Annotated in this window: 40 protein-coding genes (1 of these 40 only partly in view); 25 read left to right on the top strand and 15 right to left on the bottom strand. The window is 39.6% G+C overall.

What is annotated here, in order from left to right; translation table 11 throughout:
- Window positions 1–772 carry the 3' portion of a hypothetical protein gene (locus UABAM_RS14960; protein WP_151968811.1) on the top strand. It extends 176 nt beyond the left edge of the window, so only the last 772 of its 948 coding nucleotides appear in the window; its start codon lies off the left edge, out of view; it ends in the stop codon at window positions 770–772.
- A 1372-nt stretch (window positions 773–2144) separates the two neighbouring features.
- On the opposite strand, the gene UABAM_RS14955 is transcribed toward UABAM_RS14960, so the two are convergent.
- Both UABAM_RS14955 and UABAM_RS14950 read right to left on the bottom strand, forming a co-directional pair.
- Complete coding sequence (locus tag UABAM_RS14955) at window positions 2145–3119, bottom strand: CobW family GTP-binding protein (RefSeq protein WP_151968810.1); 975 nt, start codon at window positions 3117–3119, stop codon at window positions 2145–2147.
- A gap of 261 nt (window positions 3120–3380) precedes the next feature.
- Window positions 3381–4139, bottom strand: coding sequence for an RNA polymerase sigma factor (locus UABAM_RS14950; protein ID WP_151968809.1), 759 nt, complete (start codon window positions 4137–4139; stop codon window positions 3381–3383).
- Between the two features lie 143 nt (window positions 4140–4282).
- Here UABAM_RS14950 and UABAM_RS14945 point away from each other — a divergent pair, with 143 nt between their 5' ends.
- Window positions 4283–6886, top strand: coding sequence for a hypothetical protein (locus tag UABAM_RS14945; protein WP_151968808.1), 2604 nt, complete (start codon window positions 4283–4285; stop codon window positions 6884–6886).
- A 221-nt stretch (window positions 6887–7107) separates the two neighbouring features.
- A complete protein-coding gene (locus UABAM_RS14940) occupies window positions 7108–10491 on the top strand; it encodes a serine/threonine-protein kinase (protein ID WP_151968807.1) in 3384 nt (1127 codons plus the stop codon).
- Between the two features lie 152 nt (window positions 10492–10643).
- Here the strand turns inward: UABAM_RS14940 and UABAM_RS14935 are convergent, their stop codons facing one another.
- On the bottom strand, window positions 10644–11888 hold the full coding sequence (locus UABAM_RS14935; RefSeq protein ID WP_151968806.1) for a vWA domain-containing protein: 1245 nt from the start codon (window positions 11886–11888) through the stop codon (window positions 10644–10646).
- Window positions 11889–12184: 296 nt separating this feature from the next.
- Between UABAM_RS14935 and UABAM_RS14930 the strand changes: the two genes are divergently transcribed.
- Both UABAM_RS14930 and UABAM_RS14925 read left to right on the top strand, forming a co-directional pair.
- The gene (locus tag UABAM_RS14930) at window positions 12185–14278 is read left to right on the top strand and encodes a S9 family peptidase (protein WP_151968805.1); all 2094 of its coding nucleotides are present in this window, start codon (window positions 12185–12187) and stop codon (window positions 14276–14278) included.
- A gap of 91 nt (window positions 14279–14369) precedes the next feature.
- Window positions 14370–15011 (top strand): 2'-5' RNA ligase family protein, encoded by a 642-nt coding sequence (locus tag UABAM_RS14925; RefSeq protein ID WP_151968804.1) that lies wholly within the window; start codon window positions 14370–14372, stop codon window positions 15009–15011.
- A 130-nt stretch (window positions 15012–15141) separates the two neighbouring features.
- Here the strand turns inward: UABAM_RS14925 and UABAM_RS14920 are convergent, their stop codons facing one another.
- Together UABAM_RS14920 and UABAM_RS14915 are read right to left on the bottom strand one after the other, a co-directional pair.
- Window positions 15142–16671, bottom strand: a complete 1530-nt coding sequence (locus UABAM_RS14920; protein WP_151968803.1) for a vWA domain-containing protein — start codon at window positions 16669–16671, stop codon at window positions 15142–15144.
- Between the two features lie 152 nt (window positions 16672–16823).
- Complete coding sequence (locus UABAM_RS14915) at window positions 16824–17228, bottom strand: hypothetical protein (protein WP_151968802.1); 405 nt, start codon at window positions 17226–17228, stop codon at window positions 16824–16826.
- A 313-nt stretch (window positions 17229–17541) separates the two neighbouring features.
- Between UABAM_RS14915 and UABAM_RS14910 the strand changes: the two genes are divergently transcribed.
- Window positions 17542–18054, top strand: coding sequence for a 2OG-Fe(II) oxygenase family protein (locus tag UABAM_RS14910; RefSeq protein ID WP_151968801.1), 513 nt, complete (start codon window positions 17542–17544; stop codon window positions 18052–18054).
- 126 nt (window positions 18055–18180) lie between these two features.
- Here UABAM_RS14910 and UABAM_RS14905 read toward each other — a convergent pair whose 3' ends face one another.
- Together UABAM_RS14905 and UABAM_RS14900 are read right to left on the bottom strand one after the other, a co-directional pair.
- Complete coding sequence (locus tag UABAM_RS14905; RefSeq protein ID WP_151968800.1) at window positions 18181–19008, bottom strand: SDR family NAD(P)-dependent oxidoreductase; 828 nt, start codon at window positions 19006–19008, stop codon at window positions 18181–18183.
- 2 nt (window positions 19009–19010) lie between these two features.
- Window positions 19011–19805 (bottom strand): hypothetical protein, encoded by a 795-nt coding sequence (locus UABAM_RS14900; protein ID WP_151968799.1) that lies wholly within the window; start codon window positions 19803–19805, stop codon window positions 19011–19013.
- Window positions 19806–20112: 307 nt separating this feature from the next.
- On the opposite strand from UABAM_RS14900, the gene UABAM_RS14895 reads away from it, so the two are divergent.
- The 4 genes from UABAM_RS14895 (at window position 20113) to UABAM_RS14880 (ending at window position 27015) form a co-directional block, all read left to right on the top strand.
- A complete protein-coding gene (locus UABAM_RS14895) occupies window positions 20113–20844 on the top strand; it encodes a sigma-70 RNA polymerase sigma factor region 4 domain-containing protein (RefSeq protein ID WP_151968798.1) in 732 nt (243 codons plus the stop codon).
- A gap of 2 nt (window positions 20845–20846) precedes the next feature.
- Window positions 20847–24146: a WD40 repeat domain-containing serine/threonine protein kinase gene (locus UABAM_RS14890; RefSeq protein WP_151968797.1), complete on the top strand. Its 3300-nt coding sequence runs from the start codon at window positions 20847–20849 to the stop codon at window positions 24144–24146.
- A 169-nt stretch (window positions 24147–24315) separates the two neighbouring features.
- Window positions 24316–25302, top strand: a complete 987-nt coding sequence (locus tag UABAM_RS14885; protein ID WP_151968796.1) for a hypothetical protein — start codon at window positions 24316–24318, stop codon at window positions 25300–25302.
- Window positions 25303–25431: 129 nt separating this feature from the next.
- The gene (locus UABAM_RS14880) at window positions 25432–27015 is read left to right on the top strand and encodes a leucine-rich repeat domain-containing protein (protein WP_173013332.1); all 1584 of its coding nucleotides are present in this window, start codon (window positions 25432–25434) and stop codon (window positions 27013–27015) included.
- 8 nt (window positions 27016–27023) lie between these two features.
- On the opposite strand, the gene UABAM_RS14875 is transcribed toward UABAM_RS14880, so the two are convergent.
- On the bottom strand, window positions 27024–28994 hold the full coding sequence (locus UABAM_RS14875) for an ankyrin repeat domain-containing protein (protein WP_151968794.1): 1971 nt from the start codon (window positions 28992–28994) through the stop codon (window positions 27024–27026).
- Between the two features lie 116 nt (window positions 28995–29110).
- The gene (locus tag UABAM_RS14870) at window positions 29111–30892 is read right to left on the bottom strand and encodes a purple acid phosphatase family protein (RefSeq protein WP_151968793.1); all 1782 of its coding nucleotides are present in this window, start codon (window positions 30890–30892) and stop codon (window positions 29111–29113) included.
- A 151-nt stretch (window positions 30893–31043) separates the two neighbouring features.
- Here UABAM_RS14870 and UABAM_RS14865 point away from each other — a divergent pair, with 151 nt between their 5' ends.
- From UABAM_RS14865 to UABAM_RS14855, 3 genes are all read left to right on the top strand, one after another.
- A complete protein-coding gene (locus UABAM_RS14865) occupies window positions 31044–31511 on the top strand; it encodes a methyltransferase family protein (RefSeq protein ID WP_151968792.1) in 468 nt (155 codons plus the stop codon).
- Window positions 31512–31587: 76 nt separating this feature from the next.
- On the top strand, window positions 31588–32418 hold the full coding sequence (locus UABAM_RS14860) for an LOG family protein (RefSeq protein WP_229759405.1): 831 nt from the start codon (window positions 31588–31590) through the stop codon (window positions 32416–32418).
- Between the two features lie 35 nt (window positions 32419–32453).
- Entirely contained in the window at window positions 32454–32933 is a 480-nt protein-coding gene (locus tag UABAM_RS14855) for a GNAT family N-acetyltransferase (protein ID WP_173013331.1), read from the top strand.
- Window positions 32934–32939: 6 nt separating this feature from the next.
- Here the strand turns inward: UABAM_RS14855 and UABAM_RS14850 are convergent, their stop codons facing one another.
- Both UABAM_RS14850 and UABAM_RS14845 read right to left on the bottom strand, forming a co-directional pair.
- Window positions 32940–33191, bottom strand: a complete 252-nt coding sequence (locus UABAM_RS14850) for a CBU_0592 family membrane protein (protein ID WP_151968790.1) — start codon at window positions 33189–33191, stop codon at window positions 32940–32942.
- Window positions 33192–33346: 155 nt separating this feature from the next.
- On the bottom strand, window positions 33347–34552 hold the full coding sequence (locus tag UABAM_RS14845) for a BRO-N domain-containing protein (RefSeq protein WP_151968789.1): 1206 nt from the start codon (window positions 34550–34552) through the stop codon (window positions 33347–33349).
- Between the two features lie 638 nt (window positions 34553–35190).
- Here UABAM_RS14845 and UABAM_RS14840 point away from each other — a divergent pair.
- Window positions 35191–35442: a hypothetical protein gene (locus UABAM_RS14840; protein ID WP_151968788.1), complete on the top strand. Its 252-nt coding sequence runs from the start codon at window positions 35191–35193 to the stop codon at window positions 35440–35442.
- A 24-nt stretch (window positions 35443–35466) separates the two neighbouring features.
- Here UABAM_RS14840 and UABAM_RS14835 read toward each other — a convergent pair whose 3' ends face one another.
- Complete coding sequence (locus tag UABAM_RS14835; protein WP_151968787.1) at window positions 35467–36738, bottom strand: glucose-1-phosphate adenylyltransferase; 1272 nt, start codon at window positions 36736–36738, stop codon at window positions 35467–35469.
- A gap of 279 nt (window positions 36739–37017) precedes the next feature.
- Between UABAM_RS14835 and UABAM_RS14830 the strand changes: the two genes are divergently transcribed.
- The 11 genes from UABAM_RS14830 (at window position 37018) to UABAM_RS14780 (ending at window position 53356) form a co-directional block, all read left to right on the top strand.
- Window positions 37018–37665 carry an O-methyltransferase gene (locus tag UABAM_RS14830; protein ID WP_151968786.1) on the top strand — a complete coding sequence of 216 codons (648 nt, stop codon included), beginning with the start codon at window positions 37018–37020 and terminating at the stop codon, window positions 37663–37665.
- Between the two features lie 10 nt (window positions 37666–37675).
- On the top strand, window positions 37676–38845 hold the full coding sequence (gene aroC / locus UABAM_RS14825; protein WP_152022013.1) for a chorismate synthase: 1170 nt from the start codon (window positions 37676–37678) through the stop codon (window positions 38843–38845).
- 10 nt (window positions 38846–38855) lie between these two features.
- Window positions 38856–39671 (top strand): AAA family ATPase, encoded by an 816-nt coding sequence (locus UABAM_RS14820; protein WP_229759404.1) that lies wholly within the window; start codon window positions 38856–38858, stop codon window positions 39669–39671.
- 1 nt (window position 39672) lies between these two features.
- Window positions 39673–40863 (top strand): hypothetical protein, encoded by a 1191-nt coding sequence (locus tag UABAM_RS14815; RefSeq protein ID WP_151968785.1) that lies wholly within the window; start codon window positions 39673–39675, stop codon window positions 40861–40863.
- A complete protein-coding gene (gene trkA, locus UABAM_RS14810; RefSeq protein ID WP_151968784.1) occupies window positions 40860–42212 on the top strand; it encodes a Trk system potassium transporter TrkA in 1353 nt (450 codons plus the stop codon). Before UABAM_RS14815 ends, trkA begins: the two co-directional genes overlap by 4 nt.
- A 17-nt stretch (window positions 42213–42229) precedes the next feature.
- Window positions 42230–43684 carry a TrkH family potassium uptake protein gene (locus UABAM_RS14805; protein ID WP_151968783.1) on the top strand — a complete coding sequence of 485 codons (1455 nt, stop codon included), beginning with the start codon at window positions 42230–42232 and terminating at the stop codon, window positions 43682–43684.
- A 27-nt stretch (window positions 43685–43711) separates the two neighbouring features.
- A complete protein-coding gene (locus UABAM_RS14800; RefSeq protein ID WP_151968782.1) occupies window positions 43712–47926 on the top strand; it encodes a WD40 repeat domain-containing serine/threonine protein kinase in 4215 nt (1404 codons plus the stop codon).
- Between the two features lie 6 nt (window positions 47927–47932).
- Window positions 47933–49507, top strand: coding sequence for an amidase family protein (locus tag UABAM_RS14795; protein WP_151968781.1), 1575 nt, complete (start codon window positions 47933–47935; stop codon window positions 49505–49507).
- Window positions 49508–49520: 13 nt separating this feature from the next.
- Window positions 49521–52295, top strand: a complete 2775-nt coding sequence (locus UABAM_RS14790; protein WP_151968780.1) for a serine/threonine-protein kinase — start codon at window positions 49521–49523, stop codon at window positions 52293–52295.
- 173 nt (window positions 52296–52468) lie between these two features.
- The gene (locus UABAM_RS14785) at window positions 52469–52948 is read left to right on the top strand and encodes a DUF3592 domain-containing protein (RefSeq protein ID WP_151968779.1); all 480 of its coding nucleotides are present in this window, start codon (window positions 52469–52471) and stop codon (window positions 52946–52948) included.
- A gap of 36 nt (window positions 52949–52984) precedes the next feature.
- On the top strand, window positions 52985–53356 hold the full coding sequence (locus UABAM_RS14780; RefSeq protein WP_151968778.1) for a hypothetical protein: 372 nt from the start codon (window positions 52985–52987) through the stop codon (window positions 53354–53356).
- A 130-nt stretch (window positions 53357–53486) separates the two neighbouring features.
- On the opposite strand, the gene UABAM_RS14775 is transcribed toward UABAM_RS14780, so the two are convergent.
- From UABAM_RS14775 to UABAM_RS14765, 3 genes are all read right to left on the bottom strand, one after another.
- Window positions 53487–53924 carry a GFA family protein gene (locus UABAM_RS14775; protein ID WP_151968777.1) on the bottom strand — a complete coding sequence of 146 codons (438 nt, stop codon included), beginning with the start codon at window positions 53922–53924 and terminating at the stop codon, window positions 53487–53489.
- 359 nt (window positions 53925–54283) lie between these two features.
- Window positions 54284–55558 (bottom strand): dihydrolipoamide acetyltransferase family protein, encoded by a 1275-nt coding sequence (locus tag UABAM_RS14770; protein WP_151968776.1) that lies wholly within the window; start codon window positions 55556–55558, stop codon window positions 54284–54286.
- Window positions 55559–55567: 9 nt separating this feature from the next.
- The gene (locus UABAM_RS14765) at window positions 55568–57616 is read right to left on the bottom strand and encodes an alpha-ketoacid dehydrogenase subunit alpha/beta (protein WP_151968775.1); all 2049 of its coding nucleotides are present in this window, start codon (window positions 57614–57616) and stop codon (window positions 55568–55570) included.
- Window positions 57617–57671 lie beyond the last annotated feature (55 nt).

Raw genomic sequence — 57671 nt, 5'->3', positions numbered from 1 at the left:
TGTGCCAAGTTATTGGACATACAAAAAACCACAGTTCATCGGTTGCGGAACGAGAGAATCTACAATTGGTACTTTTTTTAGCTTAAGAAAGCTCATTAGTGAAAAAACAGATACATTTATAAACCCCGATAAGCTTTTTGCTATTGTGGATCCAGATGTGCAGTCTACAAAAATTGAAGAAGATTACCATCATTCGAACACTAATGAAATTTATAATGATCTTTATTACGAAGGTGTCCTTAATGGGCAAAAGATTCAATCTAATCGCATTTTAACATTGGGTCTAGCTGTGCGCGAAAATTATTTTTTCGAACCTGATTTGGTAAAAGAAAGAATAAAGAAGTTTAACCCTTCTATTTGTTACAAATATGCCATTGAACGAATAAATTCCGACAATGATATTGTCTGTGAAAAAAAGAAAATAAAAGAAGAGGTTTTTAGAAGAGTTTCACATGTGGAAAACATAAAGCTCGATTGTGGAAGAGATGAACTTTGCCAAAGTTACAAAGATATCTTAGGATATAATCCCAAAAATCCTAAAAGAGACCAAAGATTAGTAATAATGAGTATGCTGGGGTTTATAAAGTTGAAAAAACACTGGGAGAATATTGATTTTAAGGGAAAAAACAATCACTCAAATAGAATAATAAGAAATAATACTCAACTATCGATTGCTAATTACTATTCTGATAACCAACTAGAAGAATACCACTTTACGATTTTGTTTCGGGAGTTATATAAGATAGAGTTTGGTTGTTACCCTGAAGGATAGCGATAATTTATTTAAAATTTAGATTGTACCTATTATAGTAACTCTTTCGCCATTATACGTGTTAGTTCTAGTTTTAAAAGTTTACCGGGAACGAGCACTACACCCTGGGATTTAGAGCCGTTATTTTTTTTAGATTTAAACCCTTATTCTTCATTTTAATTTCAAAAGTTGTCATTGTGTTGTTTTGTGGGCAGAATATCGTTCGGGAATATATGCCACAGCACTTTTATTTTCTGTACAATAGTTGGAATGTTGCATTTGATCACGGCTTTTGTATAGATATTATGGGACTCGTATTCGATATTGCGAGCCGTTATAGGTGTGTCGTTAATAAAAATACTATTCAGATTTGTATAAAACTGTGAAAACTGTGTATAATTGGTGTAGCTTTTTCTTTTACCATAAACAATATTATCGTACACTACTTTTGAAAAATAGATGTTTTGTACAATAGAGTTATTGGTAACGTTAATTACGATGCGAATCTGAAAATGAGAGGTATCTATGTGTACAAGGTGCAAAAGCAAAACAATATGGTAGATGCTTGCCCAAATAGGAAGTCTAGTAATTACAAACATAGAGGCGCAGGTAGGTTAAATAAAATAGCCTCCCTGTGCCTAACTATAGTTGGGTGTTACTAAAACTGGACTTTACAGGAGGGTAATAAATGCATGCCTATTACATAGCCGCCGTATGTACAATAATATGTACTATATTGTATGTTATTGAACTTATTTTTCTAAGATAATCTAGCTAACAAATGAGTCACAATCCTACCCGATTGTGGCTTTTTTTCAATTTGGCGACTCAATATTACTTCCCAAGTTGTCCAGTTATCAGTAGAATACTACATTTTTGAAAAATATCAAATTTTTTTTATTGTAAATAAATCTTGTGTAAATCTCTCTAGCCAAGAAATAAAGCTATTTGAGAGTATTTACGTTAATACTAATTAACACGTTGTAATACAATCTTTTCTCATTCTGTTAACTATCACTTTGTGTAAACAAAAGCGTACCTCTAAACAAAAAACGACACTTCCATAACTAGATCTGTGTGGGGTAGTAATTTTCTACTAAAGGTAGCGTTTAATTACTCAAACTTGCGGATTTTAAACGGCATTTTTTACAATCAAATATCATGTCGCGGCCTCTAAGTGGCCTCCGAGAATACACAACCAAAAAATATTGATATAAGTTATTTACTTTAAAAGGCTTATGGTTTCCATATTTTTATGACATAAAACAGTAATGTTTTTGTACTTTTTTTATCATCGCTTGATGATAAATAAATTTGTAAGTTATTTACTTATAGTGTTTTGCGAGATGGTGTTTGTCGTCATGGTTTTATAGTAGTCATCATAACTAACGATTTATTTGTCCACCATATGCCTATTAAACATTTTTTCGAAAGCTTTGCGTTGTAACCCTCTTCCTATAAATACAAGTTTTCCCTCCCTGTTATCGTTGGGTTCCCAAGGAGTACCGTCAGTAGCAACGAAAGCACTTCTCGCCGATTGCAGAATGACGCGATTAGGGTAATTGGGGATGGCGATAAATCCCTTCACGCGATAAACTTGATCTCTATACAAATGTACAATGCGATTGAGATCTAATTGTAGACTTTCCAAGTTAAGAGGATGCGGAAATGAAATGGTAAAACTAGTGATTTTATGGCTATTGTTTTCTCCCTCCGCAGTTTCGTGAAAATGTGGAGGTTTATCGATGATTTTTTCGACAGACGCAGGTTTTATGGTTCCCGTTTGGAGAATGTCTTCTATCGGAAACACACCTTTTTCTCCGCTGTGTACCACAGCATTTGGATTAATACCCTCTAATAGTGATTCTACTCTTGCAAGGTCATTGGCCGTGACCATATCTACTTTATTGATAAGTAGCACATCGGCAAGCGCAATTTGCCTGAGGGCTTCATCCGCCTCTTTTAACCAACCCTCTACTTGTCCCGCATCCACAAGGGAAATCACTTGTTGCAGTTCAAAGACTTTTTCCACAGCGGCATTTTCCAGAAACACTTGGATAATGGAACTTGGATCGGCAATGCCTGTTGTTTCGATGATTAACCGATCGTACTCATCTGTTTTTTGACTAGCTTCCCTTAGTATATCCAATAAACCATCCGCCAACGAGCAGCAAAGGCAACCCGCACTTAATTCGACCACTTCCTCAACGCCATCTATTACCAAAGCGCCATCGACATTCACCGCACCACACTCGTTTTCAACAACAAAAATGCGTTCAGGTAATCGTTCCCTAATGAAGTGATTTAAGAAGGTTGTTTTTCCACTGCCTAAAAAACCAGTAATGATATGTACAGGTGTTCGTTTCATAATTTACTCCTAATCTCTTGATGCCTTTTACACCGTGACCGTGACCCTCAATACCATTGACTTAAGCGCAAACACCTTTTAATAATAAACTTACCTTGTCCTGTCATCCCTGACTTGATCAGGGACCCAGGCGCTTTCAAGTCGAATTTATATTGCTAGTTTCCCGCTTTCGCGGGAATGACATGAATTTGTAAGTCTTTTATTAAATAACTTATTTTTTAAGTCAATGGCATTGAGCCCTGAATGTAATCGTAACCGATTCTAATGAGTAATCGCCAAAGAAATATCCCCGATATGCTTGCGAAGCATACACATTTCCTCTTCAAGCAATTCTTCATTTTGCTGCACCAATGTCGCGCTCACTTCCTCGCGAATAAACTCAAAAAACATACGTCGCCCACGCGAAAGTTGTTTATTGATATTATTCTCTGCCTTGGTGACCGCAGCGCCATCTTGCGCTTGTTGCGGATCTAAAATTTTGAGTTGTAATGCGATTTCTTTTGATGACAATGGTGGTTGCGAAAAGTATTTTTTCTTGAATAAATGGTAGATTTTTTTTTCGTAAGCCTTTAATCTACTAAGAGCGCGATTGACTAATACATTAACATACTCTACTTCGTATTTATCGTATATCTGTGGAGCATTGTCTTCTTTTAGGGAAAAATCGTGGTCGAATGTTGGTGTTTGTGACGCCTGCTTTCCCAGATAGTCATTGGCAAACCTCCAAGCAATTGTATACAAAAATGTGCGTAATTTCCCTTTGTTTTGGTCGACGTTTGTAAAAATTTTTTGTCGGCGTTCGAGCAAATACAAATAAAATTCCGCCAGCATTTCCTCGGTATTCTCATGGTGGTTACGCGAATTTTGTGTATGAAAATCTCTAAGTCGTTTACTAAATAATATCAACAATGGTTTTTCGAAACGCTTTAAAATATTGTTTAAAGCCGCTTGTTTTTCAGGGGAGTCTAAGTCGGTAGCTGCTGCTTTGTGTATTTCCGACCACTGTGTTTCGTCATACATAAAAAAATTCCAAAAGTTTTGTCAGGTTTACAAATATTTACCAATAAGAAAGTAAAAGCATTCGTTCGAGCGAGTTTTGTGGTGAACTTATGTGACTTTTTTGCGCTGCAAAAACGTTAGAACTATTTTAAAGGAGATATTACATGAATAGAATTATTTTATTATTTTTTTGCTTTCTTAGTGTGAATTTTGCGCAAGATTTCTTGAGCAAAGCGGAAAAAAGAATTCACGATAAATTGAACAGTGTGGAAGTTACTTTGGATTTTACGGAAACTCCCTTTGCCGATGTGATTCGCTTTATACGGCTTACTTCGGAAATCAATATTGTCGTTGATCGAAGAGTAACAAAACGTTTGGAGAAAGAAGGCACAAGAGTTACCTTGTCGGTAGAGGAGTTAAAGTTAAGAACAGCTCTCGATTTATTGTGTCAGTTTTACAATTTAAAAGCTATTTTTCGCAGCGATGTTTTGTTTATTCTCGACGCTGAACGTGTGACAGGAAGAGCGTTTGTCAAAACTTATGATATTCGCAATTTGTGTTTTCCCTCTCGCCCTATATCAGACAACAAACAGACTCAAGTTGTTTTTCGTGAACTTCCAGATACATCCGAACGTTTGAAAAATATTATCGTATCGGTAATTGAGCCCAATTCGTGGAAGGATGGCAATCGCATCCATATAAACAATGGTTTATTGATTGTTAAGAATAAAGCGCGTGCGCACCGCAAGATTTCTTCTCTATTAAAACGTTTAGGAGAATCGCACGACGCGATCTCTATGGTTGTTTCTCTTTATATTGTTGATAACTACGATATGAAACGAAAATACTACTCTACGCGAACTTTATTGCATCGCTGCAAAATTTCGGGTGTAGAAAATACCGTATCATGTCTTTCTACAAATAAAAACAATGTCAATTTTTCGATGGCGTTACTTCCTTGTGTCTTCCAAAAAAAGGGAATAAAAATATACAGTGATGTTGTCTTTCAATATTCCACAAGAGAATATCGAGACCAAGGTGTGGCATTAGTGGTAAACGGTAAAGAGAGTGTACTCAGTGTTCTACCAACGCCTGATGAGGGAAAAACGTTGATGATTTGTGCTCGGGTAGTGTCGCACTCATTAAAAAAAGAAGCGCAACGTCCTAATGAGGATGTAGACTCGCGTAAGGTCGAATATCAATTGCATAATGAGAGAATGACAATAAATTTTAGCGAGGCACCTCTGTTTGAAGTTATTGATTTTTTAAGAACGACGACAGGTATTAATATCATTATCTCGCCTGAGGCAATTGAGTACAATTCGCTATGTGAAATAGCGGTAAAAAGGTTGCGTGTATCTTCGATACTTGAACTTATACTTGCGGGTAGTCACAAGAAAAATGATGTATCGTCTTCTGGTTTAACCTATCGAATCGAAAATGGTGTTATTATCATTGTACCTCAGGATAAAATTTCGAAAACGATGAGAAGTTACTATGTGGGCGACTTGTTGAATTATCGTGAGAAATTAGTGGTAGACAAACAAGAGTTCTTCACGAAGGAAATACACAAAAAAATATTACAATTAGCGAAGGATGCCAAAGACAAAGAAACGCAACAACTTTATCGCAACATGATAGGAGAGATCCATTCTGTTGAAGAAGTGGATGTTAAGAAGGAGCTGCAAAATTTTATCACAGATAAAAATGCATCGCAAGGCTTTGTCGAATTATACGGTGGTCAATTGATTGTCTACGGTGCTTCGGGTTTTCATGAAAATGTAGTCAATACCATAGAATCTCTACGTAAAAGTTTTTCTGGAAATGTTTTTATACAGTGCTCTTTTGGAAAGAGGTATTCCATGGCGCGTGCGGTTCAGAACAAGAGTTTTTTTTCGATAAACACCAAATTTTCTGACGACACAGTGGCACTGAAAATACGCCCTACGATTCATGGAGATCATACATGGTTAGAAATAGAATACAAAACGCCAAATGTGCAAGGAAATGTAATTACCAAAGTCAAAAATGGAAAAGATCATGTTGTTGCAGATGTTGGAGGACAGCAACTACGCGTTACAGTAAGTATTTCCGATCTACTACACGATTACCAGCAATATTTAAAAACGATATTGAAGGACGCGGCACAACAATTTTTAAAGAAAAAAAATCGCAATACGGAATATATTTTTGAAGTATACAAGAGTATGATCGAAGTATTTTCACATGACGAAAGTCAAGAAATACTGCACAAACAAATTATTCCAGTTCTTATCTCACGCTTACCGCAAGAAAAAGTGAGTATGCAATTACGCATTTTACAAATCTTGCAAAAACAAAACGACAGTTCTCCACAAATGGTCACAATGGTAAAAAAATTGTTGGACTCTGCTAAGCCGGAAGTTGTAAGCAATGTAATACCGTTGTTAACACATTATGGTTGGGATTCAGACTATACGCAAGAAATGGTGTCGTTGTTGCTGGGTCTACTACAAAAAGATGCACAACGCAAAAAGGCAATCAAAGCGTTGCAAGAATTACTACCCTCTGCTGATGAGAGCCGTTGGAAAAAAGACGCGATTACTACGGTGATGAAGTATACCAATGAGTGGACAGCAGAGCAGTGGTTTGGTACAAAATATAGCTCAGATTCCGATTCCGAAGATGATGTTTGGGATGATGAAGAGTATGAAGATGATGATTATGAAGACGAAGATGACGATGACGAAGATGACAAAGATGACAAAGATGACAAAGGCGATAAATAAATTCGTATAGATTTTCGTTTTCATATTGGTGCCCTCACCATCGAATTGCAGGTTTCAGCTTTGCTGAAAACTGCATTCTCATGCCTCTCCCACGGGAGAGGCGTAATGCGTTTATTTTTGATCTTGTTGATTTATTTTTGATGGCTTTTTGGGCGGCATTGGTTTTATAGAATTTAGTTCTTTGCCAAAGATGGTGGTATTCATAACAACAAAGGAAAAATATGAGTGAAAACAGCAAATATTCGCTATTATCCTCCTTACAAGATATTTCGTTGAAAAAGCCACAAATCGAATGGGATGAAGCGTCGCGAGTTATCGATAAACGTTACAAAATACTACGTATGCTTGGGCGCGGAGGCCAGGGGATTGTTTGGGAAGTTTACGACGAGGTGACAAAGAGAGAGGTGGCTCTAAAGCAATGTAGTGCTGCGCGTGATCCTCGTTTATTTTTGGAAGAAGTGACTTTGCATGCTAGTTTTCATCATGAATCTATCCCTTCTATTTTTGAGGTACACGAAGGAGATCTTCCTTATTTCACTATGCGCAAAATTGATGGAATAAAACTATCGGAATTTTTACATGCCTTGCACGGTTTGCCAAACGCCAACCCCAAATTGAGAATGATGGTGAACCACATTACATTGCGGGAGTTGATGCATATTTTTTATGATATCTGTCGTGTTGTCTGCCACCTACACGAGAAGAACTATGTTCATCGCGATTTAAAGCCGCAGAATATTCTTATCGATAGTGAATATAAAATTCATTTGATTGATTTTGGTTTGACAACATCGCCTGAAAATGTGAAAGAAATCTGCGGGACGAAAAACTTTGTCGATCCACGATGTTTATTCGAAACAAAAAAATCGAAGCGTATTGATATTTACGCTTTAGGTGTTATCTTGCTGGCCATGACCACATCGCGAAGTTATCGCTCCATAGAAGGGGATCGCTGGGAGTTTTTTCCATATGATACCAATATTGATTTGCGCTTGTCCTTAAAAGATTTCTTGAAACAAATCGAGAGCTTGCGGATTCAATTACCTGCATGTGATAAGTCTTTAAAAAGAGATGTTACCTCAAAGGGGATTGAACGCATTTTCCAACATTGTTTGGGAATTGATCGCCGTGGTTTTTTGTGTTCGCGGACCTTTGTTTATCCTCGGGCGGAAGATTTATGCAAAGATGTGGAAAGTCTTTTGTCGCGCAAAGATGGGATCGCATTTCGCCAACCGCTTGCGACGAAATTGAGTAAACTTTTGCGACAATATCCAAAAAGCGTTACGGCGTTTTTGATATTGATTGTATTTAGTGTTGCGGTAGCAATGTCGATGCGCAGTCAATACTTGCACAGTTATGAGGAAGCGGAACAAGCATTGAGGCAAGATAATCCGTCGCGTGCTTTGGCGGTATACCAGAATTACTCATGGTTTTATACCAGGGAAAAAAAGTGGTTGCAGGAATACATGTTGTTTCAAAAATTGTTAAAGAATGCACGATTTGCTTTTTATAATTCTTATATGATCAAACCTTTTTATGAACGTTTGCCATTTTACGATTATAAAAATATGACGCAAATTTCACGTTTACTGAAATTGTATCAACAAATTCAAGGCGTTACACTCAGTATTGAGCAAAATATTCAATATTGCAACCCGAGTGTAAATTATTTTTTTTACCAACAAAACATCGCTGCACAAAGAAAAGAAATTACCTTTTTAAAACGCATGGCTATTTTTTCAGGGGAGTATATTACTTCTGAAAAAGCGCAGGGAATTCTCGAAGATTTAAATGTAGCGTTTCCCGGTAAGACAAATAAATATTTAGAATTGAGTGTTTACTTTGTGACGCGCAATCAGAAAGCGCTCAAAGCATTTGTTGAAGAAAATCCTTCTCTTTATTGGGGACATGCGGTGCGCGCGATTCAGTTATTGTGCGAAGAAAAATGGAATGAAAGTCAGTCGGTAAGTTTAGCATGTGTGGCTCTTGACCCAAAGCATTTCTTTCCGTATTTGCTCGTGGTACTTTCTTCTATAGAAGACGCAGAAACGGCAAAGAAGTTCTTAGCGAAAATGAATCAATTTAAAGAAAAGAACGCTTATTTTTATCTTCTGCTGGGAGACATTTACTTTTATCACAGTATGTTTGTAAAAGCGCAAGAACAATATTCCGCAGCTTTGAATATAGACCCCAGTGCCAATGCTTACTTTCGTTTGGGGAATGTGCAGTTATCTTTACAAAACTTCACCGCTGCCATTGAAGATTTTTCGTGGGCAATTAGTATTTCACAGCAAGGAAAATTTTATCGGCAGCGTGGTACGGCATATCTAAAAAATGTGGCATACCAAGAAGCCATTGACGATTTTGTGCAAGCAATTGCTCTAGAACCAAACTTATCCGAAGGATATATTGCGAAATCCCTTGTACATCTGGCGCAAAAAAAATATAGTGCGGCCATGCAGGATTTAGGAATGGCTGTAAGAAAAAATCCGCAAAATTGGCGCGGGTATATCTATCGTGCAGATATCTATATTTTACAAGAAAAGCACGACTTAGCGATTGCCGACTTAAATAAGGCGCTCCAGTTACAACCCAACGATGTCGAAATTCGTCGAAAGCGCGCTAGTGTTTATGCGAAACAACAGCAGTACAATTTGGCGATCGCGGATGTGAATGTAGTTCTACAACTCAATGAAAAAGATGTACAGAGTCGAGAGATACGCGGATTATGTTATTTAAAGAAAGGGAATTTTGAGGCCGCATTTCGCGATTTTAACTTTGTGATCAATAATCATAAGTCGCGCGCGTCTACATACAGCCATCGTGGAACAACTTATATGCAACAAAATAGGTATGCTTTGGCGTTAGCGGATTTTGACAATGCAACACAGCTAGATAAAAATTATTTACCTGCATATACTCAGAAAGTAGAAATTTTCGTAAGACTAAAAGAATTTACAAAAGCAATAACCGTATTAGATCGTTTATTAAATATTCAACCAGACTCCAAAAACTTTCGTTATCAAAGAGCGAATGTATATGTACAACAAAATCGCTTAACAGAGGCAATCACCGATCTAAATTTTTTAATAGAAAACAATGCGCAAGATCTCGAAGCGTATTTACAAAGAGGTCTTGTTTATTTAAAGCAAAAAATGTTTGTGGAAGCACTACGCGATTTTCAACACATAACTAAAAACAACTCTGAATCCGAACAAGGGTATTACCTAAGCGGAATAGCTCTTTCACAAATGAAGAAATGGAAAGAGGCGTCCACATCATTTGACAACGCGATTTCTTTAAACGACGCGTATAAAGAGGCGATATTTCACCGTGGAATTGCTTTCTTGAATCTGGGAGTCGTGGAGAAAGCGCACCGTGATTTTTCGAAGGTATTTTATATCGAAAAGTACCGCTCGTCGGCGTATTTTTATTTAGCTTGCGTGTATGCCTTACAGAATAAGAAAATGGAAGCATGCAGTTTATTGGAGGAGTGCTTACGCTCCAAAAGCATAAGTATTGAGCAAGTCCAAAAGGAAGATAAATTACGCAGTATACGTAAAACGACAAGGTACCGAAATTTGATGCAGCGCTTTGGCGATTAAGGGGTTTTTATTCATGATTTAATTCAAGTCAATATCGCAAACTAGTGGCATCTTTTCCTGTATATGTCAGATGTATTAGGCTCCCCCTGTGGGGGAGCAATCGCTGCAAAGCAGCGATGTGGGGGCATCGCAAACCAGCGAATTCCAGTACTTTACTTTTTCTTTTTGTACACTTCTTTGCTGCGTTGTGCGGCGAACTTTTTGTACATGGCTTTCTTACGCAATCCCGGGGAATACGACTTTTCTTCCATTTCCCGTACATATTCATCCAGTTCGCATTGTTCCGCTTGCATTTGTGGAGTTGCACAAGGACTGCTCGCAAGCATCGCTGACATGTCCTTAAAACAGGCGATTGAGCGCGCGTAGTCTCCTTGGTCAGCGTAATCAATGGCTTTTTGCTTTTGTAGAGCAGACTCCAGTAACATATATTCCTGAATGACTTCTTCGTCGCGTCCGCAATCCGCTGCTTTTTTTTCGTCGACAACGATATTTACCGCGAAGGTGATGGACTTCTTTTCTACTTGCGGATAAATTTGATCGTAGTTTATGGTGATATCCATTATTTTTGTTTCGCCTGCGGGTTGTGGCTGTATTTTTAGTTCAAATAGCATACTCTTAAATTCATCGGCAAACATGTCGCCAAAATCCCAGGTGGTTAAATCTATTTTGGGATATTCATTGAGTTGTTTATGAATGGATACTGTTGAATCACAGTGAGCTGTCACTTTCATATTTTGTGCAACCAATGTGGTTAAGTCTCCCAATTCTTCCTTGAAAACTTTGGGCGCGTCGTCAGGATTTTCAATAAAATAAAAGCTTCCACCTCCGGCATCTGCCATGCCTGCGAGCAAATCTTCGTTAAAACCGCTACCAAAACCCAATGTTGTCGTAGATATACCTTTTTCACGCCATTTCCCAGCGATTTCTTTTAATTTATCGTGCTCCACAATCCCTTGGTTGGCAAGGCCATCGGTGAGAAGTAAAGCGCGATTGATTTTTTCCTTATCTAAAAATTTGTCAATATGGCCCAGACCCTCTAGCCAACCGCCTGAAAGGTTGGTCATGCCGCCCGAGTATATCGAATCGATGGTGCGGCGGATGTTATTTTTGTTTTTTGCTTGCTGTGGTGAGATCAATGTTTGTACGGTGTCGTCGTAAATGACTAGAGAAAATATGTCTTTTCCTACCAAATGATCAACGAGCGAGCGTGACGCTTTCTTTGTGTAATCCAATTTTGTTCCGGCCATAGAACCACTACGGTCGAGAATTAAAGAGAGATTTAAATTTTTGCGTTCGGCACTTTCAATGGCGAACGATTCTAGTTTTAGCAGTAAATATACAGTGGATTCTTTGTTCGGTGGAATAGCGATATAGTCTAATAAATGTGAATGTTTCATAGCAAAAATCTCTTATAAGAGTGGAAGTAAATTGTCAGTTATCTTTTGGTGTGTCATCAATTAAATACCGACACACTTTCATTTAAGTCTATCCGCCAAATATTTGATCTGCCATTATTTATAGCAGCTGAAATTGGTTTTGTATTTACCAAGCGTTTGTTTCTCCTTGTAACGCTTCCTTTTTATAAAATTTACTTTACAAAATAAAAAATTGATTGATGATAGTGCTGTGGATAAAGTAGCGTACCACACAAAATCAATTTGTATCTTTTATGTAAAATTATTAGGAGTTTATAATGTCGCGTTTTTGTATTGTGTTAGCGATGTTTTTTTTGTGTCTCAACGCAGAAGAAGCACCTAAAGCAAAGAGAGTCAAAAAAGAAATGACCATCCATGAGCATACCCGGACCGATTATTACTATTGGATGCGTAATCGAGAAAGCAAAGAGGTTAAAGATTACTTAAATGCCGAAAATGCTTATGTTGACAGCGTGATGGGTTACACCAAAGATTTTCAAGAAAAGCTCTTTAAAGAAATTACCGGACGCATTCCGCAAACCGATAAGTCTGTTCCTTATTTTTTAAATGGTTACTACTACTATTCTCGTTTTTCTGAGGGGCAAGAATATCCGATTTATTGCCGTAAGAAGGGCTCTCTAGAAAATAAAGAACAAATTCTTATCGATGCGAATAAATTGGCCGAAGGTCATAGTTTTTATCGTGCGGCAGGACTAAAGGTCAGTCCCAATAATGCCATTCTTGCTTTCGCTGAAGACACTTTAGGACGACGTAAATATACAATTCGTTTTAAAAATCTAGAAACCGGAGAAATGCGCAAAGAAACCATCGCCAATACTACGGGATCTGTGGTTTGGGCAAACGATAACAAGACGTTGTACTATACCGTGAAAGATGCGGCGTTACGTGCATATAAAATTATGCAGTATCAACTGGGAAGTGAAGAGCATAAGGAAATTTACCATGAAAAAGACGCTACGTTTTCCACTTGGGTATCCAAAAGTAAATCGCAGCGCTTTATTATTATCGGGAGTTACAGTACGCTTTCTCAAGAATATCGTGTGATGGACGCCGATAAACCAGGAAGTGAATTTCATGTTATTCAGCCGCGAAAGCGCAACTTGGAGTATTCCATTGCTCACTATGGGGACAAATTCTATATTTTGACAAATCACGAAGCGCAAAACTTTCGTTTAATGTCAGCCCCGTTAGATAAGACAACAATGGAAAACTGGAGCGAAGTGATTGCGCACCGCAAAGATGTTTTACTCGAAAACATTGAGATTTTTGCCGATTATCTCGTTGTCCAGGAAAGAAAAGACGGTTTAACACATTTGCATATTGTGCCATGGGATCAAAAGCAGAAAGACTATTTCATTGATTTTGGAGAAGAAACTTACACTGTTGGGCTTGATGTCAATTTGGAATTCAACACCAAGATATTGCGCTACAACTACACATCTCTAACCACACCAGATTCGGTTGTTGACTTTAACATGGACAACAAAAATAAGAATTTGTTGAAGCAACGCGAGGTAGTTGGTGGTTATGATGCTTCTCTTTATAAGGCCGAACGTTTGTACGCCACTGCTCGCGATGGCGTTAAGGTTCCTGTATCACTTGTGTACAAAAAAAGCTTGCGCAAAGAGCACAATCCATTGCTACTATACGCTTACGGTTCTTATGGTTATAGTATGGATGTGTACTTTAGTTCGACAAGACTTTCTTTGCTAGATCGCGGTGTTATTTTTGCCATTGCCCATATTCGCGGTGGTCAGGAAATGGGACGCCATTGGTATGAAGACGGCAAACTTCTCAAGAAGAAAAATACTTTTACCGATTTTATCGATTGTGGAAAATATTTGATTGAGAATAAGTACACAACGAAAGATATGTTGTTTGGCGAAGGAGGAAGTGCTGGAGGTCTTTTAATGGGGGCTGTGGCGAATATGAGCCCGCAAACGTTTAAAGGTATTCTCGCCTCTGTACCATTTGTCGATGTGGTCACCACAATGCTCGACGATAGTATTCCCCTAACCACAGGTGAATACGATGAGTGGGGAAATCCGAATATTAAAAAATACTATGATTACATGTTGTCTTACTCGCCATATGACCAAGTCACAGCCCAGGATTATCCTGCGATGTTAGTGACAACGGGATTTCATGACTCACAAGTACAATATTGGGAACCGGCAAAATGGGTAGCGAAACTACGCCATCACAAAACCGATGACAATGTACTTCTATTTCAAACCGACATGACTTCGGGACACAGTGGTGCCTCTGGACGATTTCAACGTTATCGTTCTGTCGCCCTTGAATATGCATTTATATTTCATCTTTTAGGTCAAGTACCACAGAAGAAATAGTTTTAGTTTTCGTAACCACAGAAATTGTAGGAATCGAGATTTCTGTGGTTTTACTACACGAAAATATCGAAACCACAATAAAGGAAATATTATGCGTTTTTATATTTTATTGTTATCCATGATTTACACTCTTCTTGCACAACCACTCACTTTTGATATTTCAAATGACGTACATAAGACAAACGAAGTGAAGTTTATCGTACATAGTGGTCCGGGGACATATGATAATTATTTGATACAAAACGTACCTTTTTCACCCGTAAAAGAGTTGTATTTATCTGTACAAGAAAAGTTGAAACAACCACTAAAAAACCGCGGAGAAGCACATATTACGGTCATTACTCCTCCTGAATACAATAACTCTTTGCGCTCTGTTGTTTCCATGAAAGAAATCGACGAAATCGCAACGGCGATGAATATTCAGCAGTGTCAGTTTGAAATCGTTTGTTTGGGGCGTGGATCTAAAAAAATCGATGGCAAAGAGGAGCATACCTATTTTATCGTTGTTACTTCTCCACAACTAGTAGCTATTCGTAAAAGAATTGCGGACTTATATGTGAAAAAAGGCGGGGATGCTAGCAAATTCGATTACAAACATTATTATCCGCATATTACCCTCGGATTTACAAAACGCGATTTGCATGAAAGTGATGGTATTATTAAGGATAAATCTAGTTTTTTTGCTCATTTGTCCGAAAAAAATACCAAAAAACAAGTGAAAAAAAATAGGTAATTTTAGGTCTGCAACCGTAGATGTATCGTTCACGCTCACGATTTTCGACGTTTGTATATCGCATAACGATAAACGTTTTGCGATCATCGTGAGTGTAAACGATGTTCTTTATATATTACTTCAGTGTTGTTTATGAATCGCTATCCACAGATGGATCACTTTCTAAATTATCGTCTGGATCACCAAATAAATCATTGTCTTGATTGTCTTCCAAAGATTCACTTTGGTCTAACAATTCCTTGCGATCTTCTTCCCACGATGCATCATCACCGACGCTATCCGCAAAATCGCCACTGGAATCGGCATAGTCGTCCAATAAAGAAGAGTCGTATTCCTCGGCGTATTCGCGTAGTTTTTCCGCATTGTTGCGTAAAATTTCTCTAGCTTGAGAAACTTCGCCTTTGTCGCGTAATTCTATCGCTGTACGATTTTGTTTCACGGCAATTTGTAGTAGTGCATTGCTCATTGCTTCCTTGTGTGTCGCCTTTTTTATTTCTTCCTCTGACTCGGAAAAACGCGCTGTTAAGAAGTTGGATTGCCTGTCTGTTACAGATGTTTTCATATTGGCGTAAGAAACATCGACTTGAGCAACTCTACGCGTGTCACCCACCGCTGTCGCCGGAATTTCCACCTCGCAAATAAAGTATTTTTCCTGTTGGCTATATATTTGATTTAAATACAATGTTATATCTTGTCCTTTAATCATCGGGTCGCGGTTAAGGCTGCGAATAGGACGTACACCCTCTGCGCAGTGGATGTTAATGACAACTTCTTGGGCAACAACAGACAACACATCACTAAATTCTTGTTCAAAAATAGTATTGAGTTGTTGTGCTGTTCGTGCAAAGTAACGATTTCCATTGCTACTTCGCGCAAGTTTCACCATGAGGTCCTCGTTGTAATCTAGTCCCAATCCAATAGTAGTCACCGAAATACCTTCTTCTACAAGTTCCTCGCCTAAGATACTTAGATCGTGAGGTGTTCGCGGTCCGACATTTGCCTGACCATCTGATAACAAAATAACACGGTTGACTTTATTTTTACTAAAAAACTTTCGTACTTGTTTTGCACCTTTTTGTACGCCAGCATAAAGAGCCGTACCACCATCAGCGTATATACCGCCAATTTGGTTTATGATGTATTCTTTTTCCACTGCTTTTGTTGCCGGGACAATGACACGAGCATTATTGTCGTATGCAATGATGGAAACAATGTCATTTTCATTTAAGCACTGCACAGCAATCACCGCTGCTTCGCGTGCCTTACGCATTTTCTCACCGGACATGGAACCCGATCTATCAAGAACAATCGCGACGTTTGCTGCAATGCGTTTTTGTTCGGTCATGGGAAAGCCTGTTAGCCCAACCTTGATATAAGCCGTTTGTTTTTGCCCTGCTTTAAGAACAGGTTGAACCAATAAAGCTTCGATTTTTAACTTATCAGAATCTTGGACGAGATCATTTTGTATATTTTGTGGCGCTGAATCAGCGACAACAGCCTTGTCATTGGCGACTTTTGCGTCATTGGTGTTGAGTACCAATTGCACTAGTGGAGCATTTGTTTTACTTTCCTCATGATGAACTGTGTCTGTTTGTGGTGGATTTGTCGTACAAGATAAAATGATGACGAAAATGGGTAACATAAGCCATTTACAATGCATAGTAATCCCCTTATTTTTATATTTGAAATAGATATAAAGCTTCTAGTTACTAGATTGTAGCAAGTTTACGTAATCTCCCCGTCACTACTCTGTCATTTTCTAATAATAATTATGTAATCATTTTGTAATCAAAATGGAAATGAAGTGGTGGGCTAATTGTACAAATCTTTAAATTTTTGTAGGCCTTGTTGTACGACAGGAATAATTTTTTGTCTCTTTGACCATGATTTTAGGTGAGAAGGGAATCGACTTAACCAGTGTTGGTTTGGCCCAGAATTTTCCGATCTTAATTTGGATAACTTTAGCGATGTCGGCATATTTTTTTGCTGAAAAACATCTAAAAAATGCTCTATTTCCTCCACAGAAGAAAAGAAAATCTCCATCCCCAAAACACTCACAATTAACATCGGGTATCCTTTTCCTGGTACAGGAGGTGGCAATTCTGGTTCAAATTTTGTCGCATATATCCATGCCTCTCCGTCTAAATTTTTGTGTACCCAAAAACTCAAAGGACTCATTTTAAACTCTGGATAAAATTCGATTCGAATCTTTTTCATATTTTACCTATCTAATATATTTTCACTATCGCAAACAGAAAAAATGAGTTGCCAAAGAACATAACAATGGACATTTGTTTTCTACATTGAATGAATTTGGCTGACAATGTTTTGCGTCTATTGTAATCGTTCTGTGATGGAAGTTGAAATATTCTTGTGTGTTTTTTGAGGAAAAATGTCAAACGTAAATAAAATGGAGAAACGCTTTGTGGTGTATAGTTGTGATTTTGTTGTTATAATTAAGATAATTTTGTATCGAAGCTCTACGTTCTAAAATGCGTTTTGATGGTTTCAGTTGTTAAGGAAGATAAGTATGAAACGCCCTCCCGGTTTAAAAATTATGAGAAACTTTTGTAGTGAAGAAGAAGTAAATGAAATTTTACAACAACCACAGTTTGTGAACAATCCAACAATGGAACTATTTCGTTTGTTTGGCGAGTTTGGAGGGAAGGCGGCGCAAAAACCAGATGAGTGGATGATCGAATACGGTACAAAAATTTTTCGTAAATACTACATTTTTCCAGAAGTGCCGAATCAATATCGCGTTTGTGATTGGATTGGAGAATTATCTTCCAACTTTAAGTGGCACATCGACAACAAACGTCACGGTAAAGATATATTGGTCATCACACTTTCGGAAAAACGTTTGATTGGTTTTCGACGCGACCCCGATGCTGAAGTTTACAAAGTAGAGTTATCCACAGGTGATGCATATTTGATGTCGGGCTCTTCTAGATGGAGTTGGGAGCATTGTGTACTGCCATCAGGCAAAGAGAAAAGCGGCGGCAAAAGTTTTATCATGAGTTATCGCAAGCAGAAAAAATGAGTTACCAATGCACATGCCTGAATCGTTTACGCGTATAAACGGGGTGTATGGAACTACAAAAATTAGCCTAGTTGTCATTCCTGCTTCCACAGTGATGACAACTGGGTAAACAGCACATACCAACATCTATTTGCGAATCGATTTTTCTTGCTTATGGTACATATTACCGATAATCATAGAAGCCAACCATGGAAAAAAGCGGAATAAGCGCCATAAAATGTGCGCATGAAGAGTGACAACAATCACAGCTTTGTTGCGCTTTACACCTTTGATGATTGTACGCGCCGCTTTGTCTACTGGACAATGTTTTATTGGGTTTGAACCTATAATTTCACTGCGCTCAATGTATTTCTCTTCATTGGCAATTTCCATAGAATCTGCTATGGCGGTCTCGACAAATCCTGGGCATACAGCACTTACTTTTATGCCATAAGGCTTGGCGGTGATGCGTAGAGATTGAGAAAGTCCTACCACCGCATGCTTTGTTCCGCAGTACGCGCCAATTTGCGGAGCGGTGATGAGTCCTGCAACAGATGCGGTATTGACAATGTGTCCATATCCTTGTTTTTTCATCACCGCACACGCGGCATGTATTCCATACATTACCCCACGCACATTTACATCAAATATGCGATCAAATTGTTCGATGGTGAGTTCATCCATTTCGCCTAACATCGCAATACCGGCATTGTTGAACATATAGTCAAGGCGTCCGTGTTTTTCTACGGTTTCTTCCACAAGTTTCTGTACGGCGTTAGCGTCGCGCACATCGACTTCGTATGCAGAGGCTTGCGCACCACGTTCCTGAATTTTTTCGGCCACTTGTTTTGCCTGTTCAATGTTTACATCTGCGATGACTAAAATGGCTTTTTCTTTGGCCATCTCTTGGGCAATGGCACGGCCAATTCCCGAGGCTCCACCGGTGATGATGGCCACTTTATCTTTGAATGTCATGTTTATTCTCCTGTTGTGCCTTCTTTTTTCGGACGTTTCCACAGCAGTCTAATTGCGTAAAAAAATAGATAACCTGCCGCTATTATATAGATTAGTATAAACAATATAGAATAAGGAAAAAAGCGCAAGAATTGTATGGTCAAGTTTTTTTCAAGTGAAGTTGTGTAAGTTAGTGGATACAAATTTTTACGACGATCTAGTTGGTAACTCACTATATTGTGGTTATCGTCTAGTGAAAATTGATGTTGCGACTGTGAGAAAGTATGTTTGCCATTTTCTTTTTTGTATTTTAATACAATTTCTTGAGAACGAATGCCAGAGTTGGCTTTTGGCTCAATGTCTAAAATTTGTAGCGTGTGTTCTCCGGAAAAGGGGAGTTGTGGTACAATGTCTACGAGGGCAAACCATGGAGGACCTGTGGTAATTTTGTCTTTGCGATTGCGTGCGGGAATATGTAGCATTCCAGATTCAATTGTGGCGTTGAGTACTTCTTCGCGATTTTTTGTGACATATACCTTCGCAACGTCGAGGTTTTTGTTGGTGCATAGTATATCCATTTCTGTGATACCACCTAGACCGATATTGTCTCTTTGCCAAGGGTTGTAAGAAACATAGCGCAAGCGATACGGATACTTTTGGACTCCGGTTTTTGTTTTGCGCAAGGTAAACCACATGGGATAACCCCTTCCACTGATAAAGATCCAATTGTGTTGTGTACGCACGTAATATAAAAAGACAATGGCGGGAATCACTAAAATCAATAAAGATATGATGGGTAATTTGGCAAACTTTTTCACAGCAACATCCTTTTTTTATGAGACAAAATATTTTGGGTGTAATCTATATATACATAGTATTGAGATACTTAGCAACACAATCCGATAAATTTATTGGAGATGATCGGTGATGTAGCAATACCGCAAACTAGAATCTATCTATAACAAAGTGCGTTGTAGGGGCGGACCTAGTGTCCGCCCGTTCCCTCAAACCTAGGCGGATGCACCTAACGCAAAACAAAAATCTATCTATAACAAAGTGCATTGTAGGTAGATTCTGGTTTTGCGGTGATTATTTTATGTGTTATATTATCTGTGGAGGTTATTTATGGAAAAAAGTAAAGATATTCGTCATCACCACAAAAAAATCGTGGCGTATCTGTCACAGATAAGTACAGCAAGTTCGATGATCAAGTCGTTAAAAGATCCATCTTCGCAAAAATACCAAGAAAAGTGGCGCTATTTTTTTGAGGTATACCACGAAGCCATTGTTCATTATATTTTACGCGTGTCTAATTGGCCACGCGCCAGAGAATACCAAGCTCAGGATGTTGCTTCTCTGGTGTATGAAAAAGGTTTGCGGTGGAGTTTTCATCGTATCAATGAAGGTGTACGGTTTCGACATGTGCTCATGCAGTTAGTCAAACATGCGATTGCTGAATACAACAATGCCTTGAAAAATCAAAAGATACATGAAATTGCGTATAATCCTGAGATTTTAGAAGCCAAACCATCGGCCACAGATGTGGTCCCTGACCGTTTGCTAAAGAAAGACTTACTCGAAATTATTGCAGATAAAAATTTGAACTCCTATGATGAGTTGGAACGGTTTGTCTTAGAAACAATTCGTTCCACAGGGAAAATACCCACGATTCAGCAGCTTGCGGATCAGTGGCAAATTAGCCTAGAAGCAGCAAAAAAACGTCGACAACGTTCGAAAGAACGTTGGCTCAAGATGTGGGAACAATATCTGGAGTCGATGAAAATGAGTATTACGGAATTGACGTACGGTGACGCGTCCGCAGTAGACAAGGAATTTGACTCCCTGAAAAAGGTGTGAAGATGTCTGATGAATACCTAAATCCTTTTGCTATATCACCACAAGATAGCCAAGAGCAAGCGCAACAATCGGATTTTTCTGAGGTATTGGAAAATAGCTCAGAACTTGCGACCGCTGATTTGCTCAAGACTCCTAGCCAAATCGGTCGTTATAAAATTAGGTCAGAATTGGGCAAAGGTGGTATGGGAAGAGTATATGAAGCTTATGATACCGAACTAAGAAGAGTTGTAGCGCTGAAAACGTTATTGAAATCACATCACAACAAACGTTTTGTAAAAGAAACGAAAACACTTGCCAAACTATCTCACCCTTCGATTGTGAAAATTTTTGATATAGGCTATGAGGACGATACGTATTTTTTTACGATGGAGCTCATTGTTGGCCAAGAACTCAAAGCTTATATTCTCAAGGAGAAACGTCGTTCGATACGTCGCTGCGTACAAGTGATGATAAAGGTGGCGCAGGCGATTGAATATGCGCATCAAAATGGCATCATTCACCGTGATTTAAAGCCTTCGAATATCTTACTCGACGAGGAACAACAACCGCACATTATGGATTTTGGTCTAGCACGGCAAGTAGAGGACCAAAGTCAACTCTCGCAAAGTGGAATGCTAATCGGTACACCGCAATACATGTCTCCAGAGCAAGCGACAGGTAACACAAAACTCGTCGACAGTAGCAGTGACGTCTATGCTTTGGGAGTTATTTTATACGAATTACTCACTGGGAAATGCCCTTTTGAAGGCAACAATATTCATGCGATTTTACACAATATATTGAACAAAAATCTCTTGCCACCCACCTCTGTCAACAAGAGAGTACCAAGGGATCTAGAAGCGATTTGTTTAAAAGCATTGGAGAAAGAAAAATCCGTACGCTATACGACCGCCGCCGAATTTGCACAAGAATTACAAAATTTTATGGATGGCAAATCTATTCAGGCGCGTCCTCGGACTGTTTTCTTCGACGCTTGGAAGTGGATTCAACGCCATAAAATTATGGCAAGTACCGCATTTTTGGTGACATTGATATTGATCATGATGACAAGTTTGATGATTTACCAAAGATATAGGTCGTCGGTTTCGAAAGAGTACTGGCAAATGTCTAACCATGCGCAAAAAGTAGTTCGCGATTACCAAACGACGGTTCGATTAATGGAAGTCTCTTTGCAAAAAGCGCAGGTGGAAATGGAGATGAGTCAGGTATGGCAAGAACGCCGTGAATACAACAAAGCAAAGCTAACCCTCGAAAAAGCACGCAACGATTTGCTGTCTGTTAAAGAGATTACGGAGAGTGTCACCGCAATGTCTCGCGATGTTACGTTCACATTAGAGCAATTGCAATCTTTTCAAAAACGCTATCCCTATGTTGCCAATGAAATGTCTTATTCTTTTGCCGATTTGAACGAAGTGCCTAGTAAAATTGCCAAAATAAAAGCGCGGACAACAAATTTACATAGTGATTGTCAAATTTTGCAAAAATATAGTATCGATCCTCAGCTGTACCGTGTGAGCAAATATTCTTTACCAACCCGTCTTATGGCTGTTAGCAGCAATGTTTCATGGAAATATAATATTGCGCTCGCAAATCCACGTCGTATCATTGTGATGGACAAAAATGGCGGCACTATAACAATAATAGAGCATTCAGCAAAAGTTGTTTATGCTGCGACAAGTAAAAACGATCGTTTTTGTGCTAGCATAGACATTAAGGGGAATATTAAGTTATGGGACAGTATCAAAAATACGATCACCACAACCATGTATCGCTCGCAAAATCTACCTGTCAGTGCTTTTGTTTTTGATCATCGTAATCGTTTTTTATTTGTTGCCGACCAAAAAAATAGCGCGATCTTTGATGTTCCGTCATTAACGATGTATGGCTCGTTTAATGATGGCAATGAAAATAGCTATGGTAGCCAATTTCGTCCCGACGGCAAAGAAATCGCGATATGTACTAAGAAAAAAATTGCCATTTGGGATTGTAAAAACAAAAGCAAAAAACGTCATATCGTGGTACAAAACTGTCGCGCAGTGTGTTTTTCCCCCGACAGCAATAAACTCGCTTATGCAATAGGATCTACGATTTATATTAAAAGTACACATAAGACAACTCATATTAAACACAATATGAATATTGCGGCACTATGCTGGAGTTATGACGGTAGATTTATTGCCGCTGCTGGCGAAAATGGATATATTTTGGTGTGGGACGCACAATCACTAAGAGTTGTTTTGAAATTACCTTTTGTTGTTGAAGAAGACACGAGACTACAGCTTGCCTTTCATCCTCAAAAGTACTTGTTGGCCCTACAGCAGAATAGATCGAGAACTTATTACGCATTGCAACCTGGACTCATAAAAAAATTGCCATTTACAGTGGTACAACAAAACTTATCGCGCATGAGAGTCGTTTATGAAACGATGGAAAGCCTAAAAAACAACGATGACTTTGAACAGCACGCGTGTTTTCGTTTACTCTTTGGTCCGAAAAGGCGATTTGTGGGGTGTTATATTTTCAATGTAGTGGTTTTATGGGGTGTTGCTAGTGGTGAGCATGGGGTTCTTCCCCTTAAAAAAATGACATGGGAGCAAAACGAATTACGACATTTTTCGTTTTCTAGCGATGGAGATTTTTTGTTGTGTCAGACGAAAAATTACATTTACGTATGGGATACACACACGCGAAAAGAGGTGTTCTCGGAAAATACACAGAGGCCTTGTTTAGGATTTCACCCAAAACACAATTGGATTTTGCTCGTGAATGATGTCAAAAATGCTATTGATGGTTACGAAATCAACTCCTCGAAAAAAATAAAGCGTAAGTCTTTTACTTTTTCGCAGGGGGTTTCACTTCATCGACATAGTGCTATTGTTAGTGGAGAGTTTGTGGTGAATGTCGCCAAACAATTGTCGATACACCGTTTGACACCCACGTTGCCTGAAATCGCTCATGCCGGAAAACTACCTTTACAAACAGCACAAATTGTGGGAGATCACCTAGCTGTCGGAACAAAAAGTGGGAGATTATGGTTGTTTGATTGGCAAAAAAATACCTCAGAATCCATATATTTGTCACACCCTATTGAAAAAGTTCTATATGATGGTAAGCAAAAATTGTATTGGGCCATTACCAATAAAAATATTTTTGTTGTACGTCCGTCGTATCAAAAAGAATCATCGGTGTACCCGATAAAGATATTCAATGGACATTCCTTTTTCGCCAAGGACATAAGTCGCGATTTTTCGCAAATGGTAGTTTTGACACATGCGTTGGATATTTTGTTATTACAGTTTTAGAGTTGATGGCAGGAGGGGGCACCAAATACTTCAACAACACCCCTAAATAAAAATACAAAAAAATACGATTGGAAATATTTTTTTGTCCCCTTTCGAAAATTCCCCCCGTATAGATAAAGTGAAGACCGAAAAGTTTACTTTACCAAACAATACCCCAAGGAGAATTTCGATGTTGTCTAAATCTATCAAACAAATAATTATCGTTAGTTTACTTGCTTTCGTTTCTTTAATCGCTGAACAAAATCACCAATATTTATTCCAAGGTGGAGCGTCGTACAGTAGCGATGGTACAACTGTATGGGCAAATGTTGCGTACGATGGTCATGAAGTGGAAGATGCGCTCATTACCGTTGGTGGGATCAAGCTAAAGTATCACGATAAGCAAAAAATGTATACCGCTAAATTAGATCATCTTCAAGAAGGTAGCTCTCTCGAAGTGGTTGCACAAAATGCGCAAGGAGAAGTATTTTTTTCACGAACATCGCAGATACCCGCTTTGGTTGCACTGAATCAATTGGCAATGCGCAGCGATGGTAATTTTTTAGTCAGCTGGGCTCCTGCGACGGATGCGACTCTTTTACAAGTGAACTATAAAAACCTAGACAAACATACTGCGGAAGGTTGCGGAGATTTTGATGTCCTTCTTCCATCACGCCACACCCAAGTATTGATTCCGGCGCACAAAATCATCAACGGCAAATCGTCTTTTTCCGTTTGCGCACTTGGTGGTGATGTTCATCTCGCGTACAGTGAGAAAAAACAATCGTACTTTGTTACCAAAACAATTGACAGTCGTATTCATCACATTTTTGAAGCACAACAAATCGAAAATGCACAAGATGCTCCTGGAACACCTCTAGAAGAAGTCTCTGAGTGGCATGATACCAAAAAAGGTGTAAAAATTCACTTCCGCGCGTACAATCCATTGCAAATTTTGGAAGATGGAAAACTTCACTTACACATAAAGCTAAAAAACAATCGCGTAGCAATTGCTTTGATCGTAATCAATGGTGAGATGGTGTGGTTTGAAAAAAGAATCCACAAATCGAAAAACAAAACGTACACCATTACCCGCGACGTTCCCATGGGAGCACAGGTGATCTTAGGTACAGAAGCTTGTAAAATATATGCTTTTAACTACTATACGGCGAAGTAACTCGCGTCCTAATCCTTAGTGCACAACAACATTTGATTGATGATCTCCCATCCATTTTGTACAATTTAAATTGGGCAGACGTTTGAGGTTGGTTGCCAAACTCCGAAATATAATGGAATGGGGGAAAAGATGAGATGTATATTCATATTACTTTTGAGTGTGCTGTTGTACGCGCAAGATATACAAATAACTTCTGCAAAACCTGAAGAGGTGCGCATCAATGGTGGATTACGTCAACAAACTCCTTGCCAAGTAAGTGTCGTTCGTGGAGATATTATCTCTATTGGTGAAGCGCACTATGTCTACAATGGTGAAACAAAGTTACACTTTACACAACGCAATCAATTTTTCTTGGTGAATGGTCGTGTTTTTGGACGTGAAATTTATCGCTATGCACCACCATTCAAAAAAAATTACCAGTGCCTGAGCGTCTACTGCAAAATAGACTCTTCTCTTGCAGAATACATCAACAGTCTTTCCCACCTACAGGTTTTAACGATGAGAAGGGCGAAGGACGACGATGTCCTGCACATAAAAGAGAATCGGTCTCTAAAAGGTTTGGATTTGCGCGGTTCGCGTATCACAAATGCCGGTGTTATGCATCTTCAGGACTTTCACGGTTTGACGTATCTCGATTTGGAAGATGCGCGACCAGATGCAAGCGGTTTGGTGAAAATAGCGTATTTGTCGAAATTAAAATATCTAAATTTGAGTTTTTCTAGTGTTGGCAATTTACACTTAGCCAATTTAACATCTCTTCCCTTAACTTCTTTGGATTTGATGGGAACAAATATAAGTGATGAAGGGTTGAGGTATGTGGCTCAATTTCGAAATCTACGCCATTTAAATATTATGAGTACTCTTGTGGGTGACGCGGGGATGAAACATTTGCAAAAACTTGATTTGTATTCATTGTCTCTGTGGAGAAATAGGGTAGGTGATAACGGAATATATGCGCTACGCCGTCAAGAAAATCTACACTCGTTAGATTTGGGAAGCACACGAATTACCGATGAAAGTTTGCGGTATCTTCCGCCGAATATTGCGGATTTAGATATCGAAGTGACCCAAGTGACTGACAAAGGTTTATCGTATCTTCCTGCATATAAAAATTTACAAACCATTGCTTTAAAAAGAACGAGAATTACCAACAACGGAGTACAATATTTAGCAAACATTGCACAACTGCAATCATTGGCGCTATGGGGCACGATGGTTGATGATGAAGGTTTACGTTTTTTACATAACGCAAAAAATCTACGCTTCTTATATCTTTCGTCAAAGAGAATCAGTGACAATGGTATTGAGCATTTACAAAATTTATCGCAAATGCGTACGCTGTATCTACTCAACACACAAATAACCAATAAGAGCTTGTTTCATATACGCAATATGAAAAATTTATCGGTGCTACATGTCCCTGGAAGTGCGATTGATGATTTTGCCATGGAGGAAATGCAACATCTGCAATACTTGACGGTGCTTGGGCTTAATAGCACAAAGGTTTCTTCTTTGGGAATGAAACATTTACGCGGTTTAACGCATATTTTAAATTTAGATGTTTCCAATACTGCGGTGGATGATGCGGCAATTTCTCACCTGCAACACTTAAAAACACTCACTTTTTTAAATGTACTTTCCACAAGAATCAGTACAAACGCACGACAAGAGTTATCTATACATTTACCTTTTTGTTACATCATGGGCAATTGATGTTGTCGTTATTTTTCTTTTCCTGTGAGAATTTCAATTAATTCATTATCTTTTTTTAATTTTGCAAGAGATAAAGCCGAAAAGCCCGCTCTATGGCGCATTGCAGGATCCGCACCGTGTTTTATTAATGTTTTTACTACGTGTTTATGGTCGGCTTTCACCGCAAAAATAAGTGGTGTACTTCCGTAGTAACTGCTGGCATTTACCTTGGCACCTTTTTTCAAAAGCAATTGTACAATACTGTCAAAGCCAGCTTGCGCTGCTAGCATCAAAGGGGTTTCTTTCGTACGGTTTAACTCGTGTATATTTGCTCCTTTTTCAATGAATAAGGCAAGAATTTGTTGTGGGCGACTAAATTGTCTCACGTCACCAAATGCACATAAAAACGAAATACGAAAAAAGGCACTGGGACGATCTTTGGGAACGATCGTAATGTCTGCGCCATGATCAAATAATAGTTTCGCTACTTGTACGCTTTTTACTGAGTAGAGAGCGGTCATTCCTTGTGCGTCATCGTTTACATTTGCTCCGTGCTGTAAAAGTAGTGTAACGACTTCGGAGTTATCGTTTTTTGTGGCAAGCATCAGGCTTGTGATTCCATCTTTGCTTTTGGCGTTTACATTTGCTTGATGATCAATTAAAAATTTACAAACTTCCTGGCTTTTCGTAAACATAAGAGGCGTATTTCCCGCGCGATCTTGTGTGTTTACATCCGCACCATTTGTGACTAGTAATTGAACTGCGGATAAATGATTCGCCAAAATAGCAAACATCAGAGCTGTCATTCCACTATCATTGGTGACATTTATTTTCGTTGTTTTACTCAGTAAAGTACTTAGCTTTTTTAGGTCTCCTTCATAGGAAGCTTGCATGAGAAGTGTGGAGTTATCTGCCTTTTTGCTCAGTAACAGTTTTGTGATGGCGGGATTTTGCAAATTTTGGACAAGTAGGCTTTCTCCGTATCGGTTTTTTACGTTTACGTCAGCACCGTGTTCCACGAGAAGACTTATGATGTCTTCGCTTTTGGCAAAGGCAATCGCTGTGCGTCCATCGTCATTTTTGATGTCTAGGTCGCACTTATTTTGTAGTAACTGACGAATGAGTTTCTTATTACTATCTCGAACAGCATCCATGAGTACGGTTCCACCGTATGAATCTCTCATATTAACGTCAATACCTTTCGCAATGAGTGTTTCTACGACCTTTTCAAATTTCGCTTCAGCAGCAAGCATCAAAGCACTATTTTCCATACTGTCTTTTGCATGGATATCTGTACCTTTTTTTACCAAGGTGAGTACGGTATCTTCGAATTTTTTTGTGCGCTTTTCTTTTGAAGAGTTCAGTGAAGCCTTCGTTAAAATTTGTAGCATTGTCGTTATTCCGTAACGATTTTTTGCATCGATATTCGCTTGGTGGGCGAGTAATGTTTTTACTACCTTCACATGTCCTTGCAGCCCTGCGTACATAAGAGCGGTCATGTGCGATTTATTTTTGTGGTTTACATGGGCCCCGTTCTTAATAAGCGTTTTTACCAACTTTTCATCACCGCGATGTGCTGCGGCCATCAATGAAGTTGATCCAACGGTCTTGTGATCAAGAAGTAGCGCTGTGGCTTTAAAATCGTTGGCGTATTCTAAGGCCGATAAACCTCGGTAGTCCGTTTTATTCACATCAACGCCTTTTTTAATCAACATTTCCACTAAGTCACCATCATGAGCTACGCATATTAGTAGCGTTTGTCCACCAATTTGAGCATTGGGATCGGCTCCGGCATCTAGAAGCAATTTGAATATTTTTTTGTGGTCCATAGCGTAAGTGATGGGGGTTCTTTCCATAAAATCTTTTTTGTTCACATCTGCCCCATCGACAATCATTTTTTTTACTTTTTCTATATCACCATTGACAATGGCATCAAGGAATGTTTGCGAGTACAGTGTGGTTCCCAAAAACAGCGTGATGATGAGGCATAAAATTCGCATGAAATTTTCTCCCTATTTTTTCGAAAATGTTGGAAGTTGTTGGTATGTGATGCCCTCCTGCCGGTACTTAGCCGCTGGAGAGGGCATCGCATATCAACGAATATCGAATATAAAGACTACTTTTCGATGACAAATTCGTCTTTGAGAACGCCGTTGATATCATAGGCTTTGTAGATCAATTTGCGTCCTTCAATTTGAATATCGAGTAGTTGGTATGTCGATACATTGGTGAAAGAAACCGCACCATTTTTGTAAGGATTCTGTGAGTAGAACTTGGTTCCAGAAACCGAAACAACATAAATAGTTCCTTCGTTGGCTGTAGGTGCTTTTTTATGGTTCTTTAGAGGATGGGTGCGCATATATGAGTGGTCGTGTCCTTGAAGGGCAACGTCAACATGATATTTATCAAAGATCGGTCCCCAGACAGCGCTTATATAAGTATTATTTATACTCGGTCGTGGAGAGTATGCGGGATGATGATAAATCACAAATTTCCACAAGGCTTTAGTGTTCTTTAGGCGTTCTTCTAACCACTTTGTTTGGAAATCAATGAGAGTGTTGGTGTCTAGCACAATAAAGCAAGCATTTCCGTATTCAAAAGAATAGGCGCGTTCTGGATCGATCCAGGTCGTATCTGGGCCATTGCGTGGAAGTTTGAACATTTCGCGGTATAACGTTGGATAACCACCGTGCATTTCGTGGTTACCAATTGCGGGAACGATGGGACGTTGACTAAAAATGTCGCCAGCGCTGTGAAAAAAATGATCCCAGTCGAAACGTTCCGCTCCTTTATTTACCAAGTCTCCGGCCATCACAAAAAAAGCGGCATTTGGTTGTGCTTGGAAAGAATTGGCGAGCAGCTTTCCCCATGTGTCTAGGCCATTTTGTGCATCGCCCATGTAGACAAAGGAAAATGATTGTGGATTTTGCGGTGCGGTGGTAAATTCAAAAGTCTTAGACCAGTTATCAGAGTTACCATTGCCTACAGAGTATTGATATGTAGTGCCAGGCTTGAGGTTTGTTAGATGGGCAGAGTGACGATTGATGACCGGATCATTGACGGTTTCAGGGGTTTCTAATTTTTTTGTTTTTGCTTGTAAAAATTCCCACTGTGTTGCAGATTGTTCGCGGTAACGTACCATTCCACTGTTTACTTCTTTACTGGTGCGCCACTGTACTGACTGAGTCGTTCGTGGATCAGCTCCCCATGTTAGAACAATTTGATCAGGATGTATACTTGCGGGATAATTGGTATCGGTGAAAATACCCGCTAATTTCGCCACGTTGCTGCGCTCTTGCATTGTGCGTAGGAGCATTTTTCCTTGTAATTCTTGTGGTATTTGCGTTAGCTTATCCGGAAAGTCGACATAAGGACTTTCGCCTATTTGGACGATTCCTTCGTTGTGTTGCCCGGGATACACTTTATCCAACTTTATGTTGGTTTTCTTGTCTTTTGCACAAAGAACGACAAAGTAATGTTTGTTATCTCCTGAAAGAGAATTGACACCTAAACCTACCCAACCGCGAGGAAATGTTTTTTTCCATACTTGGTAGGTCGTGTTGTTCGTTGCAAATGTCCACGATGTTTTTTGGAAATTTCTCTCCTGTAGCCAAAAAGGTCCGTCTTGAAAACGGATATCTTTGGCAACGTAAACGTCAAGGGCTGTATTGGTAACAAAGGAGAGGTGCTCACTCCCGAGAATTTTTCGCTCTTCCTGGGTTAGATGTGAGTGCAATTCCGTGGCACTCATCGTTTGCAAACGGTTAATATCGAAAATTTTTTGCCGTAAGCGTTGTTTTATGTTGTGAACAGTATCATGAATAGAGGCGTGTTCACCAACATGTGCAAACGCCATACTGCAAAAAATCAAAGTAATCACTACATTTTTGATCAACATTTTAATGCCTTTCCATCAGATCATGGATTTGTTTTTACATTTTTCATGAGTGAAATTAACAACATTGTAGCATTTATGTTATGCTTTTTTATGTGTAAATTTTGTTAAAATGGATAATTTTATATAACAAAATTTTGAAGAGAGGAGCAATATGGCATCGTTATGGTGGTACGCAAAAGTTGTTTTGCAACTTGGCATGATTGCCTATGTTGTTTGTACACAAAGTTTTTATCATTTCTCTGTATACGGTCAAGCATTGGTGGCTTTTGGTGCTAGTAATAATATTTATCACAATGTTATTTTTAAAAAGAGTTGCCCTTGTCTCTCAGAGCCAAAAACACTCGTTACTAAAGGTGGGCTACTACCGTGGATTCGGCATCCGATGTATTTGGGAGATATCATTATTGGTTTGGGATTTTTGTTGATTGCGATGGATATTGTATGTGGGATTTTGTTCTTGGGGCTTTGTGTTACCGCTGTTATGCAGTCTCGTTGGGAAGAATATAAGTTGCGGCAGCTATTTCCACAAGAATACCCTCAGTGGCAAAAAAACAGCAAAACGATACTTCCATTTATTTTTCTTTATTTAGTGGTCGTTTTTTCAGGTTTTATGAGTTAGATTGTGTTGTATGAAACTACATAACAACAAAAAATACCAGACGCGAAACTAAAATTCAAAAACATAGAAAGGCAACATGATGCATTTAGATCGCAATAAAGTAAAAAAGTTTCTCAACGGACAGATCGACCAACTCAATCATGTCATGGCAGACCTTGATGAGTATACCGCACAGTTAGAGACCAACTATTACCGTGTGGCTATTTTTGGCTCGGCACGCACGCGTGAAAACGATCCTTGGTATACGCATGTGACGAACTTGGCCAAAGCTCTTTCCGAAAAAGGAGTGGATGTTGTTACGGGTGGCGGACCTGGGTTGATGGAAGCGGCAAATAAAGGTGCAAAACTCGGTGGACATCAGATTCGTTCCATTGGTGTGAGTATTGAGTTGCCATTTGAGCAAGATAGCAATCAACACTTAGATATCAAAAAGTCTCATCGCCGCTTTTCCTCACGCTTAGATGAATTTATGCGTATTAGCCAAGCGGTTATTGTCACTCCAGGGGGATTGGGTACCTTACTTGAGCTTTTTTACACCTGGCAGTTACTGCAAGTGGAGCACATTAACGAACGCCCAATTATTCTGTTTGGCAAAGAATTTTGGCAGGGTTTGATGGACTGGATTTGCAAGATCCCCGTGGAGCAGAATATGCTGTCTCCTGAAGATATGGATCATGTGCATTTATTCGATAGCGTAGAAGAAATTATTGACTTTTTAGAACCACAAGTAGAGCATTTCTACCGAAAATCAAAATCGTATATTAACAAATCTTTGATTAGCAGCGAAGCATTTCAAAAGCTAAACAAACTACACGATAACACGCAAAAAAGTTTCGATGAAATCATCGATGAAGCAATTATTCATATGTATAAACTTCACCAGAGTGATGAGAACGATGCGCAATAATACATTTCTGTGTTTGTTAATTGAAGAGGATTATTGTGGACAAAAAATTTATTCTTCGCGACGTTTGCGAAAGTGATTTATCGATATTTTTTGAGCAGCAATTGCAGCCTGAAGGAAGGCATATGGCGGCATTTGGCAATTATTATACCGAGGAAAAGCCTTTTCGCGAGCAATGGAAAAAAATGCTCAATGATGAATATATTGTGGCGAAGACGATTGTTGTCGGGGAAAAAATTGTCGGTCATGTTTTGAGTTACGTGGAAAAATCAGATAAACATATGGCTAGCTATTGGATTGGGCGCGAATATTGGGGGGAAGGTTTTGCCTCTACAGCTCTTGCCACGTTTGTAGCCGAGAGCAACAAAACGCGTCCAATATATGCGCGTGTTGCGAAAGATAATATTGGTTCGCGCCGTGTTTTGGAAAAATGTGGTTTTGAAGTGGTAGAGGAAAGCATTGGTTTTGCTAGTATGCGCAACAAAAAACTTCCCGAGCTTTTGTTTAAATTGCAGTAGGAAATGTTATTTTTCCTTTTTAGGAAAATATTTTATCACACCAATTAAGCTAATCAATAACCAAAATAGTTCGATGATAAAAGCGGATAAATTGAACTTGAAGGCAAGGGAAAGCAAAATAGCACCGGCACCAACAGCGTTTAATAGACTATACGCCATCGTTTTATTATCTATTTTGTCTAGCTGTAACAATAAGTAGGTTGTCAGAATTAAAAAAACTCCGACATTGCCAATGAAATCATACCACTCATAGTACATGATTTACTCTCCGAAAGTAGTTTGTCTTGTTTTCAATATGGCTTAGTCAAACGATCATAACACAATCGTTGAAAAACTATCAAGTTCTGAAACAAACATATTTTCGGAGATGTTTACCCGTGCCCGTTCTCGACCCCGTTCCCGATTTGTACCTACTATTTTTTTAACCAAATATGATAGGTATATGTACCCAACTGTATCCAATTTTCACCTTCGCGACCCATAGTTTTTCGATCGATAACTCTACGTAATACCTGATAATCATATGACTTGACATATTTGGTTAACGCTTTGACAAAAAGCGTATGTGGAGTTTGCTTGTCTATGTGAAATACTTGAAGTTGTAGCGCTAGCTTTTTCCACTTTACAATAGAAATAACCGGGTCAGAGTTTTGAGACAACGCTGTTTTTATCTCTTCAATCCCATGTTGTAAATGAGAGAATCGTTCCTCTAAAAGAGGAATAAGATCACGAAAAAATTTAAGAAAGCCATCGAGGCGCGCGTTCATGACAACACTGTCGCGAATGACACTTTGCTGAAATTGTTGTTGCCATTCGCCAAATTGTTCTTCGATTTGATGATAGAATTTCTCTGGTGGTGGCGAAACTTTTACCCGGGGAGGCTTATTATTTTGCGTTATTTTTTGCCACTCCAACTGAGAATGCCGCAACTGCGGAACGAGTTTTTGCATATATTCTGTAGCAAAGCGTTTGCCCAAAGAATGATTTGTGCCCACCAAATAACGATACAAACCACTTTCGTAAAAAATTAAGTTCCCACTGTCGCGAATGGAAAATTCGATATTTTGTAAGTGAATGTTCTCAATGTAACGACCATAGCCCATGTCGATATGATGAAAATTTTGTAAGTGTTTGGTCAACGGATGTACGAAAAAGCCGATGCGATTGTTCATTTGTATAAGAGGAAATTCACAACAAAACGTTTCACTTTTCCAATGCGTAACATAAGAACTTTGCGTTGTATTTTTCGCATGCGGTATGACCGTTTGACAAATCCACTCCCCAGGATAATAAGCATATTTTTTACTGTCACATGCCATCAATAAATAGAAACCAGACTCGGTAATAAATAATATCTTTGTACTCACTGTATAGCGCTCAATACACACATTTTGTAAATAACGTTTAAAGGCACGAATTTCCGTTCCGATGAGCATTTTGTGGTGTATGGCACTAAACAAAGGATTTTTACGCAAGAGAGTTCCCAAAGAACGATATCCCATAACATGTGCTAATTCACGCGCAATAAATAAAACTTCACCCGACCGTAAATCGCGAAAAACGTTTAACGTTTTTTGTGGAAATTTATAAAAGAATGTTGCGATAAATTGAATATGCATAACTGTTACCTAATAATAGTCAAAATAGCCAAATAAAGTGACTATTGTAAGTCCTACTATGACAGAATAGATGTGCTACACAAAATAATGGTTTTCTCTTCGTTGGTTTTGGTACTGTTTTACTCTAATGCCACTTTTCGTTATGTTTGCCTGTAAAATATTGTTAAGCTGGTTGGGTTGCGTTTCCTGGTAGTTTGTAAGCCAAAAAGCGTTTATATTTTCGCAGAGTGGCAATTTGGGTGTTTTTGGGCTAATATACTTTAAGGGAGTGTATCGACTAAATTCAACGGAGTAAAATAGTATTTTCTAATTTGTCGGCGACCACCTAAAATCGTAGCCGTCACCGTAATCGTAGTCGTCACCGTGACTGTGACCGTGACCGTTAATACCGGTCAGTGTAAAACCGAAAAAGGTTTACAATACTTGTCATCCCGTACCCAAAAAACTTTGTTTTTTGGAAAGATACGGGATGACAAGTATTGTAAATTCGACTTCTGTACGTGGATCCCTGATCAAGTCAGGGATGACACCGTAAGGTAAGTTTATTATTAAAAAATATTTACGCTTAGGCCAATGGTATTGGGTCGTTACGATAGTTTTCGTTGATTACTTTATATATTTCGCATAAAGGGGAAGTTATGGGAAAAGTGATTCGTACTATTTCGATTCACTGTGCTAAATGCAATACATTATTGTATAAATATCATAAAGGTGGGCGTGGGGGATTGGTAAAGTGTTTTCTCGATCGCATTGTGAAGGACAATACGAAGGGGGATATGCATTGTCCTAATTGTTCCCAGGAGTTTGCACGTCCCATTTCTATTCGCAATCGTCCTGCTCATAAAATAATTCAGGGAAAAGTTTTTACTAAAGGGATGTGTCGTAAGTAGTCCTTACAAAAGGACTACTTTTTGTTAGATGATCGTTCCGTCGGGGATTGTTGCGTTTTTGGGTATAATGACAATTCCATCGCGAATAAAAAAGTTTGGTCCTTCGCCTTCTTGCACGTTGTCGCGATTTTTGATAATACATTTTTTGCCAATGTGTACGTTTTTGTCGACGATGGCAGCTTCAATGTATGTCTCATCATGGATACCAGGTGCATCCGCCCCTACCAAAAAGTCACGTGTTGCACGATCGTGCCATGAGTAGTAATCCGCTCCCATGATGATACTGTTTTTGACAGTGGTGTTGTTGCCTATGTAAGAACGTACTCCGATAACCGAATTGGAAATTTGGCTATTGACAACAATGCATCCTTCCGCAACAATCGAATCTTGAATGAAGGTACTTTGCAGTTTCGATGCAGGTAACATTCGCGCGTGGGTATACATTGGCATATCGGGATTATAGAGATCGAAAGCTGGTTGTCTTTTTGCAAGGTCTAAGTTTGCTTCATAAAAGGAACGAATTGTTCCTATGTCACTCCAGTAACCTTCGAATGGATAACTGATTACCTTGCGGTTATTAATTGCATGGGGAATGATTTCTTTTCCAAAGTCAGTATAGTCTTTGTTCGCTAGCTCTTCGCGTAAAATTTTACGGTTAAATATATAAATCCCCATCGACGCTAGGTATACGCGCCCTTCTTTTTGTAGGTCTTCATTTACATAACTTTCAAGACCTTGTAGCTCCTCTTGTGGTGGTTTTTCGCGAAACTCATTGATGACGTATTTATCATCTGTTTTTAAAATACCAAACCCTGAGGCATCTTTTGCCGCTACTGGAATAGTTGCGATGGTGATATCAGCTTTGTTTTCTTGGTGGTGACGTAGCATTTTTGCGTAGTTCATGGAGTACAATTGGTCACCTGACAATATGAGTACCTGGGAATGAGAGTAACTATCTATATAGTGTAGGCTTTGGCGCACTGCATCTGCCGTTCCTTGGAACCATTCTTTCGAAGAAAGTGTTTGCTCCGCAGCGAGAATTGTCACAAAACCTTTGCTATAACTATCAAAACGATAAGCTGTTGATATGTGTCGGTTTAAACTTGCCGAATTAAATTGTGTTGCCACAAACATTCTATTAATGCCGGAGTTTATACAGTTTGATATGGGTATATCGATTAAACGATATTTTCCGACTAAGGGCACAGCCGGCTTTGAACGAACCTTTGTCAAGGGAAATAAACGAGTTCCAGCTCCCCCTCCAAGAATGATGGCAATAACCTCTCGATTTAACATATTTTTTCCCTGAAAATAAGAAGCGCGCTTTTGTATGTATAAGTTTGATGCTCAAACACAACAGCGTTTAATAAAAATAAAAACACTGTGTTAAACTACAATTAAAATATGATATTTTTGCGAAATTGTCAATATTTTGTAACTATTCTCACGCATTTTGTCGTGAATATCAAAATATGTTATTCCATCTTTGTAGGAAATAAACTTGCTTGAGCTACACAGTAATAGATTATACAATAAACCATGTCTAAAGTTTTTACACTTTATTAAGGAAAGTAAATGGGTGAATTTATAAAACCAGTTGATCGGCGTATCGAAAGTTATATTTCTCAAGTTTTAGAAAAATATAACGACGAAGTTCTTACGGAAATGGAACAATTCGCTGAAGAGGAAAAGTTCCCTGTTGTTGGACGCTCAATTGGCAGTATGCTGCAAGTTCTCACTCGTTGCGTCGGTGCAAAGCGAATTTTTGAGTTTGGCAGTGGTTTTGGATATTCGGCATATTGGTTTACAAATGCGCTTGTGGAAGGTGGCAAAGTGATTTGTAGTGATCACCTAGCGAATAGTAATATCAAAAAAGCTGAGGAGTATCTAAAAAAAGCCGGAAAATGGGAACAAGTAGAATATCATCTCGGCTCACCAAAAGAGGTTTTCAATAAAACTTCAGGGGACTTCGACATTATCTACAACGACGGAGAAAAACAAGAGTACCCAGAAATTTGGCAACTTGTGAAACAGCGAATCCGTCGTGGAGGGTTGTATATTTATGATAATGTATTGTGGGCGGGGCGTGTACTTGATGAAGAAATCCGTGAAAGTTGCACCGAAGCGATTCGCGAAAGTACTAGTTTGATTACACAAGACACGGACTACGATTTTTTTATAAATGCCATACATGATGGTGTTCTTGTTGCACAAAGAAAGTAATGATATTATGATTCGCATACTTACCGCCGGAGAAAGCCACGGGCCGATGTTAACGGCTATTATCGAAGGTGTTCCGGCAGGTCTTCACATTACAACTTCGGATATCAATTATGACTTGCGACGTCGCCAAAAAGGTTTTGGTAGTGGCGGACGCATGCGTATCGAAAAGGACCAAATTCAAATAACTTCGGGAATTGTCGAGAATAAGACAACGGGTGGCCCGATTTCTTTGCTACTCGAAAATCGCGATTACAAAAACTGGCAAGATCGCGAAATTGCGCCTTTGACGACACCGCGTCCTGGGCATGCCGACCTTACGGGAGCCGTTAAGTATCGTTATCCTGATTTGAGATATTCGTTGGAAAGAGCCAGTGCCAGAGAAACAGCAATGCGCGTTGCGGCAGGTGCGATATGTAAAAAACTTTTACGTGAATTTTCGATATCTGTTGGTGGCTATGTTGTGCAATTAGGCGGTGTGAAAGTGAAAATGCCACCGTTTTCGTTACAACAATGTTTAGAAGTGGCGGAAAAAAATGCCGTACGTTGCCCCAATGAGGAGCAAGTGGAAGAGATCGAGGAGCATATAAAAAAAGCTATGAAAGCGCAAGATACCTTGGGGGGAGTTGTTGAGGTTTTTGCCATAAATGTTCCTGTTGGTTTGGGGACTTACGTCCAATATGATCGACGACTCGATGCGCAAATTGCCGCAGCTCTTATGAGTATTCCTGCCATAAAAGGGGTGGAATTTGGTAGTGCGTTTGACAATGCCAAAAAACGTGGTAGTGAAGTTCACGACGAAATTGTTTTGCATAACGACGAAGAACGTGTGGTGCGTAAGACCAATCGTGCCGGAGGAGTGGAAGGTGGTATTTCCAATGGGGAGCCTATCATTGTGCGCATTGCGATGAAACCAATTTCTACCGTTGTTCGCGGTTTTCAATCGGTAAATCTCGCGACGGGAAAATCCGAGCTTACAACATATGAGCGTAGCGACTTTTGCGCACTCCCGCGCGTTGTACCGATAGCAGAAGCCATGCTTTCTATTGTTTTAGCAAATGCTTTACAACAAAAAATTGGGGGAGATTCGATTGCGGAAATGAAACCGCGTTTTGAAAATTTACTCTCTGCTAATGTAAAAGACTTACACCTTCGCAACGAAAAATGGAAATTTAATTATTGAGGAGAATATTTTGCAATTTACTAGCACGGATCGTTACTATTTGAATCCCGAATTAGAAGAAATAGTTAATATCGCCATTCTTATGGAAAAGCCTTTACTACTTTCCGGTGAAGCAGGTACGGGAAAAACACAACTTGCATTTGAAATCGCAAAGACTTTAGGGTTAGAGATGGAAATTGCGCGCTGTAAATCAACTTTTAAGGGCGAAGAACTTTGTTATGTGTACGACACAGTACTTCGTTTAAATGATTCGCGTTTTGGTACAGGAGATACCGGAAGAAACATCAGCGATATTTGGGATTATTTGCGTTTTGGCCCCATCGGTCGTGCGTTTCGCTCCGAAAAACGCCGCGTTCTTTTGTTAGATGAAATTGATAAAACCGATAGCGACACGCAAGACAATTTGCTGGATGTACTCGAAGACAATTCGTTTATTATTCGTGAAATTAATCACTGTGTAAAAGCCGAAAATAAGCCCATTATCATTATCACTAGTAACGCCAAGCGCGAACTTTCTGATCCTTTTTTGCGTCGTTGTTTTTGCCATTTTATCCCCTTTCCTCAATCAGATGAAATCAGCAAAATAGTGAAACTTCACTATCCAGATATTGATAAAAAACTATTACAAAGCTCTACAGATGTTTTCTACAAACTACGTCGCGAAGGATTTGAAAAACCACCGGCGACGGCAGAGCTTCTCGATTGGCTTGGTGCCCTACAACAACAGGGAATGAAAAGTCCAGAGAACGATGGAGAGATAGCGTTTTTGGGAAGTTTACTGAAAAGAACCGAAGATATTCTGCGTTTTAAGAGGCAAAGAAGATAAAATGTTTATTGATTTTTTTCAACTACTCCGTAGATGTGGTGTTCCCATCAGCTTTCAGTTCATTATCGAATTTTTTGCCGCGTGGGAGAAAGGGCTTGTAACGAACCTTGACCGCTTATTTATCGTCATGCGACTTATTTTTGTGAAGAGAGTCGAACATTTCGATGCATTCGAAAGAGCTTTTGCCGCTTATTTTTTAGGCCAAATAGATCGTTTGCAAATCCCTGAAGTGGATACATTTCTTACGAGCAAACCTTTTCAGGATTGGCTAAACAAACAAATAGAGGAAGGAAATCTTTCTCCACAAGCCATACACAATATGCCTTTGGATGAGTTGCTGCAAAAATTTTGGGAAACGCTGTTAAAGCAGCAGGAAGAACACCACGGTGGAAATCGTTGGATTGGAACAGGTGGAACTTCGCCATGGGGACATTCCGGTAACGCCCAAGGAGGAATTCGCGTCCATGGAGCGGGAGGAAATAAGTCGGCCATTAAAGTGTTAGGTCAAAACCGTTATACCAACTACAAACAGGACGCCAAGTTGGGAGCGGAAAATATTCGTCAGGCACTTGCGACTTTAAAACACATGATACCTGTTGGTCCACAAAATGAATTGGATGTAGATGAAACCATATACCGCACATGCAAAAATGGTGGTGAAATTGACTTTGTGTTCAAACGCGAACTTCGCGATCGTTTAAAAGTTGTGTTGTTCATGGATAACGGTGGTTATTCCATGACGCCTTATGTGCGACTTGTGCGTTTACTCTTTTCTAAAATGCGCAGTCAATTCAAGGATTTAGACTTTTATTATTTTCACAATTGCATTTACGAAGGGGTTTACAGCGATGTGCAACATCGCAATTTTGTTCCCTTGAATAGCCTGTTTCAAAAGGATAAGGATATACGTCTTTTTATTGTCGGGGATGCGAATATGGCCCCAAGTGAGCTATTCTCTCCCTATGGAGCCATCAACTATTATGTGGAAAATGCTATTCCTGGTATCGATTGGTTGCGTTTAATCGCCGATACTTTCCCATATACGGTGTGGTTAAACCCTATCGAGAAAAAATATTGGTATTATCAAAGCTCTACTTTAGATGCCATTTCCGAAATTTTTCACATGCAAGATTTGACGCTAAACGGATTAAAAAATGCAGTTACTTATTTAGAGGACAAGAAAGAAAAATGAACATTATTATTTTAGGGGCGGGGTCTGTAGGATTGCATCTAGCAACAGAACTTTCGTGTTTGGGGAACAATGTTACCATTGTCGATACTAACAAAGATAAATTGGCTCATATTCAAGAAGTTTGTGATGTGCAGTCGGTACAAGGCAATGCGGCAGACTTATCTGTATTGGTGAAGGCGGGACTTCAAGATTGTCAGCTACTTTTGGCCACAACCAATAATGACGAAGCGAATATGCTGAGCTGCCTTTTAGCAAAAAATGTCGGAGTCGCGACCACCATAGCACGTTTGCGTCAAGATTTTTACTTTAGAGGACACAAGACATTGTACCGCAATAAAATGGGAATCGACTTAATTGTTTGTCCTGAAATCTTAGCTGCTTTAGATGTGATTGGTTACACAAAAGAATTAAAAAGTTCGGTAGTAGAGACTCTCGCCGATGGGAATATTGAAGTAAAAACCATTCGCGTTAGTCGAAATTTTAAATACAAAAACTACATCTTAAATGAAATCCCATTTCCAGAAAATACTCTAGTAAGTGGTGTTGTACGTGATGACAAGTTAACTATTCCGCGTGGAAATTATAAAATTCAAGAAGATGATATTCTCTACATTATCGGAAAAACGGAAGTGGTCGAACATATGGGTGGAGTTTTCGATCCTAAAAAAGAGGGGTGGTTTTTTTCGCAACACAAAACTGCGTTTGTTTTGGGAGGAGGGCATATCGGGTTTTTAGTTGCCAAGTTGTTGTCAATGCACGAAATCGAAGTAAAACTCATTGAAGAAGATCCCGAAAAATGCAAACAGGTGGCCGCAGCGCTACCAGATATTACTGTGTTTAATGAAGATGGCACCAATGATAAGTTTCTTCACGAAGAAGGAATTGAAAATGCCGATTACTTTATCAGTGCGTGCAAAGAAGTTGAAACAAGTCTCGTGGCGTCGTTACTGGCCAAAGATATGGGAGTTAAAGAGGTTATTTCGGTTATTGACAACGATCGTTACAATCGCGTACTGCAAAGACTTGGAATTAACAATATTGTGAATCCGCGCAACAAAACTTCACAGTGTATTTTGGAATTTATTGGTAACGGCAATGTACTAACGCACACCCTTGGACGTTTTGAAGATGCGCATCTCATTGAGATGTATACCACGGAAAATTTTCCACTCAAAGGAAAAACGCTACAAGAAATCAATTTGCCCGAAAATACTCTTGTGTGCATTATTCAACGTGGAGAAGAAGTGTTTGTCCCTAAAGGAAGTGATCATATTCAAGTGGGAGACATGGTGGTGATCTTTACAATAGGTGAGCATATAGATGCCATACAGAAATTATTTGGTCGGTAGGCATTAAGGATCTAAAAATGAATTTTAAATTAATTATTCACACCTTGGGGGCGTATTTGGTTTTTTTTGGTTGTTGTTTTGTGCCATCGATGTTGTGGGGAATTTATGCTCGTGAATGGGGTATGCTAAACACTTTTGGCTGGGTTGCATTGGCGACGATTGCTTTGGGAACCCTAAGTAAAAAATACACAAAAGAATGTACGGGGCAAAATCAATTTACCAAACGTGAAGGTTTATTACTGGTTTCTGTTATTTGGATTGTTTCGGGAATTATTGGAGCACTACCTTTTTACATAAGCGGCTACATACCGACATTTTTATCCGCCTTATTTGAATCTGTGTCGGGATTTACGACGACAGGAGCAAGTGTTTTAAGTGATATAGAGGCTTTGCCACAAAGCTTATTGTTTTGGCGCTCACTAACGCACTGGTTGGGTGGTTTGGGAATTGTTGTACTTTTTATTATTGTTCTTCCACACCTGGGAGTTGGTGGACGTGCCTTGTTTCACTCGGAAGTGCCCGGTCCGCATACTGAAGTGCTAAAACCGAAAATTCGCGAAACAGCTTTCATTTTGTTAAAAATCTACATCGGTTTAACAGTCATTGAAACTGTGGCTTTGTGTTGTTGTGGAATGACTATTTTCGATTCTATTTGCCACACATTTGGGACACTTGCCACCGGAGGTTATTCTACAAAGAATACAAGCGTGGCCGCTTTTAACAGTATCTCCATAGAAATAGTGCTCATTATTTTTATGATCCTCGCCGGTGTTAACTTTTCTCTGTATCATTATTTTTTAACCGGGCAACGCAATATTTTTTGGAAAGATACCGAATTTAAAAGTTACATATTGATTATTGTGATTGCAACGACTTTTATTATGGTCGATTTAACACTAAACTTCAGTCATAACATTGCGAAAAATTTTCGCGATGTTTTGTTTCAGGTGGTGTCGATTCAAACAACGACAGGCTATGGGACCGCAGATTTTGACAAATGGCCGGGTTTTAGTAAACTCATTTTATTTGTACTCATGTTTGTCGGGGGGTGTGCTGGTTCTACCTCGGGAAGTTTTAAAGTCATTCGTTGGGTCATTGTTTTTAAATATATTTTTAATCAGATAGAACGCGTTTTTCGTCCACAAGCTGTACGTCCGATCCGTTTAGGTAAAGTTGTCATTGAAGACAATGTGGTGAATAATATTATTGGATTGTTTTGTTTGTGGGTTGTGATTTTCGCCATAGTGAGCGTGGTGATTTCCGCGATGGGGTTTGACATGTTAACTTCGATGTCTGCTACTGCGGCAACTCTAAACAGTATTGGACCTGGTTTTGTAGAAGTTGGTCCGACAATGAACTTCGCGGTAATTCCCGATTTAGGAAAATTACTCTTGGTGATTTGTATGTTGTTTGGGCGTTTAGAAATTTATACGTTTGTGATTTTGTTTCACCCTGCATTTTGGAAAAAATAAATATAAAACTTGCTTGTGGGAGAAGTGATGAGTCAGGAAATTCAAAATTTAAAATTAGAATATAACAAATATGTGAATGAACATAATTGGCAACAAGCACTTAAAATCATTGATCAAATGATTGCAATAGAACCACAAGCAAAGTTCTATTGTAAACAAGGTGCATTGTTTTTTAAATGTAAACTGTATCAAAAAAGTTATGACAGTTTTCAAAAGGTTTTGGAGATAGATCCGGGAAATTCTCAAGCGGTTAAGTTTTTAGCAAAATTACAAAAAAATAATGAATCTTACGTTCAGGAAGATGACTTTTTGACCGTGATCGGTGATTTATTGTTGCAAACGAAGCTTGCTGGTGTCGAAGAGCAAGAACTTGGAGATGAATCTATTGTAGGCAATGAAGATAAGATTGTGGAACCGTCTACTGCGGTCAATAGTGAAACTCAAAAAGACGTTTTCGATAACGAAGAACAAAAAACAGTTTTCGACGTCAAAGAGCAAGAAAACGCTTCCGAGGACGAAGAGCAAAAAACGGTTTTCGCCAGTATGGAGGAACAGACCGTCGTCGGCGTTTCTGAACAAAACACGGTTGTCGATGGTGAGCCGCGAACCAATTTTTCTGATGAAACAGTTGTCAGCACACCACCTATTACGATTTCGAGCGCTCATGATAGTGAGAGTTCTTTTGGGCGTTATGAATTGCAATCTAAAATAGGCTCGGGAGGGATGGGAAATGTTTACAAAATTTACGATCCTGTTCTTGACCGCACTTTAGCTCTTAAGATATTAAACCTCAGTTTAAATACGGAAGAAGGTCGCAATCGCTTTATGCGTGAAGCGCGTGCCACCGCTAAACTAAATCATCCGCATATTATCTGTGTTCATGACATTGGTGAACATGACGGACGTAATTTTTTCACCATGGATTACATCGAGGGATGTCCTTTTAAAGAACATTATGCCTGCGAAAATGTCAGTGTGCAAGACATTTTGCGTTTGTTTATGCAGGTGTGCGATGCGATTCACTACGCCCACGAACAAAAGATTATTCACCGCGACATCAAGCCAAGTAACATTATGATCGAAAATAAAACCACGGCAAAGGTGATGGACTTTGGCTTGGCGAAAATTCTCCACGCCGATGACCAACTTTCGCGCACGGGACAACAAATGGGAACACCGGCATACATGTCTCCCGAACAAGCCGATGGTGCACCTGTCGACGTGCGTACCGATGTGTATTCGCTTGGCGCAACGTTGTACGAAGCTTTGACGAAACGACCGCCTTTTCAAGGGGAGAATCACTTTAACATTATTTATCAACTGCATTACAAAGATCCTGTCCCGCTAAGGTTAATGAATCCCGATATTTCCATCGAACTCGAAGCCATATGTCTTAAGTGTCTAGAAAAGTCGCCGAATAACCGTTACGCTACGGTGAAGGATTTGCGTGATGATCTCGATAATTTGTTGCACCATCGTCCGATCAAGGCGAAGCCAGACACAAGTTTGCGAAAATCTTGGAAATGGGTAAAACGCAATAAGGCAATTTCGGCGATCGTTGTGATTTTACTATTGGCTTCGGCGTTCTGGTATGCTCAATTGCTCGAAACAAAAGAGGCGAACTACAACATTGCTGAAAAATCTGTACACATTTTGTTGTCACGTGCCAAAGAAGAATTAATGAACGATCGCTGGCGCGAAGCGGGAGCTCTCGGGGGGGAAGCACTACAAATTGTGCAGCAACATCCACAGCATATGCAGTCATTACAAAAAAATGCGCTTGATATTGTGCGCAGTGCTCTCTATGGAATGGGGCTCGTATGGGAAACATCTGTAGGAGATGTTCGTACCTCGAAAATTATCAATATTCCTGAAGAAACCGCCCAGTATATGACGACAGTGGATTTGATTTCTGTACATCCTGACGGAAAAATTATCGCAGTAGCGGGTGATGCCGGAAGTGTGAGTTTATACAATGTTTACGATGGTTCTTTTATTCGTAGATTACAACATGAAGATAACGATGGCCATTCCACCACCGCATTGGCTTTCCATCCTCATAAAAAGATACTTGCCGCAGGAAATTGCCAGGGGGAAATTCTTTTATGGAATGTTTACAGCGGTAAACTACTACGTAGGATACAGCAGCATGAGATGATTGTTTCCGCGATTAAGTTTAGTGAAGATGGCGAACTAATGGCTTCGTCGTCTTTGGACAAAACGGCGAAGGTGTACGATTATACGCAGAATAAAAATACCGCTGTTTTACAACATAACAACAGTGTCACCTCTATGGATTTTCATGGGCGTACCAAGTTGGTGTGTATTGCCAAAACACGTGTTGTTTCGTGGGATTTAGCCAAACAAACAACAGCGAAATTAGTCAAGACCGAAAAAGACGCGCTACATGTGCGCGACACTGTATACATACCGCTAACCGCGATTAGTTTTAACGGCAATGGTTCGCTTGTTGCTATTGGTTCCCGCGAAAATACCATATTGCTTTACGATATCAAGGAGCAAAAACAGTTGGCAAAAATTGCCGGGCACTCTTCGTGCGTAACATCTTTAGAGTTTCACGGAGATCTTCTTGTTTCGGGAGCCGCGGATGGAGAAATTATTTTATGGGATATTCATCGTCGTCAGCCCATTCGTAAATTTATGGCGGACTGCGAGGGGGTCCAAGGAATTACTTTACACCCCGATGGTTCTCAAATTATTTCTATTTCACAACTAGGTGTGTTGCGCCTATGGAGTTTGAGCAGCCAAGAAATACTCAGTGAAATTCCGCGCAGCAAGGACATTATCACCACAATTGCATTTCGTCCTGATGGCAATGAATTTGTTTCTGCGAATAAAAGTGGCAAACTCTATTTATGGTCGTACCCTTCTCTATCGTTGGAGGCGGAGTTAAATCACGGAACGAAGGTTATGTGTGCTGATTATAACTCGGACGGAAGTCAATTGGTGACTTGTGGATATGACTATGCGATAAAAATATGGGATTGTCAAACGTACCAACTACTAGATACCATTCGTATCCATGATGCCATTGTTGCCACAGTAGAGTTTTCTCCCGACAATAAGTATATTCTTTCCTCTGGTTACGATTCGACGGTAAAAGTTTGGGATATTGCTGCGCGCAAAGTTGTGAAAAATATCAAAGAGGAATTGCCATTTTTTTGTGCTTCGTATAGTCCGGATGGCAAAAAAATTGTCATGATTAGTGAAGATCTTGTGGTGATGAATGCCAACAACTATGAACCAATTCATCGTTTGCAAGGTCATCGCAATTGGTTTTCCAAGGCATATTTTAGTCCTGATGGATCGCTTATCGCTTCCGCTTCAGGAGACAGTACGGTGCGAATTTGGGATGCAGATAGTGGTAAAATTCTGCATACATTTCGTTATGACGCGTGGGTGTGGCGTTTTTCGTTTTTACCAAATAGCCATTTGATCGCTTGTATATGTAGTGATGGTAAGATTCGCGTTTTAGATGCGCGCAGTGGTATTCAAATCTATACCTTATCTTTTCCTAAAATAGACAATGCCTTTGCGTTGGCTTTTCATCCGCGCGACAAGGTTCTTGTGTCAAGTTCTACCGATACAACAATTAAATTGTGGGATTTCTCCAACAAACTGAGCTACGCGTATTCGCCTGGATGGCTAACGCCGCAAGACGATTTTAGTGAATTGTATGGTGACTTAAATTTTCGCCGTGATGTCCACGGAGGAGCTATATTAAGCGCATTGCGGAACAAGCCGCGTTATGCCTGTCGTCAACTCTTTGGGGTGAATGTAGACACCGATAACTTTGCCATCACCATGACGACTTGTGAGCGCAACATGAAAGGCAAGGTCATCGATAAGACCAATGTCCAAAAGTATTTGCAATATGCGCGTAAGATTCATTCGCAAAATGAAGAGGTCGCGATGGATTATGTGCAGTTGGCGCTTAGTTTAGATTCTGCGACTTGTTTACCGTGGATTTCTGTGAATATGCCACAGGCAAAAGAAAAGTTGGCCGAAATATATGCGAAGCGCGCCGCGCAAATGGGAGATTTTCATAAAGCAATTGCCCTAATTGATGTCGCAATTACTTTAAATCCTAAAGCCGAGTTTTACTTCACTCGTGGGACGATCTGTCATGAAAATGAGCACATGGAAAAGGCGCGACAAAGTTTTGACGAAGCTCTACAAAAAAATCCACAACTAAAAAGTCTTTTACCCACACAAGGATAAAATACAATGAAAATCGTTTATATATTGGTGGTTATTTTGTGCATGGTACTTGTGTTTTTATCTATTCAAGCGTTCGCGGATACATCGGTTGATCGGTACATCAACAAGCAAATAAAACGCCAAACATATGGAACAAGTTATCCGCGTATTCGCGTTTTAGACTTTTCGCCTTTTGTAGAAGCTCTTAAGAAATTTAGCAAAGACGACAGCCACATAGAAAAAGTAGTTGTCGCGGCAGAAAATATATATGAAATACAAAAGTTATTTGACGAAAAAAAATTGTCTTCTCAACAACTGGTGCTATTTTATTTAAAACAAATACAAACACACGACCCACAACTCAATGCAGTACTAGAACTAAATCCCGAAGTGCTAGAAGAAGCAATTCTTTGTGATAAGGAACGCTCTACAGATCGAAGTCCTATTCATGGCATACCGGTGTTGTTGAAAGACAATATTGCTGTTGCGGGTAAAATGTACAATACCGCAGGTGCTGCGGCGCTAAAAGACGCTCACAGCGACCGTGACGCTGAATTAGTGAAACATTTACGCGAAAATGGCGCTATTATACTTGGCAAAACCAATTTAAGCGAGTGGGCGAACTTTATGACCTTTTCTTCGGCAAATGGTTTTAGCACATTAGGTGGACAGACGCAAAATCCCTATGGTCGATTTGACGTGGGAGGTTCTAGCTCTGGTTCGGCGAGTGCTGTGGCGAAAAATTTGTGTTGTGTCGCGGTCGGTACGGAAACTAGTGGCTCTATTATTTATCCGGCTTCGCAAAATTCAGTGTTTGCTTTGAAACCGACGTTGGGAGTTGTTAGCCAAGACCGGATTATTCCCATTACGTCAAAGCAAGATACCGCAGGTCCCATGGCGCAAAATGCCACCGATCTTTCTGTTCTATTTCAGGCGATGCAGAAAAAGGCTATGGACAAAATTGGTCTAGACAAAGACGCACTGGCCGGAAAAAAAATAGGTGTGCTTTACGGAAAGCAGTACGAAAAAAGTTTTCGTAGTGGTGACATGGCATTTCGCGAAAAAATGCAAAAGACACTCGGCGAAGCAGGTGCGAAAATAGTTGAGGTTGAATTGAAAGCTCCACAACTTAGCGCCGTAGATGCATATAGCGTTATGGTATATGACTTTCCCAAAGAGTTAGGGCATTATCTACAACAGACAAAATATAAAATAACCACCTTAGAAGAAATTATTCGTTTTAACTATCAACAACCCCGAAAATATGCACCTTTTGGGCAAGGAATTCTTCGCACTAGTGTCAAAAGTAAAATGACAAAAGAGCAACAAGACGTCCTAGTGGAAGAGAACCGCAAAATTACCCGACAAGTTATTGACGACTTATTGGAGAAAAACGATGTCGATGTACTCGCAACTTTGAGCAACTATTTCACTCTTGTATACGCACCATGTGGTTATCCGGCAATTAGTATTCCTTTAGGTTATCGCGACAGTGGTGAGCCCATAGGCATGACTCTTGTCGCCAGAAAAAATCAAGATGCTATGCTACTGCAAATAGCATACGCATACGAACAGAAATACAAACCGAGAAAAAAACCATAGTTGTGAGAGTGATATGGAAAACAGTGACATTGTACTAGGTCAACTCGCGATCTCGATGAATATGATTACCACACAGCAACTTTCGCAGTGCATTAGTCTACAAAAACAAATACAACAGCAAGGACATAATCTTACGCTTGTTGATATCTTAGTGAAAAAAAATCTTATTTCAGATGAACAACGCAATATGTTATTGGGAGCAGCTCAAAATCACCACGCACAAAACGCCACTTTACATGCAAAGCCACAGCGACTTGGACGTTATACGATTGAGAAAAAAATTGGCCAAGGGGGAATGGGGTACGTTTACAAAGCATGGGATCCGAAACTCGAACGTTTTGTCGCGTTGAAGGTACTGATTCATACCGATAGTGATGTCAACATCAAACGCTTTATGCGTGAAGCAAAAGCCAATGCGATGTTGCGTCACGAAAATATCGTTGCCATATACGATATGGGAGAAGAGGCACAGCAACCTTATTTTACCATGGATTATCTAGAAGGTGGATCTTTAGACGAGCGCAAAAAACAATTGTCGTTTCGCCAATCTGTAGATATTTTAATTACGATGTGTAAGGCCGTAGATTTTGCTCATAAAAACGGCGTTGTGCATCGCGATTTAAAGCCGGCGAATATCATGTTTGATAAAAATGGAGTACTAAAGATAACCGATTTTGGTTTAGCAAAAATCGCCGATGATCAGAAATTATCCAAAAGTGGTTCTTTGATTGGTACAGCATTTTACATGTCGCCTGAGCAAGCACAGGGAAAAACCAGACAAGTCGACCATCGTAGCGACATTTATGCGCTAGGTGTGATACTGTACGAACTTATTAGTGGTCGAGTTCCTTTTATTGGTAAGAGTTTTCAGCAAACAATGCACCTTATTAGCACAGCACAACCCAAATTGCTCACAGAAATTAAAAAAACAGTTCCGACCTCTCTCGATATTGTATGTATAAAGGCGATGGCGAAGAGAAAGGAAAATCGCTACAGTAGTGCACTTGAGCTTGCGGGAGATTTGGAAAAAATACGCAGTGGTAAACGCCTGCGTCATCGTAGTCATATTTATTTTGTATGTTTTAGTGCTGTTGTCATATTATCTGCCATTGTGGTTACATCTTTCTTCATGATGCAAACCATCACTCGTTCTAGTAAACTGCCCGAAGTTGTGGAGCGAAACACGCGTAATTCACAAACAAAAACAGTAAAGACGCAAGCAGAGAAGCCTTCGAAAACATTTAACAACACCAAGGAGTATTCTACTACGGAAAAACCGCGCAAAAGTGGTGAGCTATATTTTCCCAACGAGAAAGAGTTACCTCTTGGCAATGTACGCGCGCAAATGAGTAAAGTGGGACGGTTAGAAAGTAAGATGCGTAAGGCAAAAAACAACGGGGATCAAACAGCAGTGAATCGTTTTGCCATTGAAATGGCAAATGGTTATTACAAGGCACATGTACTACGCGATGAAATTCTGAGTTTACAACACATCCAGCCAAAAACTCCGGAAATATTGTGGCGTTTAGCCGAAAGATGCATGACGGGTAAAATGTATATTCACGCACGCTACTACACCAACGAAATTTTGTGGCAATTTCCTGGGCACTCTTTGCGCGAAAAAGCGCAAAAAGAACAGCAAAAAATTATCAGTGTTTTTCCCGTTGCCGACAATAATATTCGCCAAGTGGTGTGGAGTATTTTACGCGACTTAGCATATGCACGTGTTTTGCGCATTGAGGAAAAGTATAAGACATGTATCGATTACTATGAACAGGCTTGGAGTAAGGCCAATAAAGGTGCAAAATTATTTGCTGTGTCATCTGCGATCAAAGACAACTCTTTGTCCCCTCAATTGCGCGATGAATTTAACCGCGCAAATCATCGCTTGAGCAATAAAGCGATACTGCGTAACATAGACAAGAATACTTGGGCAATTGATGACGATTGGAAAGAAAAATATCGCCTGCATTGCGAAAGCGACTATCAAAGTGGAAAAGAGCATATTTATGTCTATGCACCACTTTTAGAGTTTTTGCCACTACTCAAAAGTTTGCAAATCATGTCGTACATTCACCTTAAACAATTCGCAATTGCACAAAAAGAATTACAAAATTTGCAAATGACTTCTTCGCGCTGGTATCCATGGATTTCTCACATCTTACGGCAAAATGGTTTTATATACCATTGGCCAGAAACGCTACTTTCAAAAGGAATGTTTTTCTTTTTTAGTGGAAACAACAGTGAAGCGCAAAAAATATTTCAGAGTATCGAAAAGCACTATTCGCCGTGGTATGTTTCTGGGGAGAGACAATTATTTCGCTTGAATAAAAATTACCTGGGGCAAACGCCCAATTTACAAGAAAAAAAATGGTGGAATATGCTTTCCGAGGACATAAATACAGTTTTGGATATGCTGTTGGTTCGCGGGATCATGAACGGCAAATTGAGCAACAATCTACCTGTTTATCAACGTACCTTTGAAGATTTACTCAATCTCGAAATCTCTCCATACATGATTCGCAATCACCTCGCTGATATTTACTTTCGACAAAAGCTATACCAAAAATCAATTGATAATTATGTGTTATCACGCCATCTTTCTCCGCAAGATGTTGTTGTGTTTGGTTTAGGGCAATTGGCCTTGAAAGCGCAAAACTATCCCTTCGCCAAGAGATGTTATCTATATCTAGAAAAACATCCACCGGTAATATACCGCAGTGATAAAAAGCAATTGGCCGATTTTCAAAATCATGTGCAGCAAATACTAAGACAACTTGGTCATTAGAAGCACCAATACGCTATACGTTGTGTTTACGGTATGTTTGGCGGACCTGCGGCCTCTAAGCTTTATATTTACTAATGGCAAGACATTGGTTTCACGCTGGAGTAGGGAGTTATTATAATACTGTTATGTTCGCAGTATTATCAAAATAATTACTTTGGTGTGGAGTATATATTATGCAAACAGCATTGCGTATCATGGCGGTCATTTTTATTTATTGGGGTGTGACAAGTTTATTCTCGTCACCAGCTGAATTTGAAAATAAATTGGATACATATAAACCGGTTATTGGTCATATATTACATTGGGAAGTCGTTTACATTGAAAGTGACAACAAAAGGATTGACGGGATGTCATCTCATCGTCCAACGGTAAGCTATATTGTGGACGGCCAACAGTACACGGTAAAGTCATCTATCGCTTTTCCTGGCAACCCCGATCAAATGACAGGTGTTACTACCGTATACTACAATCCTACAAATCCCCAAGAAGCGGAAGTTCAGCAATATTTTGACCAAAAGAAAGACAATAAGGAAATCGATGATTTATTTTCGATGCCTAAGGCCTTTATCCTCGCAATGATTGGTATTGGACTATTTTTATTCTCCAATAGTCAAACTTTTAAAGAACACAAGGTGGAACTTTCTAAGCGTTAACCGTAAAAATGTATAGATGACAAAGGAAAGGTAAAAATGAATGATGATAAAGTTTTTATTGGTTTCCTTTTAGTGTTGTTATCACTCGTGTGTTGTTATTTCACTTTGCTTTTAAAAGCCAAGCATGATTTGGTGTGTTACCTCGAAAGCCAAGTTATCCCGGGACAGAAAGAAAAAGCTTGTGAAATGTATGCAAATTTTAGCGAGAAATATAAAAACCAATATGAAAATGTGGATCGTTTCGCGGAAGGCTTTATACAGCGTTATTACCATTGCAAAATGATTCACCTCTGGTTGTATGGTCGCGAATTGGTTGTACGGTTTGTCATACAAGATAAAGACGTTTATTTATGGAAATGGAACGTTTTATCAATGACCACAACAGTTCAGATGCAACATCCATTGTAAGTACCTCTCTCATTTTCTTGAGGAAAAACTACAGAGAAAACCCCTGCAAAAGCACATATGGGCCAAATTTTATATGTGCTTTTGCCGGGATAATTTTCCTATCCGAGTTCCGAAAACACGCCCCATTAACTTACAAATTTTCGCGCCACTTTTTTATTTGTTTTTTCGTGAATTGTGGTAAAGCGTCGTGAATTTCACTCCATGTAGGTTTGTATTCCACATAAATGTGTTTATCAGGTTTTACATGGAAGTTTTTGTCTAGCAAACCTGCAGGAATTTCTATTATGGTTTGTTGAGTGAAGAAGTCAGGTAGTGGGGAACCACAATTACGACAAAAAATAGAGCGGTACGCGGGTGGTTTTTCACGGATAGGGGTGTCATAAACGCCAATGAACTCTTTTCCACAGGTAAGATGTATATTTTTGCTATGGACACTGACCATCGCGGCATATGCAGAACCTGTGGCCTTACGGCATCTATTACAATGACATAGTTCAAATGGACCGGTAATTTTTTGTACTTCAAATACAACGCCGCCACATAGGCAACTGCCTGTTATTTTTTCCATTTTTGTATTAAGTTTTTCTTTGTATGGGTGCCCTCACCATCGAATGAGCAGTTTCAGCTTTGCTGAAATCTGCTATTCTCATGCCTCTCCCACGGGAGAGGCATAATGCTTCTCTTTTGTTAAAAACAAAATTCGTTTGATTTGCGGGCAAATATTAAGTGTTACTAAGTTTGATTGTGGTTGTCATTATAATACGCACAAAATAACACAATAAAAACAAATTAAGACGTGTTACGCCTCTCCCGTGGGAGAGGCATGAGGCTTGTTGCTTTCAGCGTAGCTGAAATCTACAAGACGATGGTGAGGGCACCCAATTTAAAGTAGAAACACTTAAGTGAAGTCTGAAGACGAATGCCTAACTACTGCCAATTCTCCAGAATATTCACAAAGGCAGTTAAAAATTTGTTTGCCTGGAAACCATCCAATGCGCGATGATCTATTGTTAATGTTACGTAGATCATTGGTTGAATTTGGATGCAGTCTTGCCCGTTTATTTCATTGACCACAACGCGTTTTTGCATCTTGCCAATACCAAGAATGGCGGATTGTGGCTGGTTTATGATTGGTGTGGCGATTAAGCTACCACTAACACCATGGTTGGTAATCGTCAAGGTTCCACCTTGTATATCTTGTCCTCCAAGATTACCTTCACGTGCTTTTTGGGTAATTTTTTGTAGTTCGTTGGCAATACCTATCAAGCTTAGATGTTGCACATTTTTGAGAACGGGAACGATAAGACCATTATCTACCGCCGTAGCAATTCCCACATTACAGTGTGGAAAAATTTCTAAACGGTCATCGTGCCAACGCGAATTTACTTCAGGAACCGCTTGCGCCGCAAGAGCCGTTGCCATCGCGAAGTAAGAAGTAAATGTGAGTTTGACTCCTTGTTCGGAGAAAGCTTGCTTGTTTTCATTGCGATGTGCAATGACATTTGTCATGTTCGCCTCAAAAATGGCGGTAACATGAGGGGCGGTCTGCAACATACTTTGTACCATATGATTGGCAATTTGCTTACGCATGGGAGAGTGAGGTACAAATTTACTATCTGAGGGTTGTGGTGGTTCCTGTACGTTTAACTTTGTTGTTGGTCGTACATTTTTACTTTTCATTGTTGAAAGTGTCTCAGAAGGGCGCATCGGTGGTTCTTGTATGCGATGTGTTTCAGACATTTTGATATATGCGATGACATCTTTGTGTGTTACACGGCCCTTTTTTCCCGTACCGTGTATTTTGGAAACATCTATGTTATTTTTGCGTATTAATTTTCTTACGGCAGGACTTAAGAGTGTTTTGCTATCTTGAGATTCCTGAGATTCTTGCTGTTGTTCTTTTTTCTCAAATTCACGTTGAATTTTTTGTAAAGGAGAAGTGGGCGTACGTACGGTAGGTTCTCCAAAAAGAAGAATTTCTGCCAGTTTTTCTCCGGGCATAACTTCGCTATTTTCTTCTTTAAAGATTTTATACAACTCTCCTGTGGCAGGAGATGCTATTTCAATGGTCACTTTGTCGGTACTGATTTCAACAATTGGTTCGTGAATACCCACTAAATCTCCAGGAGCTTTTAGCCATTTTTCAACAACGGATTTGGATCCTTCTTGTTCAGGCATAGTGACGAGAACTGTTCTAGACATAGTTTCCCCTTAGAATTCAATAAGTTCTTTTATAGCGTTTGTTATTTTTTCGACACTCGGTACTACAGCGTTCATTAATCCGATATTATAGGGGATGGGAATATTTGGTACTGCAATTCTTTCAATGGGGGCATCTAAACTAAAAAATGCTTCTTTGACAAGTGTGGCGCTAATTTCAGCTCCGAAGCCCGCGGTAATGTTATCTTCGTGAACAATGAGGCATTTTTTGGTTTTATCTAACGAATGAATTACCGTTTCTTTGTCCCACGGAGATAAAGTACGCAAGTCTATGATGTCCGCAGAATAATTTTTGGCAGCTTTTTCGCATCTCTCGACCATTGCTCCCCATGTGACAATTGTAATGTCATTACCACTTGTAATCAATTTGGCCTTACCCATCGGAAGAACAAAATCATCTCCCGGATAAGGACGTCGTGCCCAAGAGTTGTCTAGTAGTGCGCGATGTTCAAAGAATATCGTTGGGTTATTACTACGTAGTGCCGCGCGTAGTAAACCGACAGCATCTTCTGCATTGGATGGGCATACAACTTGCCACCCTTGTCCATGAACCCACATGACTTCGTTCGATACACTGTGCCATGGGTCACCACATTTGGCAAAGCCACCTGGAAGACGAACAACGATAGGGGCAGCAAAGCGATTTTTTGTGCGCCAACGAATTGTACCACAGTTGTTTAACTGTTCTGTTGCAGGATCAGCGTATTTGCGAAATTGAATTTCGGCAACGGGGATTAACCCAGCGAGCGCCATTCCCACCGCACGTCCAATGATTCCCTCTTCTGATAAGCTCGTATCAAAAACGCGGTCTTCGCCAAACTTTTGCTGTAATCCCATTGTCGCAGCGTGAACACCACCTTTTGGGCCCACATCTTCACCAAAAACCAACATTTTGGGATTGCATTTCAATTCGCTTTCCAGCGTCTGGCGAATGGCAGTTAGCATATTCATACGTGCGCTACCTGTTTGTGGAACTTCTGTGGCTGTTGGGAACACGTGGTTTTCTGCTGCTAATCCACCAGTGAGTTGTACCTCGTCTTCAAAAAATAAGTGTTTGGTAATATCGTCTGGCGAAGGATCAGGACGTTCTAGTGCCAAATTCAATTTTTGACGAACTTCCGCAGCTGTTTCTTCCTCAAGAGTGTTCCATTCTTTTTCACTCATATATTCGGGTACAATATAACTACGTAGTTTGTGATAAGGGTCGTTTTGCTGTTCTTCTTCAATTAGTTCAGGAGTTTTGTATGCTTGAGTGTCTTGTCCAGAATGCCCACAAAGACGCGGCACTGTCAAACGTATCAGGACAGGACCTTTGCGATTACGCACTTCATCGACGGCTTGTTTGATGAGTCGCGAAGCTTCGCCTGGATCTGTACCATCGCCGCTTAAGATGTGCAAATTTGAAAATGACTGTAGATTTTTAGCGATGTTTGCACCAGGTGTCTGCTTTTCTGAAGTTACGGATATGGCATATCCATTGTCTTCGATGTAAAACAAAAATGGCAACTGTAAGGTTGTGGCGATGGTTAAGGCCGACCAGAAACCATTGGTAGCTACTGATCCTTCTCCTCCAAGTACAACCGAAATTGCCTTTTCGTAATTGCTATCTTTGAGAGTTTTATGACGATATTCGATTGCCTGCGCCCAACCAATCGCCGGCGTATACTGAGATCCCACATCACCGGCCATTGGTATTATCGTTGCTTTACCTTGCGAAGGGAGGTTACATACAACTCCAATATCGCGTCCGTCACTAAATCCACCGGATTTACTAAGTGGTCCGGCAAATGCATCGTCAATGGTCAGCCCTTGAGTCAAAAGTAAAGGACGCGAACGGTAGTAGGCACTTGCGCAATCTTTGGCATTCGTAAGAAGAGAGCCCAGTAGTATTTGCCCTAAATCATGCCCACGAGCAGAAAATTGATACAAGACTTTTTTTTGTGGATAGAGTTCTGTCTCTTCTATCTCATCTATTTTGCGTGAGGTCATAACCCATTTGCAAATTTGTTTCCAATCAAAATCGGTGTTTATTTTACTCATAAGCTAACAAATAGAAATTATTTTGATAATTTCTATTTCTCCTAAAAAAAACTGA

Origin of the sequence: Candidatus Uabimicrobium amorphum, from assembly GCF_009002475.1 — a bacterium.
Classification (GTDB): Bacteria; Planctomycetota; Uabimicrobiia; order Uabimicrobiales; family Uabimicrobiaceae; genus Uabimicrobium; species Uabimicrobium amorphum.
This window is presented reverse-complemented; position numbering and strand designations above follow the sequence as displayed.

Bases quoted from the DNA above. Each gene is read 5' to 3' on its own strand.
- UABAM_RS14790 (WP_151968780.1), top strand. From the start codon at position 49,521: ATGGAAAACAGTGACATTGTACTAGGTCAACTCGCGATCTCGATGAAT.
- UABAM_RS14935 (WP_151968806.1), bottom strand. From the start codon at position 11,888: ATGAAACATTCACATTTATTAGACTATATCGCTATTCCACCGAACAAA.
- UABAM_RS14800 (WP_151968782.1), top strand. From the start codon at position 43,712: ATGAGTCAGGAAATTCAAAATTTAAAATTAGAATATAACAAATATGTG.
- UABAM_RS14780 (WP_151968778.1), top strand. From the start codon at position 52,985: ATGAATGATGATAAAGTTTTTATTGGTTTCCTTTTAGTGTTGTTATCA.
- UABAM_RS14795 (WP_151968781.1), top strand. From the start codon at position 47,933: ATGAAAATCGTTTATATATTGGTGGTTATTTTGTGCATGGTACTTGTG.
- UABAM_RS14845 (WP_151968789.1), bottom strand. From the start codon at position 34,552: ATGCATATTCAATTTATCGCAACATTCTTTTATAAATTTCCACAAAAA.
- UABAM_RS14860 (WP_229759405.1), top strand. From the start codon at position 31,588: ATGATGCATTTAGATCGCAATAAAGTAAAAAAGTTTCTCAACGGACAG.
- UABAM_RS14955 (WP_151968810.1), bottom strand. From the start codon at position 3,119: ATGAAACGAACACCTGTACATATCATTACTGGTTTTTTAGGCAGTGGA.
- UABAM_RS14930 (WP_151968805.1), top strand. From the start codon at position 12,185: ATGTCGCGTTTTTGTATTGTGTTAGCGATGTTTTTTTTGTGTCTCAAC.
- UABAM_RS14925 (WP_151968804.1), top strand. From the start codon at position 14,370: ATGCGTTTTTATATTTTATTGTTATCCATGATTTACACTCTTCTTGCA.
- UABAM_RS14815 (WP_151968785.1), top strand. From the start codon at position 39,673: ATGTTTATTGATTTTTTTCAACTACTCCGTAGATGTGGTGTTCCCATC.
- UABAM_RS14840 (WP_151968788.1), top strand. From the start codon at position 35,191: ATGGGAAAAGTGATTCGTACTATTTCGATTCACTGTGCTAAATGCAAT.
- UABAM_RS14870 (WP_151968793.1), bottom strand. From the start codon at position 30,892: ATGTTGATCAAAAATGTAGTGATTACTTTGATTTTTTGCAGTATGGCG.
- UABAM_RS14865 (WP_151968792.1), top strand. From the start codon at position 31,044: ATGGCATCGTTATGGTGGTACGCAAAAGTTGTTTTGCAACTTGGCATG.
- UABAM_RS14910 (WP_151968801.1), top strand. From the start codon at position 17,542: ATGAAACGCCCTCCCGGTTTAAAAATTATGAGAAACTTTTGTAGTGAA.
- UABAM_RS14875 (WP_151968794.1), bottom strand. From the start codon at position 28,994: ATGCGAATTTTATGCCTCATCATCACGCTGTTTTTGGGAACCACACTG.
- UABAM_RS14950 (WP_151968809.1), bottom strand. From the start codon at position 4,139: ATGTATGACGAAACACAGTGGTCGGAAATACACAAAGCAGCAGCTACC.
- UABAM_RS14940 (WP_151968807.1), top strand. From the start codon at position 7,108: ATGAGTGAAAACAGCAAATATTCGCTATTATCCTCCTTACAAGATATT.
- UABAM_RS14890 (WP_151968797.1), top strand. From the start codon at position 20,847: ATGTCTGATGAATACCTAAATCCTTTTGCTATATCACCACAAGATAGC.
- UABAM_RS14895 (WP_151968798.1), top strand. From the start codon at position 20,113: ATGGAAAAAAGTAAAGATATTCGTCATCACCACAAAAAAATCGTGGCG.
- UABAM_RS14850 (WP_151968790.1), bottom strand. From the start codon at position 33,191: ATGTACTATGAGTGGTATGATTTCATTGGCAATGTCGGAGTTTTTTTA.
- UABAM_RS14805 (WP_151968783.1), top strand. From the start codon at position 42,230: ATGAATTTTAAATTAATTATTCACACCTTGGGGGCGTATTTGGTTTTT.
- UABAM_RS14765 (WP_151968775.1), bottom strand. From the start codon at position 57,616: ATGAGTAAAATAAACACCGATTTTGATTGGAAACAAATTTGCAAATGG.
- UABAM_RS14830 (WP_151968786.1), top strand. From the start codon at position 37,018: ATGGGTGAATTTATAAAACCAGTTGATCGGCGTATCGAAAGTTATATT.
- UABAM_RS14880 (WP_173013332.1), top strand. From the start codon at position 25,432: ATGAGATGTATATTCATATTACTTTTGAGTGTGCTGTTGTACGCGCAA.
- UABAM_RS14775 (WP_151968777.1), bottom strand. From the start codon at position 53,924: ATGGAAAAAATAACAGGCAGTTGCCTATGTGGCGGCGTTGTATTTGAA.
- UABAM_RS14915 (WP_151968802.1), bottom strand. From the start codon at position 17,228: ATGAAAAAGATTCGAATCGAATTTTATCCAGAGTTTAAAATGAGTCCT.
- UABAM_RS14835 (WP_151968787.1), bottom strand. From the start codon at position 36,738: ATGTTAAATCGAGAGGTTATTGCCATCATTCTTGGAGGGGGAGCTGGA.
- UABAM_RS14905 (WP_151968800.1), bottom strand. From the start codon at position 19,008: ATGACATTCAAAGATAAAGTGGCCATCATCACCGGTGGAGCCTCGGGA.
- UABAM_RS14945 (WP_151968808.1), top strand. From the start codon at position 4,283: ATGAATAGAATTATTTTATTATTTTTTTGCTTTCTTAGTGTGAATTTT.
- UABAM_RS14770 (WP_151968776.1), bottom strand. From the start codon at position 55,558: ATGTCTAGAACAGTTCTCGTCACTATGCCTGAACAAGAAGGATCCAAA.
- UABAM_RS14785 (WP_151968779.1), top strand. From the start codon at position 52,469: ATGCAAACAGCATTGCGTATCATGGCGGTCATTTTTATTTATTGGGGT.
- UABAM_RS14885 (WP_151968796.1), top strand. From the start codon at position 24,316: ATGTTGTCTAAATCTATCAAACAAATAATTATCGTTAGTTTACTTGCT.
- trkA (WP_151968784.1), top strand. From the start codon at position 40,860: ATGAACATTATTATTTTAGGGGCGGGGTCTGTAGGATTGCATCTAGCA.
- UABAM_RS14920 (WP_151968803.1), bottom strand. From the start codon at position 16,671: ATGCATTGTAAATGGCTTATGTTACCCATTTTCGTCATCATTTTATCT.